This window comes from Pantoea sp. EKM101V (assembly GCF_011800325.1).
GTDB lineage: Bacteria > Pseudomonadota > Gammaproteobacteria > Enterobacterales > Enterobacteriaceae > Pantoea > Pantoea anthophila.
This window is the reverse complement of sequence record NZ_JAALFP010000003.1, coordinates 1-56,388: the sequence shown is the minus strand read 5'-3', so window position 1 is coordinate 56,388 and position 56,388 is coordinate 1. Positions and strand designations below refer to the sequence as shown.

Sequence of the window (56,388 nt, the reverse complement as noted above, 5' to 3'; positions counted from 1 at the left end):
AGACCGCCAGCACGCCTGTGGCCTGCTGCGCTTTTTCCACGGACATCCGGCTGATACGACCGCTGGCGACGGTGGACTGGATGACCACACCATAGAGCGGATTTTCCGGCTGATGCTCGACCGCGTAGCGCGCTTCACCGGTGACTTTCACTTTGCCGTCACCCCGGGAGCGTGCTGCGCCTAATCCCTGAACCGGACTGGCCGTTTCTGGCATAGCCGTGGCGCTGTCGCTGGCACTGACACTCTGCATGTGCAGCCCCAGGCTGCCCGCCGCTGAGATCGCCGCCGTGGCCTTTAATAAATCCCGACGCACCTTGTCATTCACGTCACTCATGCGGTTTCTCCTGCTGCCATCAGCGCGCGGGCAATGACCCGCGGCGCCAGTTTTACTTTATAGGCGTTGTGAGCCAGCGCCTGCGTCTCCTGCGTAATCAGCTCTGCGGCCTGGAACACCGTCTCTTCATTGAACGGCTGTCCCTCCAGCGCCTGCTCAACCGACCTGACCCGCCAGGGTTTGGTCGCCACGCCACCCAGCGCGATATGCACCTGGCGCATGACCCCGTTCTCCAGCGTAAAGCCCGCGGCGGCACTGGCGGCGGCAAATTCGTAGGAGCTGCGATCCCGGACTTTCAGGTAGTGTGAGTGACGAAGGGACGTGGTCTGCGGCACTTCAATCGCCACAATGATCTCATCCTCGCGCAGGTCATGCTCACGATCGGGCAAATCGCCAGGCAGCAGGAAGAAGTCATCAATCGCGATGCGGCGGGTCTCACCCTGCTGATTCTGCACCACCACAATGGCGTCAAACGCCACCAGCGCGACCGCCAGATCGCCCGGATAGACGGCAATACAGCTGTCACTGGCACCCAGAATAGCGTGGTTGCTGTTGACGCCATCCCGTGCGGCACAGCCGGAGCCGGGGTTGCGCTTATTACAGGCAGAGAAGGTTGCCGGGTCGCGGTAGTAGGCGCAGCGGGTGCGCTGACGCAGATTGCCTCCCAGCGTCGCCATGTTGCGGATCTGCGGCGATGCGGCCTGCCAGAGGCTGCCGTAGATGGCTGGTGCCCTTTGCTGACACTCAGGATGGTCGGCCAGCTGGCTCATGGTGACCAGCGCACCCGCCGTGATGCGGTTTTCATCAAACTGCAGGGTTTTAAGCGTGGTCAGTCCGGTAATGCCAATTAACTGCGGTGGCGTGAAAACCCCACACTTCATCAGATCGAGCTGCGTGGTGCCCCCCGCCAGCAACTGGCTGCCAGCCTGCTGTTTAAGTGCAGCGGCATCTTCAGGCGACTGCGCTACTTTCCAGCTGAATTCATTCATGCCGACTCCTTCGCCATTTCGGCGGCGGCCTGTTTAATCGCATCCACGATGTGGGGATAGGCGCCGCAGCGGCAGAGGTTGCCGCTCATATATTCACGGATCTCATCCTCTGACCCGGCATGGCCCTCTTTAATACAGGCGACGGCAGACATAATCTGGCCCGGCGTGCAGTAGCCACACTGAAAGGCATCATTTTCCATAAAGCAGCGCTGCACCGGGTGCAGTTCACCTTCGGCGGAGGCCAGCCCTTCGATGCTGGTCACCTGCGCGTTGTTCGCCTGAACCGCCAGGGTCAGACAACTCAGCACTCTTTCACCATTTATCAGCACCGTGCAGGCTCCGCACTGTCCCTGGTCGCACCCTTTTTTCGTGCCGGTCAGATTAAGATGCTCGCGCAGTGCGTCGAGTAGCGTGACCCGCGGGTCGACCTGCATCTGTTGCGGCTGGCCATTGACCTGCATTGTTAGCGATATTTTTTCCGACATTGTCTGCTTCCCATTGTTGGCGGGCTGAAAGATATAGTTTTTATTGGCTTACTGCTGACGGGATCTGAATCGGGGAATAGCGTGATAACCCTAATCTTTACGCGCGTATCTCTGACTTAAGGTTTAGCAGCTTTTTCGCAATCTGGCGCAAGGATTGGGGAAAGTCAGCGTTATCTGAAGCGCTGAGCGAGAGAAACGGGCATGGCCGCATGGCTTACAATCTGCTAACGCATTGATTTTTAATTTTTTATCAGGACGTCTTTTGAATACAACCCTAACGGCGGCCTGTGTGACTTTTTCGCTAAGATTTTCCGGTAACATCTATCCCGCGGCGATTTTCAGGTGTAGTGGCAGGCTGCAAAGCGACGTTGCACCCCACCTGAACAATCTGCCTGTGTGGGGCTGGCTTTGGGTTCAGGCAGATGGGATGACAGAAAAATATTTTAAATTTCTTTCATCCGTTTTCCCTGCTCATTCGTATTAACAGACAGGGGCACTCTGGCCCTGTCTGCAAACTCAATGAGGGAAGTGAAAATGAAAGCATTCCTGCCAACTCTGATTTTTTCAGCTTTAGTTTTCAGCAGTGCCACTTACGCGGCGAGCATGAGCAGCAACACGGTGATGGTCGGCGGTGCCGCCATGTACCCGTCGAAAAATATCGTACAGAATGCCGTTAACTCAAAGGACCACACCACCTTGGTGGCCGCCGTTAAAGCCGCCGGGCTGGTCCCGACGCTCGAAGGCAAAGGCCCGTTCACTGTTTTTGCACCCACCAATGAGGCGTTTGAAAAACTGCCGCAGGGCACGGTCGACTCTCTGCTGAAACCTGAGAACAAAGAGAAACTCACCAGCATCCTGACCTACCATGTGGTCTCAGGAAAACTGGATATGCAAGCGCTGGAGAAGAAGATCAAAGCGGGTGGCGGCAAGGCCGAGCTGAAAACGGTGAATGGTGCGTCGCTGTGGGTGATGGCAAATGGCCCGCATAACATCCAGCTCAAAGATGCGCAGGGCAATATTGCCAGCATTACAACGTATGATGTTAACCAGAGTAACGGCGTTATCGATGTGATCGACACCGTGCTGATGCCATAACGCATTACCTATACTGTGTGTGGCCACCAGCACGGTGGCCACACCTTTCACAGGGAAGCCGATGACAAAAAATGTGCCCCCGATTCAGGGCGAATTAATGAACCGGATAGCCTGCGGCGACAAAGCGGCACTCGCGCAGCTTTACCGCGTCCTCTCGCCCCGACTTTACGGCATTATTCTGCGGATGGTCAGACGGCGGGACTGGGCAGAAGAGATCCTGCACGATACCTTTATTCAAATCTGGCAGTCAGCAACCTATTACGATGAGCGGCGCAGTGAACCGCACATCTGGCTGAGCCACATTGCCCGTAATCGGGCGATCGATTTCCTGCGTAAACATGAGAACCGGTGCTGCTCCATGGAAGAGATCGGCGAAGCGGAAGCGGGTTTTCAGACATCTCTTCCCGCCGATGAGAGTCATGCAGAGGCGCGGCGGCTTCAGCACTGTATGGCACACTTACCTGCTGAAGAGCGACAAAGCCTCTCGCTCGCCTACTACCGTGGCCTGTCCCAGAGTGAGATTGCCCTCTCCATGAGGCAGCCTGAAGGAACGGTAAAAAGCTGGATCCGACGCGCGTTAACTCACCTTCGGGAGTGCATAGGCCTATGAATGGTCCCGAACACGACGATCTGATGGCGGCAGAATATGTCCTGGGACTCAGCGACCCGGAAACCCGTCTCAGGCTGGATAAACGCCTGACTGAAGATGACGCCTTTGCCGCGGAGGTGCTGCACTGGCAGAAAGCGTTCAGCGGTATCGATCTGATCACCCCGGAGGCCACACCTCGCGCGGCTGTCTGGCGGCAGATTGAGCGGGATATTAACCGGCACGCTGCCACCACAAAACTGCCGCTCCGCCATCCCGGCTTCTGGCTGGGCTGGGGCCTTGCCGCGGCACTCTCGGGTCTGCTCCTTTTTACTTACCTGAACAAGCCGGAGATCTCCGAGGCGCAGCAGCCGATTGCGGTTCTCAGTGGCACGCAGCCCGATGCACAATTTGTGGTGACGCTGGACAGGGCCGCTTCGCACCTTCAGCTTTCTGCGCTTAACATTACGCTGCCGCAAAACAAGAACCTGCAGCTGTGGCTGATCAGAGGCAGTGCCCCGCCGCGATCGCTGGGCCTCATTACGCACCCTGACCATAACGTTTTCCCGCTTCCTCCTGGTACGTTAGATCATCAGACGGTCCTGGCGATAAGCCTGGAACCGGTTGGGGGATCAACGTTAAGCGGACCGTCCGGGCCGGTCATTTTCCAGGGCAAGGTCACGCGGCGTTCGTCGCCAGGCGCATGAGGTGATAAGGCCAGGATCAGAGGTCGCTATTGCACGCCCGATTTTCGATTCCTTAAAAGTCTGATGACTGATTTGCAGCGTTTTTACACTTCATCCGGTTCTTTTTACGCCTTTTTTACGGGCTGAACGTTTTAATTAGCGACTCCGGGCGCCTCTGCGCCCATGTTCAGGGAAGTCGTGGATGAAATGTTTTACTAAGCCCTATTCCATAGCGGGAGGCAGCGATGCTGCCGTGGCTGAGCTTGCTGAACAACAGCGCCTGCGTCTTATCTCACCCCGCAAATGGTTCAGAGATGCCATTGAGGTCAATACGGATCCGGCGCTGCTGAACACGCGCCTGATTGCGCATTGGCTGGGCGCAACCCTCCCGGATGCCCGCTCACTGACGCTGGCGCTGAACAGCAGCCTCTGTTTTGGTCTTTACCGCAATGGCCGGCAAATCGGTTTTGCCCGGGTCGTGACCGACATGGCGGAAACCTGGGTGATCAGGAATCTGTTCATTTCGCCCGAGTATCGTTTCGTCGGGCTCGGCTCATGGCTGCTGCACTGTTGCCTGTCGCATCCCGGTGCCAGAGGCTGCCGTAATATCATCGCCATGGGCGAGCCCGTTCCGGACTTTTTCGAACGCAACGGTTTTATGGCTTTTCCATCATTACCCGGCGTCTACGTGACGACGCTGCATGACGGGAATCACACCCCGATTTGCACAAACAGCGCCAGCAGGCATTAGGCCGTCGGGGCGCACACGCATGAGCGGTTTTCTTCAGTTTATTCTCCGACCTCCGATTAACAGCGACAGGCTGCGCGGCGCTTTTGCCTGCCTGCAGCCGGCCCTTAAGGAATACATCATGTCAGGCCTGATCCTTGTTTCTCATAATCAGTGTCAACGTTCGACGCTTACAGCTATCTATGACGGCATTCTCTCCCGACAGGGAGGACTCTGGATTAGCTGGGATGGCAAAAGCAGCGTCATCCCTGACGATGCACCAAGACCCTGCGCCGTGCAGCAGACAGGCCAGTATGAAACCGTTACCTTCCCGATGACGCCGGGCGAGCTGAATGAAGGGTATCGCCATTATATTCACAAAGGGCTCTGGCCCGTTTTTCATCAGCGCCCCGACATGGCCCGGTTTTCCACCAGCGGCTTCCAGGCGTATAAAAGTCTTAACAAAGCCTTTGCGCGCGCGATTTGTGAAAACATCACGCCCGATGATGTTATCTGGATTCAGGATTATCACCTGCTTGGCTGTGCCGCTTTTCTCCGTGAAGAGGGGCTGACCCAGCCCGTGGGTTTTTTCCTGCATCAGCCTTTCCCCGCGGGCAGAATATTTGAAACCATTCCTGAATGGCGCTGGCTGACGGAGTCGCTGTTGTGTTGCGATCTGATTGGCTTTCAGACCGTGCAGGATATGAATAACTTCATCGTCTGGCTGGAGGGGGAATTCCGGACTGAACGCCTGGAGTCGCACTGTTTTCGTGTTCACGGCCGGATTATCAGGGTGGGCGTATTTCCGGTGGGGATTGACCTGGATGATGTTCAGGCTCTGCGCGAGAGCAATAGCTGTGCCTTTATGGAGATGCAGTGCCGCGACAGCCTGCCGGAAAACAGGGTGCTCAGCGGCGGCCATCTTGATGAGAGTTCAGGCCTGCCTTACCGAATCAGCACCCTTGAAGTGTTGCTGCGCAGACATGACTGCTATCAGAAAAACATTACGCTGCTGCAGCTGGCCTCACCGGCAGCCGGACACGAACATGATGCGTCCGCAGTGGGCCAGGCACTGGAGGCTCGCTGCGGAGAGTTTAACGGGGTACATGGCGCCATGAACTGGTATCCGGTGAACTATCTGACGCAGGCTTACAGCCGCGAGGAACAGGCCGGGATCTATCGTGCCTCACGCGTGGCGCTGGTGACGCCATTAATGGCGGGCATGAGCCTGATGGCCAAAATGTATGTCGCTCTGCAGGACCCGAATAATCCCGGCGTGCTGATCCTCTCCCAGTTTGCCGGTGCAGCCGAGCAGCTGGAAGGTGCCATCACCGTTAACCCTTACGATCCTGACGGCATGGCGAGTGCGGTACATACTGCATTGCAGATGCCGTTACGCGAACGGCGAAATCTGCATGCCCGTCTGATGAACATCCTGCATATACATAACAGCCATGCCTGGGCTGGGTCCTTTTTGCGCATGCTGATTAACGTGCCGGATGAACCGGCGTCAATGCCGCCACCGACGGTTTTTCCACGCCTGAGCAGCAGCCGCGCCAGGTATTGAATCAGCGCTATCTCCACCTCCGGGATGATGCGCCTGTATGCATCAACGCCTGTCGCCGGAATAGAAGCAGAGCAGGCTTTTAACCGCTTTTATGCGCAACGTTTTCCAGCTCTTCGCGGGTTGGCCCCTGAAACCAGACTGAGCTTATGTGACAGCTTCGCGGTTGTTTGTACATGATGAATTATAAATGCCGCATGGAGAATATCTTTTATAAAGATTAAGCGGCTAATTATTATCAGGTTATTGATATGAGACATTATTTTTTCCGCTGATTTAGTCGCTGGCTGTCATTTAAGTATCATGGTTGTGTTTTATGTAACACCTGGAAATAACGCTACACGCTATAAAAATGAATGAAACATCAAACTCAGATTTTGTGAGTATATTTCCAGACGTGACTTACGGTAGTTTAAGTCACAACGAACTATTACCTGCTTTACGCAATGCGTTCCCGGTTCTGTTAATGCGCTCGGGATTATTCTGAAAAAGGAAGGTGCCCGCTTTGTCAGTGATGACCCTAACCGCGCCGCGCCAGTCATATAATCTGAATAACCGTACATCGTAAATGACGTAATAAAATTTTATGGCAGAAATGCTTATTAATCGGCGCCTGCCTGCTATGGCTTATATCGCGTGTTCTGCGCTCCGATTTTTATGATTGTTTTTCCCACGCGCTGCGCTCAACTCAGAGCTGACAGCGTCCCATTACTCAAGCTAAGAGGATTTATTATGTCGGCATCTGTGATTAAAAACGTGCTTAAAACGACAGCTTTAGCAGCAGTCGTCATGGCCGGTTTACAGGGCGCTTCGTTTGCCAAAGAGCAGCCTTCTCAGATAACCCCTGATTCAGCTTCAGCCGGAAGCGTGTCTGTAAAAAAACCGGGGGCTTCTGTTGATGCAAGCGCGGTAAAACTGGCCGCCTGGCATCATCATCTGGAGATTAACAAAAGCTGTGACGATCCGTCACTGGGTGTGGGTTGCGGAGATGGCGACGCATAACGTCTGAAAAGTGCAGACGCCTTGCAGGGGTGTCTGCACTGATGTGCATCAGATGAAACATTCTGCCTTCGGCCCCTTCGCCTCACTCCATCATTTACGCCGGCCTTGTCAGCATCTTGAATTCGTACTGAGTGTTATTTCAGAATTGCTCAGAGAAGAAACGTCATCCGCGATTTTAATAAAACCTCGATATAAATGTCATATCCTGGCGAAAAGTGGTCTTTTGCTAATTTACTAAAAAATAAAGTGAGTATGCTTTGGCAAGTCGTTTTTATGAAAACTACCACAACAGGATGGATGAGATGAAACAGGTCAGGATTTACACACTCAAAGACAGACAGTCAGCAGAAATTTATTTCCGTACACACTGGCCCCGGCATATGATTTCTCTTCCCGCTTTTAATATATATGTCAATCATGTCTATCTGAGTGATGAGTGTCAGGTCATTGCCACCGTGACCTATCAGGAGGGAGCCGACATACAGGCTATAAATCAGGAGTATATGACCAGCGAGGCCTTCAGGTCTGACATGAAAGGTTTCGACATGTCCTCAATCCTCCGGGTAGAGGAAATCAGCATTAAAGAAACCCTTTTCTGACTTCGCGATTTTCTCAGCCAGCATACATACACGCCCCTGGCCGTGAATGCTTACTCAGGCAGCGTGCAGGTGACTGGCCCGTTTCTGGCACTCAGCGGACCTGACATCACTATTCCGCAGTTCCCTCTGCCCTGCTCGCAGGCCAAATCGGTGCGACAGCCTGACCGGCAGAGTCGCCAGACAGTGCCGGACTGCCGGAAGCCAGTTCACTGAGGAGGTGACCATGAAGATAATAATTCACGATATCGCTATTTATTTTGCCCCCTAATGACTGATAAAAACCGTTTGCTTCAGCGTTTGATTTCTCGGCATTCCAGCTGAGGTTACGACACTCATTCTTGAGAGCGAGTTTCGCCATAAAACGCATGAGGCATTTACCCGTGCCCTTACCTCTCTCACGCCGGGAGACATAGAGCTCTTTAATGTGCATTTCGCCACTGTACCGGGGCGAGGGATAGAGAATAGTGCAACACGCCAGCCCAGTGATTTCAGCATCGCGACGCGCCCTGAGCACCAGCGTAGCGGAAAGCGGACTGAAGAGTCGGTTACTGAGATAATGCTTCAACAGTGCTTCCTGAATAATGCCCTTACCATAGTAGTGCTCTTCCATCTCGATAAAAATTTTCACCATGGATTCCCATTCATCTGGCGGACATATTTCTACTGTTACTTCCATGTTTACTCCCTGTCACTGAAAAAATGCCACAGTCGAGCCGGGGTTTAGCCCAACCACAGTCCTTGACTCTTTGGCCCCATATATAAATGAGCTTAGCCTTGAGCGAAAAGCGGACGCCCTATAGCGTCACCAGGCGTCCGTTCACCTGAAGTGGACGGATTACTTTACCCGCTTCCCCGTTTCGTCAATAACCTTCTCGCCATCCTCTTTTGTAAACGCGCCTTTCTGACCTTCCGGCAGAATCTCCAGCACGATCTCTGAAGGGCGGCAAAGACGAGTGCCCAGCGGCGAAACCACTATCGGTCGATTAATCAGAATCGGATATTGATGCATGAAATCAATCAACTGCTCATCACTGAATGTCTCTTCATCAAGACCGAGACGTTCATAAGGCTCAACGTTTTTACGCAGTAAGGCGCGCACCGTAATCCTCATATCTGCAATAAGTTTGATCAGCTCATCACGGGCCGGAGGCGTGTCGAGATAATAAATTATTGCAGGTTCGTTGCCGCTGTTGCGGATCATTTCCAGCGTGTTGCGTGAGGTGCCACAGGCCGGGTTGTGATAGATGGTTATGTTGCTCATATCAGTATCTCATTACAAAGTGACAGAGAGCCGCCACGCCAGCGCCGCCAGAGTGACAAACAGGACGGGCACAGTCATGACAATGCCGGTTCGCACGTAATATCCCCAGGTAATCGTGATATTTTTCCGGGCAAGCACGTGCAGCCACAGCAGGGTAGCCAGACTGCCAATCGGGGTGATTTTCGGCCCTAAATCGCAGCCAATTACGTTGGCATAAATCATTGCCTCTTTGACGACACCGGTCGCCGTACTGCTGTCAATCGACAGCGCGCCAATCAGAACTGTCGGCATATTGTTCATCACTGATGAGAGAAACGCCGTCAGGAAGCCGGTACCGAACGCCGCTGTCCATAAACCCTTGTCTGCCAGCAGATCCAGCACGCCAGACAGATAGTCCGTAAGCCCTGCATTGCGCAGGCCATAGACGACCAGATACATGCCAAGCGAGAAAATTACGATCTGCCAGGGTGCACCGCGCAGGACTTTCCCGGTGTTAATGGCATGGCCTCTTTTCGCCACCACAAACAGCACTGCTGCGCCAGCCGCTGCTATCGCACTGACCGGGATCCCCAGCGGTTCCAGAACAAAGAAACCGACAAGCAACAATAACAGGACGATCCAGCCCGCCCTGAAGGTTGCCAGATCTTTTATCGCACTGGCTGGCGTCTTCAGCAGCGAAACGTCATAGGTCGCCGGAATATCCCTGCGAAAGAAGAGATGCAGCATGACCAGCGTGGCCACAATCGCTGCCAGATTCACGGGCACCATAACGGCGGCGTACTGCGTAAAGCCCAGGTCAAAGAAGTCTGCCGAGACGATATTGACCAGGTTAGAAACAATGAGCGGCAGACTGGCCGTATCTGCAATAAATCCTGCCGCCATGATAAAGGCCAGTGTTGTGCCCTGGCTGAATCCCAGTGCGAGCAGCATCGCAATAACTATTGGCGTCAGGATCAGCGCAGCACCGTCATTGGCAAACAATGCAGCAACAGCGGCACCCAGCAGGACTATCCAGGTAAACAAAAGGCGGCCACGTCCGTTACCCCAGCGGGAGACATGCAGAGCGGCCCATTCAAAGAAGCCGGACTCATCGAGCAGCAGGCTGATGATGATGACCGCAATGAATGCCGCTGTCGCATTCCAGACGATATTCCAGACGACGGGAATATCAGCGATATGGATGACGCCGGTTCCGAGCGCCAGCGCAGCTCCGATACTTGCGCTCCAGCCAATACTCAGCCCTCTGGGTTGCCAGATCACCAGTATCAGCGTCAGTAAAAATATCCCTCCAGCCAGTAACATTTCAGACTCCATTACATATGATTACGTGAATATGTTACCTGCGTTAGCAGGAGGTGCAGGCCGATTTTGCCAGCCATTCTCGCACCTCTTCCCGCAGGCACTGCCAGGACGTCGTGATTGTCTCAGCGGCCCACGCTGGTATATGCGGTGACAGACGATAGTGGACCCACTTACCTTCACGACGATCAAGCACAAGCTTCGCCTCGCGAAGAAGCGCCATATGGCGTGATATTTTGGGCTGTGATTCGGCCGTGGCTGCACAGATATCGCATACGCACAGTTCTCCGGATTCCCGCAGAAGCATCACAATGGCGAGCCGTGTTTCATCCGACAGGATTTTAAAAAGCTGAACAGGCTGTAGCATTTTCCACTCCGCGCCTTCGAAAACATATATGTTAGTTCATATGTGTTGAGTTTAAAACCACCCAATTCCTCCGCAGAAGAAAATGGAACAATTTTCAGCCCTGAACACTGAATGCTTTGATCAGCGCATTGCTGAAGCGGGAGCCACCATCAATCCTGATCTTTTATGGCTCAGCTATGCCGCAGAGTAAGCCGGTCGTCTGCTGACGGCATGGGCGCGGTGGTGGAAATCCTGAATCCCTCTGATTTACCGCTGCCTGATGATGCGCCGGAATCGCATCACAACGTTACCGGGATGCGCAGTCTGGTCAGGTGGTAAAAGCGTGGCAAAAGATCGACAAAAAAGGACGAATGAGACCTTCTTCATGGCATGACCGCTTCGTCGATGCATTAAACATTCTTCCATCCCGGACTGACTATCGACAGACGTATCTAATTCTGGGCAGTCGTCCAGAGCTGACAATCTCCTGACACCAGCGGACCGTGCCTGAAGGAAATGTTTTACTGGCATTACACCCGTTGCTAAGGTACTCAGTAAATGGTTTTATCAATAACTATTCATGATTGCTGAATAAGGCCATAAGCATTGTCATTAGAATCCGCAGAGTGGTTTAGCCGGAATGGCATAGAGTGTTCACGGGTCAGAGCCCGTAACTCTGGCTTTCCGAAACATCTCCACGATGAATATGTCATCAGTGCAAACCTGACGGGGGTAGAGGAAATCTGGCTGGCGGGAAAAACCGCTTATGTCAAAAGTGGGCAGGTTACCTTATACAATCCGGGAACGATTCAGGCTTCACGTTTTGATACTCACGCAGTTGAATTTGTCAGCGTACACATACCTCAGGCTCTGATAAAAAAGCTGGCTGAGGAGGAGAATCTCAATAGCGCTCACGAAGCCCCGGTTCTGCGCGAAGGCATAATCAATAACACTCGCCTGTTTGACGCGCTGACCCGTTTTGCATCATCGGCCCGGCTTGATCGGGGCATGGATGAGGAGCAGGAACTGATTTTACTTTGTGGTGAGCTGCTTGAGTCGCCAGCTCTGCTTCAGCAGGGAGATGAGCAGAAAATCAACCTTGTTATTGCCTGCCTGCGGGAGCACCTTAGCGTAAGACCGCAGCTGGAGATGCTCGCTCAGCTGGCAGGGATGAGTAAATATCATCTCGTTCGCGCCTTCACCCGGCACACAGGTATGCCGCCTCTGCAATATCACATGCAGCTTCGTCTGCACCATGCCCGCGACCTGCTTCGCAGAAATGTGCATCCGCTTGATGCAGCTCTCAGGCTGGGATTTTACGATCAGAGTCATTTCATTAATGCATTTCGCAAAGTGATGGGAATTACCCCCCATCACTATGCTTTGCAGGTGAGATCAGGCCACAATAAATTCCCGGTACCCTGAGACAATCACGTAAAGCGCAAAATAGCCGAATATGATCGCCGAGGCGATAAAGGAATATTTAAGCAGGCGTTGACCCAGCAGTTTGCCGCCAAAACTTCCCACCAGGCACAGGACACACGTCCAGAACATGCCCGCAATGAAAAATCCTCCCAGAAACCAGGAGGTAGCGGCAACATTGTGCGGACCCATCCGGGAGATCAGCGCACCGCCCACGGTCGCAAACCAGAGAATGGCCGAGGGAGACGACATGGCGAGCACTACACCGCGCCCGAATTCACGTATGAGCGGACGGGAGTGATGCGTTTCGCTCACGTCAGGCTCCGAAGCGTTTCTGAAAGCGGCTATCAGCATTTTGCCTGCGAACCAGAGAAGCATCGCGCCACCCCCGATCCACAGTATCCAGCGAACGACTTCATACTGAAGCAGTACGGCCATGCCCGCCAGCGCCAGTAATGCATATGCCAGATCACCCACACACGTCCCCATTCCCAGCCAGAAACCATGAAAATATCCGCGTTGCATGGCAAGGGTGATCATCGCAATATTGGCAATCCCGATATCAAGACACAATGAAAGGCTCAGTAAGAAGCCATTCGAAAACTCGATCATAATGTAAAGCCTCTAATCGTCTTAACATCCCCGTTTACCCGACCAGTTAAGCAGCCGATCTGTAATTCGTATTGGAAGAAATTGCGTGAAGAGTCAGATCGAAGGACACATCGTATCCTTCATCAACGACTTAGCTGAGCCGTAATGTTTAATCGGTTCGCACGTCTGGTCGCCCCGCTCTCCTGTCTTGTCCGGACGGGAATCAGTCCGAAGTGTTCCTTCTGTCTCGATAACATCGCCATTTACATCGCTCGCTATTTAATAGTTTACAACAAGGACATTTGATGTCAGTGTAATCAAAATAAATAGCACACTACTTAATAGCAAGCATAAGGAAAGCCGTCATGAAAGTGAAAATTACCGCAGGTGCTTTATTGTTAGCCAGTCAGATGACGTCAGCCTGGGCAGATTCTGCTGAAAACGTGCCGCAACCTACCGCTGGCGTGGCGACGTTCCTCAACGCACTGAACAGCAGTGGCGGGAAGCCCATGGAGACCTTATCCCCTGAAGAGGCCCGCGCAGTACTGACCGGAGCGCAGAAAGGGGCCCCACTGCCGCCCGCCCGAATCGCCGAAAAAACCATCACGGTAATGGGCAAACCGCTGACGCTGACGATAGTGAAACCTGCCAGTGCCTCTGGCGAGTTACCGGTGTTCATGTTTTTCCACGGCGGTGGCTGGGTACTGGGTGATTTTCCTACACACGAGCGTCTGGTTCGCGATCTCGTTAATGAGTCCGGTGCTGCGGCGGTATTTGTGAACTACACACCTTCACCTGAAGCCCGTTATCCGGTTGCGATTACCCAGGCTTACGAGGCAACAAAATGGGTGGCCGAACATGGCAGTGAAATTGGCGTGGACGGTAAGCGTCTGGCACTGGTGGGGAACAGCGTGGGCGGAAATATGGTTGCTGCCGTCGCGTTACAGGCAAAACAACATAAATCACCGGCAATTCGCTATGACGTGATGCTGTGGCCTGTTACCGATGCTCATTTTGATGATGCCTCTTACCAGCAATTTGCCAACGGCTATTTTCTGACGCGAAACATGATGAAGTGGTTCTGGGACAACTACACCACCTCAGAAAAGGAGAGGAGTAACATTCTGGCCTCGCCGCTGCGCGCAACCAAAGCCGAGCTGGCGGGTTTACCGCCAACGCTGATTCAGACTGCCGAGCTGGATGTACTGCGTGATGAAGGGGAAGCATTTGGCCGAAAACTGGATGCTGCTGGTGTGCCGGTAACCGTTACGCGCTACAACGGCATGATCCATGACTTTGGTTTGCTGAATGCTCTGAGTAAAGAGCCAACAGTGCGAACGGCGATTAGCCAGGCGTCAGCAGAGCTGAAGGAACACCTTAAGTAAACGCCGTGATTCATGCGTTGTAAAAGGGCGAATCAGCCGGCCAGCGCCGGCTGACTTCTCAGGCTTCAATGCAGTCAGGCATCAGCGACTTATGACTCGTCTCTGTGCAACCTGAATAAGCGGCATACTCTGGCTTTGTAGTCGTGTAAGGATTAATGCCCAGAATAGCCCGGTTGTCACTGTCATCGCGCTGGTTCAATGGAATAAATGCGAGTACACATGCGCGTTAGCGGCTACTCGAGGAATCTCGCTTAAGAAATATATTAAGAAGTCCGCTTCTGGCACAAAATGGTATTCTTATAGGTTGAAGGTCCGCTATAAGTGAAAAGCGAACGTCATAAACTCGACGTCAGATTATTACCACCACATTGAAAGATTACAACCCGGCTGCGAACTCAGATAGGCATCCCCATTATCTTTAGTGTGCTCTGTTGGGAAGCTGTGCTGAGAACTGTGTCTTTGACATGTAGCATCCCCTGTTTTTCATAGAATCTGTAAGCACGCTCATTCTGCTCAAGTACTTCCAACCACAGGTACTTTTTTCCACGGTTTTGCGCAATCGCTATGAATCTTTCAAACATCATCTTTCCGTAGTTCTTACCCGTCTCTGTGGGTATCAGATATAGCTTATTAAGTAAGACACCTGAAATAGAAGTCTCTGGTATACAGCTTTCCCAGGTGATCTTTGCAAAGCCGATAGGGTGATGTGCTTCTGCCAGATACCACGATGTGCTGGGATCTTGAAGACTTTTTTCAAGCGCAGGATACGAGTACTCAGCATCTAGAAATACATTCATTTCAGATTCTGAAATCCACATGTGGCTGAAATGAGAGCGATAAATGTTGTAGCCGAGCTCATTCAATATTCCTTAATCCGTCAGATCCGCATCCCGTATGTTAAATATCATGAATTAAATCCCCTGTTTAACGTTTGCTCTTAAATCCCTGAACTGCGGGAGCATTTTGGAATATGTCAGGTTCTGTACGTTGGGCTTAACATAAAATTGCTGCAGGCTGTCCTCTGCAGCCTGCCCAAACTCAAATCCCTGTGCATAACCGCAATAGGGTTCTCAATTTACACCAGGTCTTATCCTTGCTATATCTTATCTCAAATCAGCGGACACCCTGTCCTCTCAGTCAGACCATGCGTTTATAGGGGGTATCGAAATGAATCAGACCCACTCCGTTCCGGAAATTTATAATCCTGATGTGCCGTACACAGTGAAGTGCGAGATCGTGACCCAGTTGTGCCGGGCACTGGCTGCCCATAAAAACATGACCCCGGACGATCTCAGGAAGTATCTTCTGGATAAGCTTCATGTGGATTTCGTAAATCTGGATGATAATCCGGTGGGAATGCTGCTCTTATACGAGTACCTCTATTCTCAGCGTCCCCCGGCCTGTGCCGAAGTGAAAAAAAAACCTTCACTGAAAATAACCTCAGGCGGGGAATTTGTTTACCGCACCACCCCGCCTGTAACCGCGCCTGTCAGCAATAAAAAACCTCACCCGATGCCGAACGTGGCCGGTTATTCTACTCTGATAAGAAGATACCGCCCCACTGCGCTTTTGCATAACCCGGGCGCCCCCCGGGCCGCAAAGCCTGTTGAGATCACTCCGTCAGACGCGCCAGCATTTTGCCTCTGTAAGTATAAATAATTGCGCATATCAGCAGGCTAAGCAAAGCCGTGCAGATAAAGACACCCGCGCCAGTCATCGCCAGCATTACCCCACCGATTAACGGCCCGACAGAAATTCCCAGAGACGACAGCATTGAGGCACCCAGATAAGCCCCCCGATGCGCTGCCGGTGCCAGTTGATCAAGCAGGATGTTCAGGTTCGGCATCAGGATCGCTTCTCCGACACTGAACACACAGGTCACTATCAGCCAGAGCCAGATCTCCGTCGAACGCGTACAAAAAAAGCAGATTTGCGAAAGTGCGAAAATTAACCCGCCCAGAAGAATGCGTTTTGGCAGGGAAACGGGGGCCAGAAACCGCATGATAAACGTCTGAAAGAGCAGCACGGTGCAGGCATTCGTCACCAGTATCAGAGTAACCAGTTTTATGGCGGCGTCCCCATCCAGTAAAAGGAGATACTGGGGCAGGATGGCTTCGTAGTGGATGAATACAATACTGCACAAAATGCTGCACAGCAGCGCGGCAATATAGATTTTGTCCCTGGCAATAATACGTACGACCTGATGCAGTTTTAACGAAACCTCACTGCCAGCCTGTGACGCTTTCAGCAATTTGCCCGCGGGCACAAATAGCAGGACGTAAACGAAAAAAGGAATATATGACAAACCCGTAATCAGGAATGTGCCCTTCTGAGAGGTAAGCCCGAACGCAATTCCGGTCAGCGGACCAAATACCGCGGCGACGTTGATAAGGTAGTAGCGCATTTGCAGAGCAAGCGCTCGGCGGCGGCGGTCCACCAGCAAATCACTCATGAGTGCACGCAGAGGAGGGTCAACCCAGGCAAAGGAAATGCCGATGATCATCAGGCCAATGAAAAACAGCCCGATGCCTGCGGCCTGAGCAAGAATGATGTAGCCCAGCGCAGAAAAACCACACCCCATGAGAAGAATAACGCGTCGACCCAGCCTGTCTGAGATCTGCCCGCCATACATACCCAGCACCACTGAAAACAGTGCGCTGCTGGTCATCGCCACGCCAATCGCAATCGGTGACATATGATAATGCTGTGCCATGATCACGGCGATAAAAGGCCAGGCCATGAAATAGCTGAAGCGGATGACCAGCGTAAAAAAGAGCAGCGCATGAACTGTTGCCGGAAAAGATTTCAGCGTCTGAATTAATCCTGGCGCCGCGCCCTCCTCTGCGACGGGTTTAGTTGTCATAAATCTCCTTATTCTGTTTTATGAATGCATCCCGCGCGCAGCAGCGCATAAGTGATTAAATAGTAATAAAATTATTTCACATATCGTGCAATACAAATGTTAAAGAAAGGTTTTATTCGCCATCTTATAAGGGAAAGACTCTTTATCTGAGAGCAATGTAAGGGAATGCGCAAAGCAGATAAAAGAAAGCCGACATTACTGCTGATATCAGGGCAGCCCTCACCCCAAACCCTTAACAGGCATATCAGGGGAAATTATTGGTTGCTACTCTGAAAGATAAAAAGTCTGCTCACAACCGGTAACAGGAGGCAAGAAAATGCTGGCTTATATCACGACAGGAACCAATAACTTTCAGCGCTCCGTTGAATTTTATAACGCTCTGTTCGACGTCCTGGGCTATGAACGGCAGCCTGTCTGGACAGAAGGCTGGGCAATGTGGGGGAAAGGAAATAATCCGGATGAAGGATTCAGCTTCTGCCTCTGTCCTCCCTTTGACGGTCAGCCCGCAACGGCGGGAAACGGAACAATGTTCGCTTTCAGCGCCGATAATGCCGACATTGTCAGACGGTTTCATGCCGCTGGCCTCCTTGCGGGAGGAAAGGATGAAGGCGAGCCAGGAACACGAACCGCGTACGGACCCGATTTCTATGTTGCCTATCTGCGCGATCCTGACGGACATAAGCTGGCATGCGTTTATCAGCACTATTCTCCTGAAGAAGATAAACACGCAGAAAAAAGTCAGCCATATCATAGTCAAAATAACTGGCAGTGACTATCACTCAGCATCAGTAAGCGATGACGATCATTCAAATCTGCCCTTGTGGGAGAGAACAGTTGATAAGGATTGGGTTCATGTTCCAAGAGGCCAGGGTGGATTTACTGCCCTGGCCTTTTGCTGTCAGGCGGCTGATGGTGTTGTGAAAAATCACGCCTGCCGTCAAGCCTCCGCAACAAAATGACAACATTAATAACAAAAAAACATCCTTGTTAAACTTGTGTATAACAAAACTCACCTGTTTCACTAGGCGAAACGGTGTTTTACTGGATAAAATCAATGGAAACAGCAGGGATTCATTTTTATGTCCGCCAGGAAGGCTCAGACACAATCTGAAGTTGATGATTGCACAACAAAAATTACGCAACGTTATTAATTATGTCCTTTTTCAGATAAGGGCGAGCAAAGGAAACGGGTACAGAAAGGAATATCTCTGTGCTCAGGAAGAATCGGGTTAAATTTTAAAAGAGCGCCAGATGAAGTCATCCAGACGATCATTTCTTCGGAAAACATTTTCACTCATTCCCATTGCCGCGGTCGCGGGAACAACAGCAGTCAGCGCGGTCGCATCGGCCAAAGAAAAAGGGGAAACGTTTCATTACGTCCCGGTATTTTTTAATAATGACGAGTGGCGGTTCATTTTAGCGGCTACCGACCTGCTGATCCCTGAGGATGAGTTCGGCCCCGGGGCGGTAAGTGAAGGTATCCCGGTCTACATCGACAGGCAGATGGAACTCCCCTACGGTCATGGCTACCTCTGGTATATGAGCCCCCCTTTTCAGGAGTCGATTCCGGAAATGGGCTACCAGACTAATCTGGTGCCGCGCGATATTTACCGCAGAGGGATCGCCAGCCTGAATAAATATTGCCGTGATAATCTCCAGCATAATTTTGCCGATTTAGCCAGAGACAAACAGGAAGCCATTTTACATGACCTGGATGCCGGCAAATTAAGTCTCGACGCTCTCTCCGGAAAACTCTTTTTCTCTCAGTTATTACAAAACACCAAAGAGGGCTATTTAGCCGATCCCGTGCATGGCGGTAATCAGACCATGGCATCCTGGAAACTGATCGGTTTTCCGGGCGCACGCGCGGATTTTATTCAGGTGATGGAGAATCCGGACAAACCTTATCCCTTAGGCCCGGTCAGTATTTCTGGTAAGTATGGTGCATTAAAATGACAATTAAAAAAGAACCGGTTGATGTAGTCATTGTTGGCTTTGGCTGGGCGGGCTCGCTGATGGCGATGGAACTGGCATCAACGGGATTGAAGATTGTCGCGCTTGAACGGGGTGAGCAACGGGACACTTATCCTGATTTCGCCTATCCGCGCATCGTTGATGAATTAACCTACGGCGTAAGACTTAAACTCTTTCAGAACATCTCAAAAGAGAGTGTCACGGTCAGGCATACCACTAAAGATACGGCTCTGCCCTATCGCCGTATGGGCTCTTTCCTGCCGGGCGATGGTGTCGGCGGAGCGGGCGTTCACTGGAATGGATTATTGTGGCGTCCTCTGGAAGCCGATCTCAGACTGAAAACGGTCGTCACTGAGAAATATGGTGCCAGCTTTATTCCGGGGGATATGACCCTTCAGGATTACCCTTTCACCTACAGTGAAATGGAACCCTATTTCGATAAGTTTGAGCGGATCTGCGGGGCTTCAGGCCAGGCCGGAAATCTTAATGGAGAGCGCATTGACGGCGGTAACCCGTTCGAAGCGCAGCGTGCGAATCCTTTCCCGACCAAACCGCTGCTTTATCAGTACTCCGCCATGCTGTTTGAAAAAACTGCGAGAGAGATGGGATATAACCCCTTCCCCGGCCCGGCGGCGATATGCACCGAAGCCTACACCAACCCCTATGGTGTCGCACTGGGCGTCTGCAACTATTGCGGTTTTTGTGAAAAATTTGGCTGCTACAACTACTCAAAAGCGTCACCGCAAACCACGATTATTCCGGCGCTCAGGCAGTACGACAACTTTGAGCTGCGCTGTAAATCGCATGTGTTACGCGTCAACAAAGACAGTTCGGGCAAACTGGCCACCGGCGTCACCTATATCGATGAAAATGGCCGTGAGGTCGAGCAGCCCGCGTCCGTTGTCATTCTCAGTGCCTTCCAGCTCCATAACGTCCGGCTGCTTTTGCTCTCTAAGATTGGCCAACCCTACAATCCGGAAACCGGCGAAGGCGTGGTTGGAAAGAATTATGCCTATCAGATGCTGGGTGGCGCCAAACTCTTCTTCAATGAAAAGACGTGGTTTAACCACTTTGCCGCTACCGGTGCCTCAGGGGCCTATATAGACAATTACAACAGTGAAAACTTCGATCACGCCGGAGTGGGCTTTATCGGCGGCAGCACCGTCTCTGCCCATGTGACCGGTGGCCGGCCGATTGAACAGACGGTCACGCCGAAGAGCGCCCCCAAATGGGGAACGGGCTGGAAAAAGGCCATCCGGGACAGCTATCTGCATAACATGAGCATTGGCGTCAGCTCCTCCGTCATGCCCTATAAACAGTGTTATCTCGACCTCGATCCGACCTACAAAGATGGTTACGGACTGCCGCTGTTAAGGATGACCTTTGACTGGCAGCAGAATGAACTCAGGATGACCCAGTTCATGGCGGGCAAAACGGAAAATATTGTCAAAGCGATCGGACCTGACGCTTACGATATGGGGTTCAAGTCCCTCTCTGCCCACTACGACGTTCGCCCTTATCAGTCCACTCACACCACAGGCGGCGCCATCATGGGAGACAGCCCGGCGACCAGCGTGGTGAATAAATATCTTCAGTGCTGGGACGTTTCCAACGTTTTCGTGGCCGGCGCAAGCTGCTTCCCGCAAAACCATGCCTATAACCCAACCGGAATCGTCGGCGCGACCACGCTCTTTTCAGCGAACGCCATAAAAACGATCTACCTGAAGAACCCCGGCCCGATGGTTCAGGCTTAAAGGAATAAGACGATGAAGATAACCTGTGTAAAGTTACTGCCCTTATTAACTTTATTGTTAAGCTTCGCCTCTGCTGCGGAAGAGACTGCACCGGATAACATCAGCAAGGGGAAATATATTGCTACAGCGGGCGACTGCGTTGCCTGTCACTCCATTGCGGGCAGGGCGAGCTTTACCGGGGGGCTGAAGATGTCGACGCCAATTGGCGCGATCTATTCAACCAATATCACCCCCGAAAAAGAGACCGGCATCGGTGACTATTCCTACGACGATTTTGCCAAAGCCTTACGAGAGGGTATTGCGAAAGATGGACGTCATCTCTATCCGGCGATGCCCTACACCGCCTATGCCAGAATCAATGATGAGGATATGCATGCGTTATATGACTATATGATGCATGGCGTGAAACCCGTCCACCAGCAGAACATAAAAAGCGACATTCCCTGGCCGCTGAATATGCGCTGGCCTCTGGCCATATGGAACAGCGTTTTTCACGACGATAAGGTTTACGCCCCTGACACCACGAAAAGCGACGCGTGGAACCGGGGTGCCTACCTTGTTCAGGGATTGGGTCACTGTGGCACCTGTCATACCCCGCGCGGCATTGCTTTTCAGGAGAAAGCGCTGGATCAGCAGGGGAAAAGTTATCTGACCGGCGGAACACTGGAAGGCTGGCACGCGCCCGACCTGACGGGAAGTGTTAAGTCGGGGCTGGGCGGCTGGTCGAAGGAGGATATCGCGCTATTCCTGAGAACAGGTCGCACCAACACCTCGGCTGCTTTTGGATCGATGACCGACGTGATTGAGCACAGTACGCAATACTGGAGCCAGTCCGATCTCAATGCGGTCGCAACCTATCTGAAATCAATCGGCTCATCGGTGTCTGAAACGCCTCCTGCACCCCGCAAAGATGCGACAACCGCCGCACTCATCAGAGGCGATGTCAGCATGCCGGGTTCCAGACTCTATATGGATAACTGTTCTGGTTGCCACCGCCTTGATGGCAGGGGGTATGCAAAAACCTTCCCTTCCCTTGCCGGTAACTCTGCGGTCCTGAGTGATGACCCTTCGTCGGTTATCAGCATTGTGCTGCGAGGAGGCAAAATGGCGGTTACAAAGGATGCGGTAACCGGGCTGGCGATGCCAGATTTTGCCTGGCGTCTCAGCGACCAGGAGGTGGCTGACCTGGTGACGTTTGTCCGCAATAGCTGGGGTAATCAGGCACCACCGGTGAAAGCGGAACAGGTCGAAAAACTACGCAAAGAGTTGCCCGAACCGTCAAAGTCCACCCCTGAAAACCGGAATCAGTAAGCAGCAATAAAAAACGTCGCGTCCCCTCCGGGCGCGACGTTTTTGTTTACAGGCACCTGCACTGATCTGCTGCCGTCTGCAACCGACAACGCTCCCGAACAGATTCGCTCCCGGATGATAGCCGGTTCAGCCTCAGCCCGTTTCCGCATCGCTGCCGTGATGATGACCTTTAAGACGCTCGCGCTGCCGTGTTTTTCGGCCTGTCACAACCATCGCCACGATAAATACTGCGGCAAACAGCACCACAATGGTCGGCGCGGGGGCGCTGTCGATGAAGAATGAGAGATAAACCCCGCTCAGCGACACCAGCACGGATATCCCGGTTGCCACCAGCAGGGCATGTGAAAAGCGTCGGGTCAGCAGAATCGCGATCGCGCCGGGCGCAATCAATAGCGAGATCGACAGAATAATCCCCACCGCTTTCAGGGTAGCGACAATGGTCAGCGAGACCATACACAGTAAGCCGTAATGCAGCCAGCGCGCGGGCAGACCGCTTACCTGTGCCTGCTGCGGGTCGAAGCTGAACAGCATAAAATCGCGCCATTTCACCACAATCACCAGCACGATAAGTACGGCGATAATCAGCGTCTGAATGAGGTCCGCTCTGTTAATACCGAGCATGTCCCCGAACAGAATATGGTCGAGATGCACCTCTGGTTTCACCGCGACATAAAGAATCAGCCCCACCGCAAACATGCCTGAGAATACAATTCCCAGCACCGTATCCTGCTTTATACGACTGTTATCCTGCAAAAAGCCGCTGGCGACGGCACAGAACAGCCCCGCCACAAAGGCACCTGCCGCCAGCGGTGCCCCCACCATCCAGGCCAGTACAATGCCGGGAAAGACTGCATGACTCATGGCATCACCCATCAGCGCCCAGCCCTTCAGCACCAGAAACACCGACAGTAAAGCACAGGGTATGGACACCACTAGCGCGATGAGCAGCGCATTGTTCATAAATGCGAACTGAAAAGGTTCAGCTATCCACATCAGCCTGCCTCCTTTTTAGCCTGATGCCGGCCACGACGCCGGTTAGCCAGCAGACCATGTCGCGGTGCAAAGATGAATGCCAGCAGAAAGAGCAGCGTCTGGGCGACCACAATAATGCCGCCCGTCGCGCCATCCAGGTAGTAACTCGCCCATGCGCCGAGGAAACTGGTAAGGCTGCCAATCGCCACTGCAATAACCAGCAGACGCGGGAAGCGGTCGGTCAGCAGCCAGGCCGTCGCACCCGGCGTCACCACCAGACAAATCACCAGAAACGCGCCGACCGTCTGCAGTGCCGCCACGGTTGAGACCGCCAGCAGGATAAAGAAAAGGATTTTCAGCCGTTCAGGCTGCAGACCAATCGCCCGGGCGTGCTGCTCATCAAAGAAGGTCACCATCAGATCCTTCCATTTAACCAGCAGAACCGCGATCGAGATGCCGCCAATCAGCGCCAGCTGCAGGATATCCGCAGGCGCAATGGCCAGAATATTGCCCAGCACAATGGTCTGAATGTTTACCGCTGTCGGGTTGAGCGACACCATAAACAGGCCAAGACCAAAAAAGGAGGAGAAGATCAGACCGATGATCGCATCCTCCTTCAGGCGGGTGCGCTGATTCAGCAACAGCATGCTGCCCGCCGCCAGGCCACCGGAGAGAAACGCCCCCAGTGCGAAAGGCAGGCCCAGCATATAGGCGCCCGCCACGCCAGGGACAATGGAGTGTGACAGCGCATCACCAATCAGTGACCAGCCTTTCAGCATCAGATAACAGGAGAGAAAAGCGCAGAGTCCCCCGACCATGGCGGAGACCCACATCGCATTGAGCATATAGTGGTAACTGAAGGGCTCCAGCAACAGTTCCATGGTCAGCGCCCCTCCTGATGTGCACCGCGCGGCGCAATAAAGGGACGCTCATCGTCGGTGATGATCTGATCATCCAGCCCTTTCACCATAACGTGACGCAGCACGCCGCTGAATGCGCGTTCGAGGTTAGCAGCCGTGAACGTCGTCTCCGTCGGACCGCTGGCCAGAATGGTGCCTTTTACCATCACGGTGTAGTCGCAGAATGCGGTCACCGACCCCAGATTATGCGTGGAAACCAGCATGGTCTTGCCTTCATCGCGCAGTTCGCCCAGCAGGCTGATGATTCTGGCCTCGGTCTGAACATCCACGCCGGTAAAAGGCTCGTCCAGAAGGATCACACTGCCCTGCTGGGCTATGGCACGCGCCAGAAAGACCCGCTTCTTCTGGCCACCGGAAAGTTCACCAATCTGGCGATGCCGGTATTCGAGCATATTCACCCGCGCCAGCGCCTCCGTCACACTCTGCCGGTCGTGCGCTTTGGGGCGACGCAGCAGGCCCATGTGACCGTAACGCCCCATCATCACCACATCCTCTACCAGCACCGGAAAAGACCAGTCCACCTCTTCCGACTGCGGCACATAGGCCACCAGACTCTGACGCAGCGCCTGGCGGGTAGGCATGCCCAGAATCGAGATGCTGCCGCTGGCGAGCCGGACAAATCCCATCAGCGCTTTAAACAGGGTGGATTTCCCCGAGCCATTCACACCCACCAGCGCCGCAATCGATCCACCCGGCACGCTGAAGCTGGCATCCCGCAGCGCGGTATGGCCGTTGCGCCAGGTGACGGTAACATCGGACACCACGATAGCCTCTTTCATTGCGCGGACTCCCCGGCTTTAAGGCCTTTCACCAGCGTCTCCGTCGTCACGCTGAGCAGATCCAGATAGGTTGGCACCGGCCCCTGAGCCTGACTCAGGGAGTCAACGTAAAGCACCCCACCATAATGTGCGCCGGTTTCTCTGGCGACCTGACGGGCAGGCTTGTCGGAGACGGTACTCTCACTGAACACTGCGGGGATGCCCTGCTTCCTGACCTGATCGATCACTTTTCTGACCTGCTGCGGCGTCCCCTGCTGGTCAGAATTGATCGGCCACAGGTAGAGCTCTTTCATCCCCAGATCGCGAGCCAGGTAAGAAAAGGCCCCTTCGCTGGTCACCATCCAGCGTTTGTTCTCCGGGATCCCGGCTATCTGCTGGCGCAGAGGCGCGATCGCAGCACTGATTTTCTGCTTATAGGCGGCGGCATTCTGGCGATAGGTTTCCGCGTTCGCCGGATCATATTTCACCAGCGCATCGCGAATGTTATCGACGTAAATCAGCGCATTGTCCGGTGACATCCAGGCGTGTGGATTCGGTTTACCGTTATAAGGCCCCTCGCCGATCCCGATTGGCGTGATGCCGGCAGAAACAATCACCTCCGGCACCCCCTCCAGGTGCTGATAAAACCGCTCAAACCAGCGCTCCAGATTGAGGCCGTTCGCCATGATGAGCTGTGCGCCCTGCGCGCGTTTTATATCGCCCGGGGTTGGCTGATACTCATGTATCTCAGCTCCCGGTTTAGTGATTGAGGTCACCTCCGCAGCCTCACCCGCCACGTTCTTCGCCATATCCGCGATGACAGTGAACGTCGTCACGACCTTAAATTTTTCTGCAGCATTACTGCTGGTGGCCATCAGTGTTGTCAGCAGCGCACTCAGTAATATTGCGGTGATTTTTTTAAATGGGGCCATACGGCACTCTCCGGAGGTGGTGAAAAACAGAACACAAATAGCCTGAGCTATTTTTTATAGCACAGGCTATACCTGTGCGAAAGCTCACCTGTGTGAAGTTTCTTCAGCGGCGGGTGTCAGATGTGAAGTTATGTAAACACTATGATTAAGATAATGAAACACAATGCTTTATTTCTGCACCCCGGGGTCAGTCAGTGAGAATGACGCGGGCAGAAAACAGGCTGTTTATGCCGTTTCGCTTTAAATGGAGAGCGGGTTAAGCGAATCGGCAAAAATAAGTTGATTCGGAAAAGGCGATTCAGCCGGATATCGCCCGTCATAACACGAGCGTCAGAACGCGTTATCCGTTCAGGAAATGGACAATTAATATTATCTTATCGATAGGCTGAATTGATTAAGTTTCTTAATTTTTTTTGCTACAGTTAAAGTTACTTACCGCAATCACCCAGGAGGATATTGTGTATTTTTCCAGCGATGAAAAAGCAAATGTCATCATTGGCGAAGCTGCAATGAACCTGTTTACTGCCGGTCAGGAAGTCAACGTTGAACTGCTGATAAATGAGCTACAGGTCATGGCTAACTCGGAAGTTAATGAGATTCGCCTTGAAAAACTGAAATGTGCGCGTCAGTGGCTGATGGGCTTTAAAACCATCGGTTCGCGCGGCAATGCCGCGGCAAACTGGCTTTCCCGATCGTTCGGTAAAGAGTCAGCCATTCCCGCCCCGGCGGATGACATCGTCATTAAACACTGAGCATAGTACTTATCTCCCTGCCGACCTGCTTGTACAGGTCGGAGCGTCCGGGGGTGATATCGATACAAAATTCTGGTACAATTTTTACCTCGCCTGACATCCTCGTAACATGCTGTTTTAAAAGCGATAGCATTTTTTGCACAAAAAAATTAACGCCAAAAATTCAAAATTCTGTACAAGTTTTGGAAAGGTGTATAATTTGCATATCCAGAGCGTGGCATTTTTAATCACTCGAGGACATCAACATGCGTCAGAACGGTCAAAGCCCGGAAACGATCAGCGATATTGCCCGTTACTTCAATCAGGCCAGCTCACCTTCCCAACAGGAGACGCTAGGATCGGTTGTGGTTGAAATTCTGCGCGCAGGCCAAAGCCTCAGTCGCAAAGCGATCTGTAGCAAGCTTCTGCGTCGCCTCGAGTTCGCCGCCACACCAGAACAAGAGAATCATTTGCATGAATTGATCGCGATGCTTTTTCGCCGCGAAGATTAATGCCCTACCACGGCCCGCAGAGTAACTCAGGACGTCTGCTTTCAGCCCTTGTTCAGGAAGATTCAGTTTAGTTAAGAAGCCCAGCACTGCCTCCCCGTATCAGGTGCCCGCAATCGCACCTCCTGACGGATACGGGCCCGCAGCATGGCCATTGATTCGTAATCAGAGAAGCCAGTATGTACAGAAGTGAAGACGAGAAACTGACAGATGTCATGATCGGCGAAGCCGTTCTGACATTACTTAAGTCAGACAAACCGGTATCCAGCAATGCCCTGATCGCACAGCTTGAAGTGATGGCCGCTGCTGCCAATGATGATGCCGCGAAGGTTTCGATTATTCGCAAAGCTATCATTGAAGTCCGTAACGGTATGGTTGCAGCACGCAAACGTGTGAAGGGTGACGTTACCGAACGTGAAAATACTGCACATCGTATGAACAGTGACGGGCCGCCTGACGGCTCCAAAAAACACTGATTGAAAAATGTTGCGTATTTGATGTGCGCGGCTGACTTTAAGCGAAGCGGCAGCCACATTAAAAAAATTTTAGGCCGGCTGGGCAAAACGAAAACAGCGTCTACACTCGTTTTTGACTTCAACCATTGCGTCTGACTCCTTTTCTTTAGAGAAAGAATAACCATGCAACACTCTTCAACAGATTCATCCATCATTGAGTATTTCCGTAGTGAAGGCGATCTGCTTGCTCAGGAAACTGAACTGCTGGGCGCAATCATTCGCGACATTGTGGCTGATCAGGGACGCGTAACCAATAAAGCCATCATCCTCTATCTGATTGCAGAGCTGGAATGCACTTCTGACGTAGTCAGGGGTGATGTGTTGCGTAAGACACTGGAAATTGTGGTAGGCCGCACACCTGACGATGCGGGCATCTGACAGGCGCCCTGCGCTGCATCGGTAGCGCAGGGTATCTCATTCTCCCCCTTCACTGATTATTTCTGGCTTTTCATTATTACTCCCTTTGACGGCATGTCAGAGCGGACGACTTTATGAAAATACAATTGATATTAATTATCGTATCGCTTTCGCCTATCCTGTGAAGCCGGTAAGGCAGAATGAATGATTATGAGCGCTGCAAATATAATGATGCAGAGAACAGGTAGCCTGCAATAGAGCCTCTCTCAGGCAAAAGTTACCGCAGCGTGATAATCAGATTTCTAATAACAGGCGAGAACGGTCAGACTGCCCTTTCAGCTTTAACGCTGAATACTTTGCTGGATATTCTCAGGCCAGGTGAAGGTGGCGGGGTCAGAATAGAAATGAGACTGGAGATGGCACCCCTGACTGGTGCCATCAGCCTTAATGCATTTTGCGGGTGAAGAAGCTGATTGCTTCCAGACACAGTGCTTTCAGCCGGCTGTCACGCGTCTCTTCGCTCAGGCGAAACAGCGCGTCCGTGATGTCGTGAAAATTAACCGGCTCTCCCGCCTTGATTAAATCACTGACTACCGCGCCAACCAGTGCACGGATCTCACTATCGTTGTCGTACTTCACACGACCTCCCAACGGTGTATGAATGTACAGTCTATCATTAGCGAGAAGTAAAAAACAAAAAAGCCGTTACAGCGGAAATATAAGCGAAGCGGCAAAGCGTCTATTATTTAGCCAACCCCGGAATCCTCCCGGGCATTATTTCCGGCTAAGATAACAACGGCGTGTTGAATAGCAAAGGCGGCACAAGGGTTATCGCTTTGCTTATATTCAGGCGATAAAGCCCCGGCTGAACAGCTTATTTACACGTTTCCGGCTTATTCATTTCCCTGCCAGCCTGCACCACCTCTCATACTGCAACATAACCCATTCGGGTAATATCATGCAGTATGATAAAACAGACTTTATTCTCCGGCTAACGGGCGGGCACATGGCAAAATTCACCCTGAAACAGATCGCTGCCCAGTCGGGACTGAGTCTGGCAACCATCGATCGCGCGCTGCATCAGCGCGGCAACGTGCATGCCCGCACAGAACATCGCATTCAGCAGGCAATAGCCGACCTGGAACTGATGCACAAAGCGGGACTGGCCAGAGGGCGGACGATCTACTTTGACGTCATCATGCATACCCCTGACCGGTTCCAGCCTTTGATCCGTGAGGCTCTCAGCAGCCAGATCGCCAGCTTTGCCGCGTTTAAACTTCAGCTGCGTTTTCACCTCGGGGCAAATCTCACAACAGAGGAGATTAACGCGCTGCTGAATAAAAATGCGCTTCACAGTCACGGGGTCATTCTTAAAGCCGCCTGCGCTGAAGCGCTCTACCCTACCCTTGAAGCCCTGCTGAAACAGCGTGTGCCGGTGGTCACCATGATGAGCGATCTGCCCGGCAGCGCACGCCTGCGTTACATCGGTATGGATAATTTTGATGCCGGAAAGGTGGCGGCCTTTCTGATGTCAAAATGGCTGCGGGTGACCCGTTCGCACATCCTGGCAGTGACCGGCAGCCATGACTTCATCGGCGAAAGGGAGCGAATCGACGGTTTTCAGCGTGCAATAGCGCAGTTTGCTCCTCAGCATCAGGTGAGCGTGGTCGCTGGCGGATATGGGATTGATGAGCGGATGCATCAGTCGGTGACGCGCTTTTTGCAGCAGCATCCGGATGCAGATGCGGTCTATACCGTGGGCGGCGGGAATCCCGGCATTCTGCGCGCTTTTGCCGGAGAGAAGCGCACGCTGAACGCCTTTATCGGGCACGATCTTGATCGCGAGAACTGTGCGCTACTGCATCAGGGTAAAATCGATGCCCTGATCGAGCATAATTTACAGCTCGATGCGCTGCACGCCTTCAGAACCCTGCTGGCGTTTCATGGATTCCTGCCGGCATCTGAGCCACCCGCGCCCTACTCCAGAATCAACATCATCACCCGTTACAACATGACGGCCTGAAAAGCCTCCTCCCGGATAAAAAATCAGCGCTGAACCGGGGCCGGCTGGGGTGACAGCCTGACGTGGTCAATCAGTGCCCGCAGCTTGGGAGCCAGATTTTTGCGGCTCGGAAAGTAGAGATAGAAACCGGCAAACGTGGGCAGCCATTCGTCGAGTAACGTCACCAGCTCGCCCCGATCGATGTAGGGCCGGAAAGTTTCCTCCATCCCAAAACTGATGCCGCCGCCAGCGCAGGCGGTGCGGATCATCACGCCCATATCATTGGTCGTCAGTTGCGGATTGACGGCAACATCAAACTCGCGCCCCTGCTCAGCAAACTCCCAGCGGTATGGGGCCAGGCCCGGTTCCTTGCGCCAGCCGATGCAGCGATGTTGCACCAGCTCCTGCGGATGTTGCGGCGTCCCTGCACGCGCCAGATAGTGCGGTGACGCCACGGCAACCTGACGCTGAGCAACCGAGACCGGCACCGCAATCATATCCTGAGCAATCACCTCCCCCAGTCGCACCCCCGCATCATAACCCTGCCCGACAATATCAAACTCTTCATCGGTCACGGTGATGTCCAGCTCAACGTGTGGATAGGCGGTGATAAAGCTCGCCAGTAGCTCGCCCCCCAGCATGCGTTCCGCGATGGAGGAGATCGCCAGCCTCAGCTGTCCTCGTGGCTCTGCCGCCAGTTCAGCAATGTCGTTAACGGCGCGATTCAGCGCGCTGATGGCCGGGGCCACCTCGGCATAGAGTCGCTGTCCCGCTTCCGTCAGCTGAACCGACCGCGTCGTGCGCTGCATCAGCGTGATATTGAGCCGGTCTTCCAGCCGCCGCAGACTCTGACTGATGGCCGGACGCGTCACGCCCAGCTGTTCTGCCGCCAGCCGGAAGTTGCGCGTCTGTGCCACAATAACAAAAATTTCGAGCGCATTTTTATCACTGTTCATTGGTTAGTTTCAGTTACCAGTCTGTAAAGCGGTTGGTGGATTATCTTTATAATCGACCCGTCGTAAGATCGCCACTCACAACCTGAGTGGAGAAAAAAGATGACGCAGAAAGTGATTTTAATTACCGGTGCATCAAGCGGTATCGGTGCAGGCATTGCACGCGAACTGGCGAAGAGCGATGCCATTCTGCTGCTGGGTGCACGTCGTGAAAGTCGTCTGGCTGCCCTGGCGGAAGAGCTGCGCTTCAATGGTTCTGAGGTGGCAATCAAAGCACTGGATGTGACACGCCGCGATGACGTCACGCAGTTCGTTGACTATGCGCTGGAGAAATGGGGCCGGGTGGATGTGATGATCAACAACGCGGGTATTATGCCGCTGTCGCCGATGGCGTCGTTGCGGGTGGAAGAGTGGGATCAGATGATCGACGTCAATATCAAAGGCGTGCTGTATGGCATTGCGGCGGTACTGCCGTCCATGCTGGCCCGCCAGTGTGGTCACATCATTAACATCGCATCCATCGGCGCGCTGGCGGTGTCGCCCACCGCGGCAGTCTACTGTGCCACGAAGTTTGCAGTGCGGGCGATTTCCGATGGGTTGCGGCAGGAGAACAGCGAGCTGCGCGTCACCTGCGTTCACCCCGGCGTGGTCGAAAGTGAACTGGCATCAACAATAACCGATCCGGTAGCGGCGGAGGCGATGCAGCAGTATCGCGCCATCGCGCTGCAGCCGGATGCCATTGGTCGCGCCGTGCGTTATGCGATTGAGCAGCCGGAAGAGGTGGATGTGAACGAAATTGTGGTGCGGCCAACCCGAACCCGGCAGTAAGCAACCGGCCCGATGCCTGACGACATCGGGCCGGCGCTTTTTCTGTCAGTAGAGCACCCTGCGGGTACGCTGTACGGTGACGGCGATCGCTGTCAGCGCCACCAGCATCAGGAAAATTCCCAGACCGACCATGGCGGTAAAACCATAGGCTTTGAACAGCAGCAGTCCGGCGATACAGCCGCTTAAGAAGGAGAAGACCGTGGTCAGGTGGGTATGCAGCACCTTCTGGAAAAAGCGACGGTCGTCCGTCTCAAGATGTACAGCATGTGAAGTGTGAGCAAAAATCCAAGAACCCAGCGCAATACCCGCATCGGTCAGCGTCCCGGTAATGTGGGTCGATCTGACACGTCCGTTTGAGAGCTGCGTCGAGGTGGCGTTATGAATCCCCATCAGGAAGCCCAGCACGATCAGGATTTCTCCGTTATAACTGGGCCGATAGTACATCAGCTCGAAGATCGAGGCCGCCGTCAGTGCCAGCCCCTCCGCCAGAATGATCAGACAGAAAATAGTGCGTAACCGGTATTTATGCCCCACCACCACTGCCAGCCGCGCAACGGTACAGCCAAAAACGAAGGCAATAATCAGTGCCATCAGAAACAGCATGGTGTGGAGATCGCTGGTGGTAACTTCGGCAGAGATCTGCGAGGTGTTGCCGCTCATGTGCGAGGGGAAAAACCCAAACGCCCCCAGCGCCATGGCATTAAGGATACCGGCGGTGGTGGCAAGCACCAGCGCCAGCAGTCGATCTTCGGTATGCGAACGCACTTTCTTCTTTTTTATCAGCACAGGCTACCCCACATCAGGTGATTGCAATAAATCCATAAAACTTAAAGCATACAGCCTGATACGAATAATTCCTGTCAGAACCAGATAACTCTGATGAAATAAGCCATTAATTTTGCTGATTTTTATAAAGCAGATTCAGTTTACTTTTAAAAGTGTCAACGACGCGATGAAACACCGGAGCGCATTCTCAGTCTACGATAAACAGCTGCGCGCCAGCTGACGTAAAGGAACGGTGCGGTTCAGTGTCATCTGCCACCTGATAACTGACACCCGGCGTCAGAACGAAACGGCGGCCATCGGCCAGTTCGGTGTGCAGCTCACCCGACAGGCAGAGCAGAATATGGCCTTTGGTGCACCAGTGATCGGCGACATAGCCCGGTGAATAGTCCACCATCCGCACCCGGATATCGTTGAACTTCACGGTTCGCCAGGTCGCATGCCCCTGCTCGCCGGGATGGACCGTCTCTTCAATCTGATCCCACTGCGTCAGACCAAAGGGCAGATTTTCAATTTTCATCTGTTTTCCTTTCTGACGTCAGGCCAGTGCCTGAATGACCGCCTCTTCGGCGTGGATGAGCGTAGTATCGAACAACGGGACGCTGGCATCGGTGGCATCCACCAGCAGGGTGATTTCAGTACAGCCCAGAATAATGGCCTCCGCCCCCTGCCCGACCAGCCGCGCCATGATCTCTCTGTAACGGCGACGCGAAGCGGGATTGATCTCGCCCAGACAGAGCTCGTGGTAAATGACCTCATGTACAAAGTGACGATCCTCTTCATCCGGCGTGATCACCGTCAGATCGAATTGTTCCTGAAGCCGCCCGCGATAGAACGCCTGCTCCATGGTGAATCGTGTCGCCAGTAAACCGACTTTACTTAATCCCGCCTGCCGGATACGGCGTCCCGTGGCGTCGGCGATATGGAGCAGCGGTATCGTTGTTGCCGCACTGATTTGCGCGGCCACTTTATGCATGGTGTTGGTACAGAGTACGATGAATTGCGCACCGGCCCGTTCCAGATTGCGCGCCGCGTTGGCCAGTATCTCACCCGCCTGCTGCCATTCTCCCGCCGCCTGCAGCTGCTCAATGCGCTGAAAATCAACGCTGTAGAGCACCAGCTCTGCCGAGTGCAGGCCGCCCAGCCGTTCTTTAACCTGCTGATTGAGTATGCGGTAATAGAGCGCCGTAGATTCCCACGACATACCGCCTAACAGACCGATGACTTTCACGATGCTCTCCAGATTCAGGGATGAATTCTCAGCATGCCAGATCGGCGGGGTTCAGCAATCATAATCAGCAGGCAGGCATAAATTCAGCTGAACGGCGTGACCCGTGCGCAGACTCTGTGGCAGGATACGCGCCCTGCGTCCTGCCCTATCCGGCAGACTAATTTTCACCCAACGCGTGACTGACATGACAAAAATAAAATTCATTCTTCCCCTCCTGCTGATTCTGGCCGCCGCGGCCTGGTGGCTGATGCCGCATGAGAGTGATGAAGAGACGGCCTATTACATCGCCGTGTTCTGCGCCATCAGTCATCAAGATGAACAGCAGCTGGCGCCGCAGATGCAAAAGGTAATCGAGGGCGGTAATTCTGACTATGCGCTGCAGAAAAACAGTTATAAACCCGCGCTGGGCAGCAGCGTGATCGGTCGCTGGCAGCAGCTGACGCCTGATGCAAAACAGCGCGCCGCAGAAGACAGCGCGGCCTGTCAGGAATTATTAAAGCGCTGATCGCTCTTTCTCGCTAAAGCAACATCTCTGCCGCGGCAGCACCGCGTGCGATATAGCCAATGCGATAGCTCTCCTGCCCGTCTGCTGGTGGCTGAACGCGGGCCGAGATCTCCACGCCCTGCCAGCGGCTGATGTCCCAGGCATTGAAGCCCTCCCTGTCCGGCAGTGCCGCCAGGTCGGAGTGGGGAGCGATCGTCCAGCGCTTCAGCGTCATAAACCGCGCGTCGGTCAGATGCCTGACCACAGAGTGCCCCTCTAACGCCAGCCAGCTTTCGATGATCGGCCAGCCAAAGTCACTGACCAGAGTGGCAAAACCGGGACTTTGCAGGAAGCGCTGCATCGCACTGGCCTCCTGCCAGAAATAGAGCGGTGCATAGCGGTTTTCATGCAGCGTGCCTTCACTCTGACAGCTGTAAAGAAACGCCTTTGCCACCAGCCCCGGAAATCCCTCCAGCCGGGCGCCATTCTGTCTGATGCGCTCTTTGATGATCGCCATGTCATAATCCGCTGGCAGGGTAAACCGGTAGTGCATCGCAATCATCGCGCCTCCTCCTCTGCCAGCATGCGGCCACCGCTAAAGCTCCACTCCTCGGTGCTGTTGAACTGAAGAATGATCATCACATCGTCAGGGTCGATGGCCATCTCCGCCTGAAGCGCCGTGCAGAGCGCGCGATAAAAGCTCTGCTTCTGATGCCGGGTGCGTGGCCTGCCCGCCAACACCTGAAACAGCACAAACCTGTCACTCCGTCCACCGCTCAGGTAGTGCCGGTCAAAGACCCGCTGACTGGCCGGCAGCCTTTCTGTCACCTGAAAGCAGTCACGTTCAGGCACATCAAATTCTGCAACCAGCGCCTGCTGAAGGAGGATGGAGAGTTGCGTCAGCGCGGTGTCGCTGTAACTCTCACCTAAGGTAATCCGGGTAAATGGCATCAGGCATTCTCCTCCAGATAGCTCAGGGCGGTAACCGCGGCGGGCCAGCCGGCATAAAAGGCCAGATGGGTGAAGCTCTCAATCAGTTCTTCCTGCGACAGCCCGTTTTGCCGGGCGAAATCGAGGTGCCAGGGCAACTGCTGCACACGTCCCAGCGCTGTCAGCGTGGCCAGCGTCAGCAGGCTGCGCTCTCGCGGAGACAGCACGCCGCGCTGCCAGATATCCCCAAACAGCACCTGCTGCGTCAGTTCAGCCAGTTTTGGCGCGCGCTGCGCCAGGGTTTCCCGATCCAGTGAATTTTTCATTGCGCTCTCCTGTGTTGTCAGCGAGAGTGTCGCCTGAGGATATCATCCTGAAAATCAAATTAATCCGCACTTACCATCCACATTAACAGGACAGTCATGAATAAAGTGCCCGAGTGTCTCGATATGGATGCGCTGCGCAGTTTCGTGGCGGGCATTGACGCAGGCAGTTTTGCTTCCGCGGCGCAGCACCTGTGCCGGTCGACGTCCGCTATCAGCGCACAGCTTAAAAAACTGGAGCAGCAATGCGGAACAGCACTGGTGATGAAAAAAGGGCGACACCTGCAGCTGACCCGCAGCGGTGAGCAGCTGATGAGCTACGCCAGACGCCTGCTGTCACTGAATGATGAAACCTTGCGGGCCGTGCGAGGCGAAGCATTGCAGGGTGAAATACGCATCGGTATGCAGGAGGATTTTGGCGAGGCGCTGATGCCTGCGATTCTGGGCGCCTTTAACCGGCAGCACCCGGAGGTGATGCTGACCGCCCGCGTCGACAGAAATCTGCCACTGCTTACGGCGCTGGCACGTCATGAACTGGATCTTGCCCTGCTCTGGCAGGCGGAACCGCAGGCTGGCACGCCGCTGATCGGTCAGTGTCCGTTAGCCTGGATTTACCATCCGGACATTGACCTGGCGGGCATGTTACAGCGCGGCGAGCCTTTGCCGCTGGTGGTGTTTGATGCGCCGTGTGTGATGCGTTCGCGTGCCATCGACGCGCTGGACGCAGCCGCTATTCCGTGGCGGGTGGTGTTTACCAGTCACAGTCTTAGCGGGATCTGGGCAGCGTTGCAGGCCGGTCTCGGCGTAACGCTCCGCACCCGCGCCGGTATGCCCGACAGGCTGGTGACGGAATCACAGCGGCTGCCCCCGCCTGGCACGCTGGGCATCGCGCTCGCCCGCGCAGATCGGGGCGAAGATCCGGCGCGCACGCTGCTGCAGCAGCTGATCGCTGAAGCTGCTCTGCCGTTTGTTCAGCGCTGACCCGCCGTCAGAATGCCCGCGTAATCAGGGAAGCACAGTACTCCGCAGAGACGTCACGATCGCCGAACAGAATATGGTACATGACGGGCGCCACCACCACATCCATGACGCGATCGATGTCAAAGCCCGCTTCGCCCCGCGCGACAGCACGGTTGTGCAGGGTTTCAAGATGCTGATAGGTAAACCCGCAACATTTCTGGCTGGCCTCCTCCGCATGACTGTTCATCACGTCGGCCAGCATGTCGCGGCCGACTTTTGACGACATCTCTTCCGCATACTGCTGGATAAACAGGGTAAGATCGCCGGTCATCGACCCGGTATCTTCCGGTTCAGCAATGGGCCGCATCCGCGCCACTGCCACGTCGGCCAGCAGCTGCGTCAGATCGCCCCAGCGCCGGTAAATCGTAGAGGGCGTCACGCCTGCCTGTTCGGCTATCATCGGCACCGTAATCGCGGAGCGGTCAAGCGTCTCAAGCAGCCGGTTCACGGTGTTGTGCACTTCCGCCTGGATACGCGCACTGCGCCCGCCCTGTCGGACCATCTCCCTCGCCATCTTTTCCTCCTGTCTCATCAGCTTCAGATGTAAAATTAAAGCAACGAAATTGCATTAACGGATTGTCGCAGTGTACCGCATCTGAAATTTTACAGGCGTTAAAGCGTGCTACCGGGAGAGGAAGGCGCGTTGCCTGCTCTGAGCCAGTCGCTGCGGGTCAGGGTAAACATCAGGCTCGGCGAGAAGCCCTCCAGATCGTTGACCTTTTTCAGGAAGGTTAATCCGGCCTTCTCCAGCACCCGTCGCGAAGCGAGATGATTTTCGCGCACCACACCCGTAATGACGCTGAGTTCAGCTTCTTCAAAGCCATAACGTATGGCCCGGCGGGAGAGTTCGGTGGCATAACCTTTTCCCCAGGCGGCTGGCTCAAAACGATAGCCGAGATTATTGGTCTGACGGCCATCGAACTGGCTTCTGAAGACGCCGCCAAAGCCGATAATTTTTTCCGGGTTCGCTTTTTCAAATATCGTCCAGTCGCCAAACCCCTGTTCCCGGTACCCCTGCAGGGTGCGCGCCATGGACTGCAGAGCATACGATCTGTCGGGCCACGGGCCGCGCGGATTAAATCTGTGTGTTTCAGGGTCGCTGTAGATTCTGAAGAGGTCGTCAATATCTTCCTGGCGGGTAAATCTGTAGAGCAACCGCTCTGATTCCCAATACATTTTCTGCTCCTTGTGGGGACGGAATACGCCGCGGCTTACTTTTATATCAGCAATGTCTTTGGTAACCAACACCGCGCAGGTCAGCCTCCTCTCAGGAGAGAGCAGCGGAGTGCCTTCAGCGCTTCACAGCCGGGCCGGTATCACAAATGACAACATAGCTGTTCTGACGCTGCGGTTATTAGTGTTAAATTTCTGTTTCATCTGACGCGCCCGGACGGTGGCGTGTCGCCACGGCATCATGGACATTCTGACTGATGAGGAGGATGGAGCAACATGACGGAACAGAGCAGCGTCATCACTGAACTTACTGAACTAGAACGTCTTTACGGCACGGTAGCCCGGCCGTCGATCGCTAAGGTGACGGATCATATCCACCCCGCCTATCGTCCGTTTATCGACGCTTCGCCGTTTGTTGCCCTGGCCACATCGGGACCTGACGGGCTGGATGTGTCACCGCGCGGCGATCCGGCCGGCTTTATCGACATTGAGGATGACAGAACACTTCTGCTGCCAGACCGGCGCGGCAACAACCGCATCGACAGTCTGCGCAACATTCTGTATGACAATCGGGTGGCGCTGCTGTTTCTGGTCCCCGGTATTGGCGAGACGCTGCGGGTAAACGGCACAGCCGCAATCAGCACCGATCCGGCGCTGCTGGAACGTTTTGCCGTCAACAGCCAGCTGCCAAAGACGGTGCTGCGTATCGCCGTCGACACTGTTTTCTTTCAGTGCAGCCGGGCGATTCTCCGCGCCGGACTCTGGGATGTGACAACGCAGATCCCGCGGCAGAGCCTGCCCAGCACCGGCTCCATTCTCCGGCAGATTGCGGAAATTGATGGTGAAGCTTATGACAAAGCGCTGCCAGAACGCCTGAAGAATTCGCTTTATTGATCCTTCGTGCCTGCCGATCGCTTTTCAGGGATCCGCAGGCTCATTGCTGAGAGCAGGATGGGATAGCGTCAGGCGAAGCGCGCCAGAATGCTCTTTGCCTGGCTGTAGTCGTAAGAGGTAACTTCAATCTTATTTTCGCTGGGGTCGTTGAAATAGACCGACATCGACACCTCATGGTCACTGATGCTGAACGGGATGCTGCTCAGCCTGTGCAATATCTTCAACGTACAAATGGATATGATCGATCTCCGCTATTTTCATCTTCAGGCCTCCTCAAACCCGGTTTCCGGGATACTCATTTAGATTGATTTAATAACATTTCACCCGCCTCTGGCCGTCTCAGCGTCAGATGATCAACGCGCCGGAGAGGCGCGTCATTCAGACAGCAGGATTCGTTAAAGCAAAGATATTGCATTAAGCCCTGAGCAGGCGTATACCTCTTTTAAAGCTAATATTTTGCATTAAGGGACTTATCATGACCCATGCTCTGACGCCTCAGGCCGCAACCCGCACCACGATCTTCAGCTTTACCAGCGCCGCGCTGATCTCCGCCACCAGCAGTGCACCCACACCGCTCTATCCCCTTTACCGGACGCTTTTTCACCTGACGCCAACGATGCTGACGCTGATTTTTGGTGCCTATGCTTTCGCACTGCTGGCGGCGCTGCTGACGGTAGGAAAAGTGTCCGACTATACCGGGCGACGTCCGCTGATGTTGCTGGCGCTGGCGCTCAACGCCATTGCGCTGGTGATCTTTATGACCGCCGGGTCGGCGACAACCCTGATTGCAGCCCGTCTGGTGCAGGGGTTTGCCACGGGAATTGCGTTACCGACATTCGGTGCCAGCCTGCTGGATGCCAGCAAAACACGCGGGCCGCTGCTCAACTCGTTTACCGCGTTTCTTGGGATGACGCTGGGCACCCTCGCGGGCGGCATACTGGTGAGTCTGGCCCCCTATCCTACCGTAACGCTGTACGCACTCCTGTTGTTACTGATGCTGTTTGCCATGACACTGCTGCCTCTTATCCCTGAAACCATTTCGCCTCAGCCTGGCGTGCTGGCCGCTCTGCGCCCTCAGGTCAGCATACCGCGCCGTGCGCTCGGCCCGTTGTTAAAAGTGGCACCGGTGAATATCGCCACCTGGATGCTCGGCGGTTTCTACCTCTCGCTGATGCCCACGATGGTGGCAAACGCCACCGGACTCACCTCGCCCTTCATCGGCGGATCGGTTGTTGCGACGCTGATGCTGAGCGCAACGGCAGCGGTCTTTCTTTTTCGTCCGCTGCCGCCCGCCCGCGCACTGGTCATCGGGACGCTGATGCTGATGACCGGCGTGAGCGTGACGCTGACCGGCCTTTCGCTGCATAGCGTGGTCTGGCTTTATATCGGCACCGCCCTCGCGGGCCAGGGGTTTGGTTCTATTTTCGCTAACGTGCTGAAAATCATCATGCAGTTAGCGGAAAGTCATGAACGCGCGGGCCTCTTCTCTGCCTTTCTGATCAAAAGTTATCTCGCGTTTGCCCTGCCCGCGATTGCCGCCGGTATTGTCGCGCCGCATCTCGGACTGACCCGGACGGCCTGGTGCTACGGGATGACCATCCTGGTGCTGGCGATGGTGTCGCTGCTGGCAGTAAGAGGCCGTGCGCTGGCGGGCGCAGCCGGTTCGTGATCCCGGGATGACGCGGCCGGTTAGCAGCCGCGTCATCCACAATCGGCAATTTTCACTTACACTCAACGCATTAATGTCTGGTGCAGTTGCTGTGCGATGCCGTGAGAATGATGCCGAAATCCCAATCCGTTCCGGTCCTGAACCGCTTTTCCCCTGCTACCCGGCGCTGGTTTTCTGCCGCCTTTAAAGCCCCGACCCCGGTACAGCAGGCGGCATGGCAGGCCATCGCCAGCGGAGCGCATGCGCTGGTGATTGCCCCTACCGGCTCAGGAAAAACGCTGGCCGCCTTTATGACCGCCATCGATGCGCTGTTTCAGGCCCGGGCAGAACAGCCCGCACCCTCACGTGAAACCACGACCCGCGTGCTCTACATTTCTCCAGTCAAAGCGCTGGCGGCGGATGTGCAGCGCAACCTGACGCTTCCACTTGCCGGTGTCTGTGCTGAGCGGCAGGCGCTGGATGAGCCCGCGATCACCCTGACTGTCGGAATGCGTTCCGGTGATACGCCAGCTGCAGAGCGCGCCCGGCTGCTGCGCCGCCCACCCGATATTCTGATCACCACCCCGGAATCGCTGTTTCTGATGCTGACCTCAAAAGCGCGCACGACGCTGCAGGGTGTCACCACGGTTATTGTTGATGAAGTGCATGCTGTAGCGGGTTCAAAACGCGGCTCTCAGCTTGCCCTGAGTCTGGAGCGGCTGGATGCACTGCTGCCGCGGCCCGCTCAGCGCGTGGGGCTCTCCGCCACGGTGCGACCGGTTGAGCGTATTGCTGCATTCCTGGGAGGCAGCCAGCCCGTCCAGGTGGTTAATCCCTCCTCCGATCGCACCCTGCACCTGACTATCGAAGTGCCGGTGCCGGATATGACGGACATCGCCAGTGACAGCGACCTCAGCGGCGAAACGCCGTCAGCCAGCGGATCGATCTGGCCGCATATCGAAGCACGCATTCTGCAGCAGGTGATGGCCCACCGCGCCACGCTGGTGTTTGTTAATTCGCGAGGGCTGGCTGAAAAACTCACTGCCCGTCTCAATGCGCGTTTTTTTGAAAGGCAGGCGGCGGAAGATCCGGATACCGCAAGCAGCGACAGCCGTGCTGATCCTATCGCCCGCTCGCATCACGGTTCCGTTTCCAAAGAGCAGCGCGCCGGGATCGAATCGGCACTCAAGCAGGGCAGCCTGCGCTGCGTGGTCGCCACCTCCAGCCTTGAACTTGGTATCGATATGGGGCCAGTGGATCTGGTGATTCAGGTAGGCGCTCCGCTCTCGGTCGCCAGCGCTCTGCAGCGCGTGGGGCGAGCCGGACATCAGGTTGGCGGCATGTCAACCGGCATCCTGTTTCCCCGAACGCGACACGATCTGCTGGATGCCGCTGTTACCTTACAGTCGATGCGTGCCGGCCAGCTCGATGCGCTTAGCCCGCCCCTTAATCCGCTGGATATTCTGGCGCAGCAGACGCTGGCAGCCGTTGCCATGGACTCCCTTCAGGCCGAGGCATGGTACAGCCTCGTCTGCCGGGCCGACCCGTTTCGCGGGCTGTCGCGCCGCCTGTTTGACGCCACGCTGGATATGCTGGCCGGGAAATATCCCTCGGAGGGTTTCGCGCAGCTACGGCCACAGCTGATCTGGGATCGTGAGAGCGGTCTGCTGAGCGCGCGTCCCGGCGCTCAGCACCTGGCCGTGACCAGTGGCGGCACCATTCCCGATCGCGGCATGTTCAGCGTGATGCTGCCGGAAGGCGAAGAGCAGGCTGGCTCACGTCGCGTCGGGGAGCTGGATGAAGAGATGGTGTATGAGTCGCGCATTAATGACATCATCACCTTGGGCGCCTCCTCCTGGCGGATTCAGCAGATCACACACGACCAGGTGGTGGTGGTGCCTGCTCCGGGCCGTCAGGCTCGTTTGCCCTTCTGGCGGGGAGAAGGGGTTGGCCGGTCGGCCGATGCCGGAGCCAGTCTCGGGCTGTTTCTGCGCCAGCTGAATAACGTCTCCCCGGCTGAGGCGGAGAAACAGCTGCTGTCGCTGGGCCTGAATCCCCATGCAGTGACCAATCTGCTGGCCCTGCTGGCGGATCAACGCACCGCAACCGGCGTCATCCCGGACGACCGTACGCTGCTGATCGAACGCTGCCGTGATGAACTGGGTGACTGGCGGGTCATTCTCCATTCGCCGTGGGGAAAGCGGGTCAATGCTCCCTGGGCACTGGCGATTGCCGCACGTATTGAGCACCGGATGGGCCTGGATGCCTCTGTGGCGGCCAGCGATGATGGCATCGTCGCCCGCTTCCCCGCCAGCGAGGAAGAGCCTCCGGGCACGGAACTTTTTGTCTTCGGGAGTGACAGGCTCACGCAGATCGTTACCGAGAGTGTGGGTCACTCTGCGCTGTTCGCCGCCCGCTTTCGTGAGTGTGCCTCGCGCGCGCTGCTGCTGCCCAGGCGCAATCCGGGCAAGCGTTCCCCGCTCTGGCAGCAGCGGCTGCGCGCCGGTCAGTTGCTGGCGGTTGCCAGCGCGCATGACGACTTTCCGATCCTGATCGAGACCGCACGCGAATGTCTGCAGGATGTTTATGACCTGCCTGCCCTGCACCATTTAATGGAGCAGATTGCGCAGGGCGAGGTGCAGTTCAGCGAAGTCACCACCGGACAGCCCTCCCCTTTCGCCGCTCCGCTGCTGTTTGGTTATGTCGCTGAATTTATCTATGCCAGCGATGCCCCTCAGGCGGAACGTCGTGCCTCTCTGCTGTCACTCGACAGCAACCTGCTGGGTGAACTGCTTGGCCAGACCCGCAAGCGTGACCTGCTGGAACCCGCTGTCATCGTCGGGGTTGAACAGGCGTTACAGCGCCGTGATCCCCGCTATCAGGCACAGCACGCCGAAGGCATCATCGATCTGCTGCGCGATCTTGGTCCGCTCTCCGTAACGGAGGTACGGGCACGCTTCAGCGGGGATGCACAGCAGGTCACCGGGGCGTTAACGCAGTTTGCGGCTGCGCGGCGTATTATTCCGGTCATCATCGCGGGTGAAGATCGCTGGGCCGTCATTGAAGATGCTGCCCGGCTGCGCGATGCGCTGGCGGTAGCGTTACCTGATGACCTGCCAGCAACATTTCTGTTACCACCCGCCGCCCCGCTGCATGATCTGATTGGCCAGTATGCACGCACCCATACGCTGTTCACCGCCCGGTCGCTGGCAGCCCGCTATGGTCTGGGTGTCGCCGTGGTGAATGAGGTACTGCTGACCCTGCTTCAGCAGGGCAGCCTGCTGAATATGGGATCGGCAGCAGGCGAGTCGGAACCGGCGTGGGTCGCCGCCGATATCTTCTCGCGACTGCGACTGCGTTCACTGCAATCAGCACGTGAAGCCACGCGCCCTGTTCCGCCCGCTGTCTGGGTCACTCTGTTGCTTGAGCGCCACGGCGTGCTGAATGAACGGCGTCAGGAGCAGCAGGGTGCCGAGGGCGTGTTACGGGTCATTGAGCAGCTCGCTGGCGTGCCGTTACCCGCCTCGCTCTGGGAGTCGCAGATCCTGCGCGCCAGAGTGGCCGACTATCAACCCGCCATGCTTGATGAACTGCTCAGCCGTGGCGAGGTGATCTGGTGTGGTCATAAGGCGCTGGGCCACAACGATGGGCTGATCTCGCTGCACCTGACTGAATGTGCCGCGGAGACGCTGCCGGTCATTGACACCACCCAGCCTGTCACGCCGCTGCAGCAGCAGGTTATTGACGCACTCAGCCGGGGTGGCGCCTGGTTCGTTCACGAGATCATGGCGCAGCAGGGGGAGGCAGAGTTGCCGTCTGACAGCCTCTGTGAGGCGCTGTGGCAACTGGTGTGGCAGGGTTGTGTCACCGCAGACAGCTGGATTGCGGTGCGGGGCCTGCTCACGACACCGGGTGCATCCCGTGCGCGTCCGGCACGTACCCTGCGCACGCGTTTTGGCCAGCGCTTTACACCTGGCGCGCTGACAGCCCGCAGACCGGCGGTCAACACTCTGGCCGGACGCTGGTCGCGGCTCCCGCGTCAGCCGGTTGCGCCTGCCCGACTGGCCCTGTCGCTGGCGGAGAACCTGCTTGACCGTTATGGCGTGATCACCCGCGGCAGCGCGGTTGCTGAACAGATCCCGGGAGGGTTTCCGGCTCTGCAGCCGGTATTGCGCAGTATGGAAGATGCCGGTCGGCTGTTACGCGGACGTTTTGTCGACGGTGCGGGCGGTGCACAGTTTGCCGATCAGCAGACGATTGAACGACTGCGCAAACTGGCAGAGAACCCGGTCGCTGAGGCTGACGCCGTCGTACTGGCAGCACCCGATCCGGCTAATCCGTTTGGCGCGATGCTGAGCTGGCCGGTTCATGGCAGCGGTACACGCCCCACCCGTCGTCCGGGCGGACGCGTGGTGATTGCCGGTGGCGCACTGCTGCTCTACCTGCCCCCCGGCGGTAAAGAGTTACTGACCTTTACTGACGATCCCGCACGGCAACAGGCGGCGGTGGCGGCACTGGGTGCGGCGCTGCAACGGGAAAATTCATCCATGTTTACGCTGGAGCGGGCAGATGGCAAACCGGTAACCCAGTCTCCCCTGCTTAACGCTTTACGCCACGCCGGTTTTTCGCGGGTGCCACAGGGTCTCAGCTGGTATAGCTGAACACCTGCCGGATCGCTGAATCACCATTACACTTAATCGACATCCACGCAGGAGGTTTTCATGTCAGATACCACCATGACTTTCAAGTTAGGCGATCGCGAAGTTAGCCGTCTTGGCTATGGCGCTATGCAACTGGCCGGGCCTGGCGTGTTTGGCCCGGTTAAAGATGAAGCGCGCGCGATACAGGTTTTACGTGACGCCATTGAAGCTGGCGTCAACCATATCGACACCAGCGATTTTTATGGTCCGCACGAAACCAACAAATTAATCAGGAAGGCGCTCCATCCCTATCCGGAAGATCTCTGTATTGTCACCAAAGTGGGGGCACGTCGTGATGCAAGAGGCGGCTGGCAGGCGGCGATGGAGCCGGAGGCGCTGACCCAGGCCGTAGAAGATAATCTCCGCCACCTGGGCCTGGACGTTCTTGAGGTGGTGAATCTGCGCAGTATGCTGCATCCGGCTAAACCCAAAGAGGGCTCTCTGGCCCCTCAACTGGAGGCACTGCTGGCGTTGCAGGCACGCGGGCTGATTCGCCACATCGGTCTGAGTAATGTCACGGCTACGCAGATCGCAGAGGCCAGGGCGATGACGCCGATTGTCTGCGTACAGAACATGTATAACCTCGCGCATCGGCAGGATGATGAGCTGGTGGATCAGCTTGCTCAGCAGGGCATCGCCTGGGTGCCTTTCTTCCCGCTGGGCGGTTTTTCTCCCCTGCAGTCGGATCGGCTTAATGAGGTGGCTGCGTCCCTGAACGCCACCCCTATGCAGGTCGCCCTGGCCTGGCTGCTGCGACGTTCGCCCAATATTCTGCTGATACCGGGCACCTCCTCCCCCGCGCATCTGCAGGAGAACCTCGCCAGCCGCAGCCTGGTGCTGTCAGACGAGGTGATGGCAAAACTGAATTCGCTATAAATCCCGGCCTGCACACTGCAGGCCGGTTGTGATCCTGTATTCAGAAGTCACTGAGGCAGGCTGCCAGTGGGGGCCTGTCACTGCAGTCAATGTGATGCGTGATGCGCGCGATCATGTAAGGATAGAACGGGTTAGAGGTCGCACGCATAATCGAGTCCAGCCCCACGATCAGCACGGCACTCTCACCGCGCAGCGACAGCGTGCCAAAACTGATACCGAATTCATTTTTCCTTTCAGGCGCACTGCCATAAAGCCCATCCTCCGCCGGAAACGGAATAGCGACATGTGACAGAGAGTAGAGGCCGGCAGGATAGTCGATCGCCAGCGGCGCCCTCTTTTCCTTAGTCTCTCCCGCAGGCACGCTTCGGGTCACCATTTTGAGCGAGGTGGGTGATGCGTTGGTGATGAGGGTCGTGGCGTAATCCCGACGCGCCTCTGGCAACAGCTGACTGACCGCGGTGTAAGAGGAGCGGCGGAATAACGGACTGACGCTGACCGCCTGATTGATATCAAACAGCACCAGCTGACTGCCATTTTCCGGCAGGTAGTGATAGAGCGATCGGATGACCGAAGGCGTACTCACGGTCGAGTCCATCACGGACTGAAAGGTCAGCACCGGCGGGAAATCTGACAATCGCTGGTCACGGGCATTCTGCTGAATCTCCTTCTGCAGCGCCTGCGTCAGCAGCCAGGTCTGGCGGGCTGCGTGTATCGGGAAGGAGTTATATTTAAACGGGTTAAACTCCGGCACGATGTTCAGCCAGGCCGTTTTCGAAAAGGCCGGCAACACAGAGGGCAGACCAGCCATGCCCGCGAAGCGGGCAAAACGGGTTACGCCGATCATCGGCGATAACAGAATCAGCTGCTGCGGCTGACGCAGCGTGGGATCATTCTGGCTGTCGAGGGCATATTTTACGGCCAGCGCCCCGCCGTTTGAGAATCCCACCAGATGCAGAGGCGTCTGCTTGCCTGCCAGCCGCGTCGCCTCTCTTACCGCCAGACGTGTCGCAGCCATCCAGTCCTGCCAGTCAACATCGGTCAGCCCTGCGGGCACCGTACCGTGACCCGGTAACCTTATCGCGACCGCCACATAGCCCTGCTGACGATACACTTCTGCAACGTGCCGCAGGCTATAGGGACTGTCGGTCAGCCCATGCAACAGGACAACGCTTCCACGGGGTTTGCCGGTCGGGTGCAGAATATAGGAGCGGTTCCAGTCCTGAGCAAAATGGCCCGGATAGATCATGCTGTCGGCAAAGTAGCGGTTGAGCGGGGTTTTCTCATCATCGCTGAGCCGATCAGTGACCTGCTGCTTCATCTCATCGAACAGCCGGTTCTCTGCCCTGAGATAGTCGGCATAGCTCGCCTTATCGAGCGCTTCAACGGTCAGCTCATGCGGAACCCAGGTATGCCAGCGCTGTAGCTCAGGTCCGCGTTCTGCTTCATAGATACGAAAAATCAGTAACAGAAGTATCAGCCCCCCAGCCACCAGGATGACATGCCATAGCCTGCGGGAAATGGTTTTCAGCTTCCGGGTCATAGTTCCTTTCCAGAAAAATCAGAATGTACAGCGAACCCTGCGAACGGCACATTGCCGTTACTGTGATGGCCGGGAGTATGAGTAAACGGCCCGTTCAGCACCTGAGACTCTCTGAATAAAAGCGAGCCAGAACAGCAGCGTTTTCTGAGCCCTCCGCACGGTGAACCCCTTAGGTTTGGTATACAGAGCAGATGACAAGGGAGTATAGCGCAGCGCCTCAGGCAATCTTTGTCTGCGGTCATGCTTCATCTGACTGACCGTTTCTGTAATAACTACCGGGAGTGTAATGCGTTGTTTTCTGGCGATTTCAGCCTGAAATCGCCAGAGCGGTATAAAAAAAGACCACACCTCTGAGCTGATTACAGTGAACGTTTATTCTGATGACGCATCAGCCGGAGGAAGAAAAAGACAGATTGAGGGGAATGCGGAGAGGAAAACCGGATTCGGCGCGAGTGCCGAATCCGGGGATGGGATTATCAGGCTTCAGCCGCTTTCTGCTTTTCGCCAAACTTCTCTTTCATGTGTGATTCGATCTCTTCCAGACTCTTTCCGCGCGTTTCCGGCACCATCGCCATCACGAAGATAAGCGATCCGACGTTAATCGCAGCAAAGATAAAGAAGGTGGTGCTGCCGGCATATTCCATGATCGGCGGGAAGCCAAACGCGACTACCGCATTGAAAATCCACTGAAGTGACACTGCACCGCCCGTCAGGACGCCGCGCAGCTGCATCGGGAACAGCTCCGACATCATCAGCCAGTAGACCGGCGAGATGCACATCTGCATGCAGAACAGGAACAGCAGAATACAGGCCAGCGCCAGATAACTCTGCATCAGGCTGGTGCTCATAAAGGTCAGCACGCTGCCCAGCAGAATCTGCGCGGTGACAACCAGGCAAAGTCCGGTGATCAGCATGGTGCGACGCGGGAAGCGACTGATAGCCCAGATGCCGACAAAAGTGGCCAACACGGATACCACGCCGTTACCGATGGTGGCGGCGATCGAGGCACTGGTGCCCAGACCGGTCGACTTCAGGATAATAGGCGTGTAGTACATAAACCCGTTAACGCCGGTAAACTGCGCGACGAAGCCCAGACCGACGCCGATGATCATCAGCCGGATGACCCATTTCTCACGGATCAGGGTTTTCGCGTCCGGACCCCGCTCTGCTGCCCTCGCCTGCTTCTTCATCTGCGCCATCTCATGGCGCACCTCACGCGGCGTCTCGCGCAGGTATTTCAGGATCTTTTTCGCCTCTTTCAGTCGGCCTTCCGCCACCAGCCAGTGTGGTGATGCAGGCACAAAGAAGGTGCCGATAAACAGCAGAAGCCCCGGCACCATCGCAATCGCCAGCATATAGCGCCACAGGTGCTCGTCATGCAGCAGATAGCTCAGCAGCGTACTGGCAACGTAGGCGACCAGCTGCCCGGTAACAATCATCAGCTCGTTACGGCTGACCAGTGGCGCACGCAGGCGCGGTCCGGCAATCTCGGCGATAAACACCGGCACAGTCGACGAGCCACCGCCGACAGCGATACCCAGCAGGAAGCGCATCGCTACCATGACGTTGACCGAAGGTGCCAGCGCAGTTCCCAGTGAACCCAGCACGAAAATCACTGCCAGTGAGCGTAACGTGATACGGCGACCAAAGCGGTCAGAGAAGAAACCACTAAGGAAAGAACCGATCGCGGCCCCGAACACCAGCGAAGAGGCGACCAGTCCTTCGGTGAAGGAGTTAAGCCCCAGCCCGCCCTGAGCAGGCGGGGACGTCATATAAGGTAATGCACCTGAGATAATCCCGGTGTCGTAACCAAAAGCCAGCGCACCCATCGTCGCCACCAGCACCACCAGAAAAATACGCTGGCGAACCGTATCGGCTGGCGCGTGGTCGCCCGTATCACCCGAGTCTGAAGTATTAATACTCATCATATCCCTGTCATAAAAGTTAAGCGGCCCGCCTGATTAAATTTCATACGGACCAGAAATGGAACATTCGCACCAATTGTGTAAAGAAGTGTAGACGGTATTCTGGAGTTAGCTCTTGCAAAGCACTTTTTATAAAGCGTGACTTTTAAACAGGTTAATCAGCGTGATAGTCGCGCTGACTGACTAACCCTCTGCCGGTGTGATGACATCGCTCATGGTGATGCTGTCCGGCGGATACCGCGTCAGCTGGCTGGCAGAAATGTGCATTTTCCGATCTTATCCTGACAACCCGGAATGACACCTGAACGGCCTTTTACTGATTGCAGTGGACAGTTCAGGTGGAATATCGACGCACTATCGTTATGAGCAGATCGGATGATTGCGCTACCTTCTCGACGCCAGTGCCTAGGGGCGAAGTGTGGCGGTAAGTGCAAAGGGACAGCCGTAGGAAGCAGGGCGTAAAGTCTGTCGGTGCAGTACCCGGAACCGTTGACTTCCCGATTCACTGTAAACAGTAGCGGGCTTATTGGCGGAGAGAAAAGTTATCCACTTTTTCTGTGGATAACTGAGGGATATTTTCTGAGTATCTTTTCATACTGGCTGACCTTCACCCGTCTATGAAGCAGACAGGCTTGGTGTCTCCTCCTTTATGTTCATTTGTAAACACCACGCTGGTGACGGGGTAGTGGCGCAAATGGCGATTTCAGGCTGAAATTCTCAGTACATAAATTTTAAATACAACGGGTTAAGGTCAAAGTCACCACGCAGACATGCGCACTTTTACTTAAAGTCCGCCGGGCAGCGCTGAATAATTCTGAGCTAAGGCACGACGACTTAAAATCAGTCTGGCGGGGCTGGTCACTAATGAAGCACCTTAGCGACAGCAGTATGCCGTTACGCTGACCAGGAGGCACGATCCAGCGCAATAAGAAGGTAAAGCAGAGAAAGGCGAGGTTTTGCCCTCAGCGTAAACCAGGCGGCGACGAAGCATGCGTTAAAAGGGCTGATGACGTGGCGATTTCATGACGGTTGAAAGCAGACAATTCATGAATAAACACATGCTATTCAACAGGTTAATTATCACACACACGCTGAAATCATGGCGATTTCAGCCTGAAATTCGGCTTTAAGTCGTCTGTCAGACAGCGTATGCAGGGATAACCATAAAAAAAAGCCAGCCCCGAAGGCTGGCTGATGAGAAAAGCATGAACTCAGCGGTTGAGATATTTTTTTAGCGTCTCGGCGATGACTTTATCCAGTTCTTCCTGCAACTCTTTCGACTGACGGTTAAACTCATAGCTGAACATCCGGCCACGCACCTTTTTGCGGGCAAAGCGATCTTTGTCAGCAAATGACCAGAGCGCCACTGAGTGCGTTTTATCTTTTTCCGGTTCCTTGATCAGCGTCTGGCTCCCCTGACGAATCAGACGCAGGATGTGATTTTTAATCTCATCCTCCGCCAGACCTTCGCGGGCGCACACCACATCAATTTCCATCGAGATGGCTTCAATCAGCGCCTCTGTGCTTTGTCCTGACTCGTTCAGCTTCTCCGCTGCCTGTAATAACGCTTTATAGTCCGGATAAGTGAGTTCAGCATGATTAGGGAATAGGGAAATCAGATCGGCAGGGACGCTGGCAGCCTGAAGCGCACGCGTGACTTTTGCCTGAGACAGCCCCTGATTTTCGGCAATCTCTTTTTGTGATAATCCGCCATCCTTCAGCGTCAGCAGACGCATCCCCACTTCACGCAGGTTATGCTCCCGGGCCGTCTGAATATCCTGCGCCAGTCTGCGCGCCTCATCGGCGGTGACAGGCGATTCGGTTATCAGGACATCCAGACCGGTCTTGCAGTAAAGCGCAGCGGCACGGCGACGTGAGCCGTCAAGGATCTCAATGCGTCCGTCACGCATCACACCAATCGCAGGGAAAAACTGCTGCAGTTTGATGGTGCGGATAATGTCACGCAGGGAATCCGGTGTCAGTCCTGCCTGATCGCGTCCGTTGGTTTCCATCGTGACAAAGGTTTTGCTTTCAACATCGCCTGCGGCAATGCGTTCAAAACGAAACTGCGCGCGCTTGCCGGTGGCCAGCACGAAAGTCTGGCTGTGCTGGCTGTCAGGTGCATCATTTTCCAGTGGTGTCTGGCTGAAGGTTCTGCCAATCGTAATTCTTTTTGCGCTCATACAAACCTCAGTTCAGGCGAATAAATTCGATACGGTCGAATACGGCTTTTGCAAAATCCTCTGCGGCGGAGCGCGCATTTTTCAGGGCTTCGCTGCTGCCAACGTAGGTCGACGGGTTCGCGGAAATGACCGTATCAAAGGATTCACCACAACGTTCGAAACCATCCAGGCGGGGAAGGGCTGCATCAAGCATATCGCCACCAAAAATCTCTTTTGCCAGGCTGTGGCAGAGTTTATGGTCTGCTTTATTTGAGAGCTTGGACATAAAGCCGATGTTGCCCTGTAAGCGGCAGGTTGCGCCGGAATCTTCAATAATCGCGATCAGCTCTGGCAGGCGAGTCAGATACTTAAGCGTTGAGTGGAAGTCAACCTGGGCCGGAGGAACCGGCGTCATTAGCAGGTCAGAAGCTGCGATGGCGTTCTTCAGAAACGCATCCAGATGCGGCCCGCTGTCGACAAAGATGAAGTCATAATCTTTTTTCAGCTTAGCGATAACGTTGTCATACAGCACGGCATGAACGTTCTGCTGTGGCAGATGCTCAGCGCAGAGCTCATCCCAGCGCGAAGCGATAAAGGCATCGTCAATCGAGGCTGGCAGCACATCTACACCGGGAATGATTGAAGGAACGATAAATTCATTAACCAGCTCATCCCGCGAGACATTCTGCAGCATCGCCTGAGCAGCCGTCGCCTCCACCAGCCCTACTGAGCGCTCGTGGTTCAGAAACATCGTGGCTGAGGACTGCGGATCGAGGTCAATAACAAGGATACGCAAATCTTCAAACAGCAGATGGGGGTGGGCGCGCAGCGCGTGCGCCAGCGAAACGGTAGAAACGGTTTTGGAAACGCCGCCCTTCAGATTGCCGACAAAGAGGGTGTAGGCTTCACCATGGCGGTCGCGATACTTTGGCACGCCACGATGATGATAAATATCGATAATATTCTGGATCGACATGGCGTACTTAACAGACGTCCCTGCGGCGCGTTTATCAAACTGATAGCCACTCTCTTCCATCTCATTAACGGCATAATCGACGCTGGCTCGGGTCAGTTTAGGCAACTTGGCTAACGCCGCCTTGGCGTAGACCTGATAATAGGTATTTTCATGCAGTTCCTGCTTCTGCGCCTGAATCTGCTCGGTGAGGCTGAGCAGCATGCGTTCTGAACGCTGTGCAACTTTCATCACCTGCTTGTCGTCGTTAGCCATAGTTGCTCCAGATATGTAGGATTTACGACTTTATACAGAAATCCTGCACATGAGGCAATAAATTATCCTCTCAACACAATCTGCGTTTTTATGTAACAGCACGGGTTATAGTGAGCTTCATCACACTATTGCTGCAGAGCGGAACGATATCGCGCGCTCAGAACCGGAACATTCACTGTAATCAGCATAACGTTCACTGTAATGAGTGAACCGATTGAGGGTAAGCAGTGGATGATTGCAATGACAGACAAGAGGTAAAAACAGCAGGCACAGGAAGATAAGCGGAAAACATTCACTGTAATCAGCAGCAGCCTAATCACAATGCCGGTAGCGATCGGCAGGATGGCGCGCCAGATCAGAATTGTGCAACCTGCAGATATCTGCATCCAGAGGTAAGAGTCGCTTCGTGGCTCAGCCAGCACAAAGCAAAACGTTCACTGTAATCAGTAGCGTTCAGTTTGCTGACGATAGCCTATCTGATGTTCACTGTAATCAGCAAAGGGAGGTTATAGGCCATGTCAGGCAGAGAGGGCAGGGCAAAGATTCACTGTAATAAGCAATAGTCTGCTGACCTTCTTTACGGAGGGTAAACCTGACGCGGAACAGCAGATAAAAGGTGAAACTGTCACTTCAGCGGCGGATAGCTAACTGCGTGTGGCTGGTAACGTTCACTGTAATCAGTCGCGCCTACTGTGGGCTACTATTCACTGTAGTCGGTAAGTGAACAAAGTCCAGGCTGACGTTCACTGTAATCAGCAAAAAGTGTCAATTCTGCGCGATCCGGTTTGGCCGCTGTAAGGATTAATCAGCGCCCTGCCTGACGCAGTAACTAACAACGTCTCTGCAGGGTATCTCTGATTCCCTGCTAACGTTCACTGTAATCAGCAAACAGGAGCAGCAGTTGTTCGTTAACGGCCAGGCATTCACTGTAATCAGTACAACATTCACTGTAGTCAGTACAACGCTTAAGATCATCTCCTGATCAGCATGCAGGTTTCAGGCAGGCGTCAGAAACATTCACTGTAATCAGTAGCGGTCACGCAGCAATCCGTAACCCTGTATGACGACAGCCTTAGCCTGTAGCTGTTCACTGTAATCAGTAACGCAACCCCGCTGTTCTGACCCTGGCGGCAGAGGATCATAGCGCGCTGAACCGGTGCATCATCATCACGCTGCTTTAAAGCAGGGAGAGATTGCTGCATTCACTGTAATCTGCAACAGGGGATAAGAGGACGGTCCGGAACGTTCACTGTAATCAGTAAATGTCAGCGCAGAGAAGATGACGAGAAATGTATGTGAGTACACACTTTCGTTTAAAGCCTTGAAACGGTAGCTTCTGCAGGAAAAGGATTATCGCTGTTATCGTTCTGAAAGGTAAAAGGCTACTGATTACAGTGAACGTTGCTGAATACAGTGAATGGGTGGGGGTGACTGATTACAGTGAATGGTGAGGAGAGGCTCGCTTCCCACCGGCAGCGGGAAAGTGACACTGCCACGCGGTCTGCTGATTACAGTGAACGCGAGCCGTTAGTCATCAAATTCGATGTCATCCAGGGAGTCGATACTCTCCAGATTGCTGATGCCATCCAGCTTTGGCGTACGGCTGTGGATAATGAAAAAGACTGAGCGACCACGCTTTACTTCTGAATAGTCCAGATAACCAATCTCTTTCAGCTGCTCCATCGCACGTCGTACCACGTGGTTCTGCGTCGTGGTCTTGGAGCCCAGATTGAGGCGCATGCGCAGGCGTGCCAGTGAGATAGGGGCCGGATTGGTGGGCAGACTCTCCAGGAAGGTATAGAGCGCCTGAGCAGACTCCTTACGCTTCAGACGGGATATCGCGCGCAGCTGAAGCAGGACTTTATGGTCAAAGTTATAGAGTTCGAACAGCTTTGGGTCAGCCTGAATACGCACGATATCTTTTTCACGATCGTAATAAGCAGACTGAACAAGGTGGGTGTGATACGCCTTGCCATTGCCTTCAAAGGAGAGGGTATTGGTCGCGATACGGCGTAACGACGCGTCCAGGCGCTTACGCAGTGCGGCTGAAGAGTTTGCCGAGGGAATGCCGCACATCTTCACAAAGTCGATAAAGGGGAGTGTGACGGTATCGCCTTTGGTGGGATAGCGGGAGAACGACTGAATGATGCCCGCCCAGGTTTTGAAATCGTTATCCATATCCAGCCGCGCGCCGGTAATGGTAATCTTTTCGTACCCTTCGGCTTTCACCAGCGTCAGGTTCTTCAGCTCTTTAGTCGCATCCGTTGAGGCCATCGCACCGGATTTACCGCGTGCCGTCGATTTCAGGGTCGGCACGAACAGTCCCAGACGCATTAAGGCGACCGGCTGAACAGTATTATTCTTGTTGGGATGAAGCTGAATAACTTCACCACTGTTTTTGGTCACTGACAGAAAAGGTTCTAGCAACGCTTTGTTTTCATTGTCTTTATCTGCCATGGCGTAGGATCTTCATTCTGTGGATGAAAGGGATCGTTTTCTGACTACAGTGAACATTAGCACTGTTTACAGTGAACATGCTACCTGGTACAGTGAATAAAGTACTGATTACAGTGAACACTTTACTGATTATAGTGAACGCGATCACCCTTTCAGCCCTTGGTGGGTGCGGCCTGCGACGATCGGGGATCTCTTAGGATCTCTATATGATCTATTAAGGATCGTTTTTTAGGATCGGGTCACTGTATAAGTGGATAACTTCCTCATTCGCTTATGCTTCAGAAGCGTTCAGGCTGCATCTCGTTTCTCTGCACATTTCGCGCCGGAAGCCAGTTCGCAGCAATCCTGCCACCTGCATTCTCGAAAAATAAACAACTTCCTCACTATTATTCATTTTTCATCATCAACTTCAGCGCGTATCGTCTTTTCATCACTGAAAGAATAAGGAAAGGGCACCATGACTGAACATGTACTCTCACGCAATCCGGCAACCGGCGAAATTCTGGCTCGTTATCCTCTTCAGAGCCCTGCAGAACTTGAACAGGCACTGACAAAAAGCGCCTCTGCCTTTGCCCTGTGGCAGCGCAGCAGCATGGACGATCGCGTTCGTGTCCTGCGTCAGCTGGGCGAACAGATCCGACTGCGGGAAAACGATCTCTCCCGCACCATTACCCTGGAGATGGGCAAACCGATTGCCCAGGCGCGCGCAGAGGTTCTGAAATGCGCAAACTTATGCGACTGGTATGCTGAACATGGCCCGGCCATGCTGGCCGATCAGCCAACGCAGGTTGCTGATGCCTGGCAGCGGTTTCGACCTCTGGGCGTCATCCTGGCGGTGATGCCGTGGAATTTCCCGCTGTGGCAGGTTCTGCGCGGTGCAGTAAGCATGCTGCTGGCCGGGAACACCTACCTGCTGAAACACGCGCCAAACGTCATGGGAAGCGCCACGCTGATGGCGGAACTCTTTGAAGCAACCGATCTGCCAGCTGGTGGCTTTAACCTGATTAACGTCGACAATGATGGGGTCTCCGTCGCCATCAAGGATGACCGGATTGCCGCTGTTGCGGTGACTGGCAGCGTACGGGCAGGTGCCGCTATTGCCGCACAGGCGGGCGCAGCACTGAAAAAGACCGTGCTGGAACTGGGCGGATCCGATCCCTTCATCGTACTGGCAGACGCCGATCTTGATGAAGCCGTGAAATCAGCCGTCATCGGACGTTTCCAGAACACCGGACAGGTCTGTATGGCTGCCAAGCGCTTTATT

The 56,388-nt window shown here is 54.6% G+C and carries 57 protein-coding genes (1 of these 57 only partly in view); 28 read left to right on the top strand and 29 right to left on the bottom strand.

The window, feature by feature from the left end; translation table 11 throughout:
• The 3 genes in view from HFD92_RS06465 to HFD92_RS06455 are tightly spaced (each overlapping or abutting the next) and all read right to left on the bottom strand, a layout consistent with a single transcriptional unit that may run on beyond the window.
• On the bottom strand, positions 1–334 hold the 5' end (the start) of the coding sequence (locus tag HFD92_RS06465) for a xanthine dehydrogenase family protein molybdopterin-binding subunit (RefSeq protein ID WP_167428546.1). It extends 2,051 nt beyond the left edge of the window; only the first 334 of its 2,385 coding nucleotides appear in the window; it begins with the start codon at positions 332–334; the stop codon falls past the left edge of the window.
• Positions 331–1,323 (bottom strand): xanthine dehydrogenase family protein subunit M, encoded by a 993-nt coding sequence (locus HFD92_RS06460; RefSeq protein WP_167428545.1) that lies wholly within the window; start codon positions 1,321–1,323, stop codon positions 331–333. The genes HFD92_RS06465 and HFD92_RS06460 overlap by 4 nt, the downstream gene beginning before the upstream one ends.
• Positions 1,320–1,784, bottom strand: a complete 465-nt coding sequence (locus tag HFD92_RS06455; RefSeq protein ID WP_009092803.1) for a (2Fe-2S)-binding protein — start codon at positions 1,782–1,784, stop codon at positions 1,320–1,322. Before HFD92_RS06455 ends, HFD92_RS06460 begins: the two co-directional genes overlap by 4 nt.
• A gap of 558 nt (positions 1,785–2,342) precedes the next feature.
• Here HFD92_RS06455 and HFD92_RS06450 point away from each other — a divergent pair.
• From HFD92_RS06450 to HFD92_RS06420, 7 genes are all read left to right on the top strand, one after another.
• A complete protein-coding gene (locus HFD92_RS06450) occupies positions 2,343–2,903 on the top strand; it encodes a fasciclin domain-containing protein (RefSeq protein WP_167428544.1) in 561 nt (186 codons plus the stop codon).
• 61 nt (positions 2,904–2,964) lie between these two features.
• A complete protein-coding gene (locus tag HFD92_RS06445; RefSeq protein WP_167428543.1) occupies positions 2,965–3,513 on the top strand; it encodes a sigma-70 family RNA polymerase sigma factor in 549 nt (182 codons plus the stop codon).
• Positions 3,510–4,196 (top strand): anti-sigma factor domain-containing protein, encoded by a 687-nt coding sequence (locus HFD92_RS06440; RefSeq protein WP_167428542.1) that lies wholly within the window; start codon positions 3,510–3,512, stop codon positions 4,194–4,196. Before HFD92_RS06445 ends, HFD92_RS06440 begins: the two co-directional genes overlap by 4 nt.
• A gap of 181 nt (positions 4,197–4,377) precedes the next feature.
• Positions 4,378–4,926 carry a GNAT family N-acetyltransferase gene (locus tag HFD92_RS06435; protein WP_167428541.1) on the top strand — a complete coding sequence of 183 codons (549 nt, stop codon included), beginning with the start codon at positions 4,378–4,380 and terminating at the stop codon, positions 4,924–4,926.
• Between the two features lie 118 nt (positions 4,927–5,044).
• The gene (locus HFD92_RS06430; RefSeq protein ID WP_167428540.1) at positions 5,045–6,469 is read left to right on the top strand and encodes a trehalose-6-phosphate synthase; all 1,425 of its coding nucleotides are present in this window, start codon (positions 5,045–5,047) and stop codon (positions 6,467–6,469) included.
• A gap of 729 nt (positions 6,470–7,198) precedes the next feature.
• A complete protein-coding gene (locus tag HFD92_RS06425) occupies positions 7,199–7,468 on the top strand; it encodes a hypothetical protein (protein WP_140029454.1) in 270 nt (89 codons plus the stop codon).
• Between the two features lie 302 nt (positions 7,469–7,770).
• On the top strand, positions 7,771–8,067 hold the full coding sequence (locus tag HFD92_RS06420) for a hypothetical protein (protein WP_167428539.1): 297 nt from the start codon (positions 7,771–7,773) through the stop codon (positions 8,065–8,067).
• Between the two features lie 109 nt (positions 8,068–8,176).
• Here the strand turns inward: HFD92_RS06420 and HFD92_RS06415 are convergent, their stop codons facing one another.
• From HFD92_RS06415 to HFD92_RS06400, 4 genes are all read right to left on the bottom strand, one after another.
• Complete coding sequence (locus HFD92_RS06415) at positions 8,177–8,743, bottom strand: N-acetyltransferase (protein ID WP_167428538.1); 567 nt, start codon at positions 8,741–8,743, stop codon at positions 8,177–8,179.
• Positions 8,744–8,902: 159 nt separating this feature from the next.
• Positions 8,903–9,328 carry a glutaredoxin-dependent arsenate reductase gene (gene arsC / locus HFD92_RS06410; protein ID WP_167428537.1) on the bottom strand — a complete coding sequence of 142 codons (426 nt, stop codon included), beginning with the start codon at positions 9,326–9,328 and terminating at the stop codon, positions 8,903–8,905.
• A 12-nt stretch (positions 9,329–9,340) separates the two neighbouring features.
• Positions 9,341–10,630, bottom strand: a complete 1,290-nt coding sequence (locus HFD92_RS06405; protein ID WP_167428536.1) for an arsenic transporter — start codon at positions 10,628–10,630, stop codon at positions 9,341–9,343.
• A gap of 43 nt (positions 10,631–10,673) precedes the next feature.
• Positions 10,674–10,994: a transcriptional regulator gene (locus HFD92_RS06400; protein WP_009092791.1), complete on the bottom strand. Its 321-nt coding sequence runs from the start codon at positions 10,992–10,994 to the stop codon at positions 10,674–10,676.
• A gap of 165 nt (positions 10,995–11,159) precedes the next feature.
• Between HFD92_RS06400 and HFD92_RS21880 the strand changes: the two genes are divergently transcribed.
• Positions 11,160–11,312, top strand: coding sequence for a hypothetical protein (locus tag HFD92_RS21880; RefSeq protein ID WP_158526764.1), 153 nt, complete (start codon positions 11,160–11,162; stop codon positions 11,310–11,312).
• A gap of 267 nt (positions 11,313–11,579) precedes the next feature.
• Complete coding sequence (locus HFD92_RS06390; RefSeq protein WP_167428535.1) at positions 11,580–12,398, top strand: AraC family transcriptional regulator; 819 nt, start codon at positions 11,580–11,582, stop codon at positions 12,396–12,398.
• Here HFD92_RS06390 and HFD92_RS06385 read toward each other — a convergent pair.
• Positions 12,369–13,007, bottom strand: a complete 639-nt coding sequence (locus HFD92_RS06385) for a LysE family transporter (protein WP_167428534.1) — start codon at positions 13,005–13,007, stop codon at positions 12,369–12,371. The genes HFD92_RS06390 and HFD92_RS06385 overlap by 30 nt on opposite strands.
• Before the next feature lie 344 nt (positions 13,008–13,351).
• Between HFD92_RS06385 and HFD92_RS06380 the strand changes: the two genes are divergently transcribed.
• Positions 13,352–14,371 carry an alpha/beta hydrolase gene (locus HFD92_RS06380; protein ID WP_167428533.1) on the top strand — a complete coding sequence of 340 codons (1,020 nt, stop codon included), beginning with the start codon at positions 13,352–13,354 and terminating at the stop codon, positions 14,369–14,371.
• Between the two features lie 395 nt (positions 14,372–14,766).
• On the opposite strand, the gene HFD92_RS06375 is transcribed toward HFD92_RS06380, so the two are convergent.
• Positions 14,767–15,234: an N-acetyltransferase family protein gene (locus HFD92_RS06375; protein WP_370525219.1), complete on the bottom strand. Its 468-nt coding sequence runs from the start codon at positions 15,232–15,234 to the stop codon at positions 14,767–14,769.
• A 304-nt stretch (positions 15,235–15,538) separates the two neighbouring features.
• Here HFD92_RS06375 and HFD92_RS21660 point away from each other — a divergent pair, with 304 nt between their 5' ends.
• Entirely contained in the window at positions 15,539–16,030 is a 492-nt protein-coding gene (locus HFD92_RS21660) for a hypothetical protein (protein ID WP_167428532.1), read from the top strand.
• Here the strand turns inward: HFD92_RS21660 and HFD92_RS06365 are convergent.
• Positions 15,984–17,234 carry an MFS transporter gene (locus tag HFD92_RS06365; protein WP_167428531.1) on the bottom strand — a complete coding sequence of 417 codons (1,251 nt, stop codon included), beginning with the start codon at positions 17,232–17,234 and terminating at the stop codon, positions 15,984–15,986. The genes HFD92_RS21660 and HFD92_RS06365 overlap by 47 nt on opposite strands.
• Before the next feature lie 316 nt (positions 17,235–17,550).
• Here HFD92_RS06365 and HFD92_RS06360 point away from each other — a divergent pair, with 316 nt between their 5' ends.
• The 4 genes from HFD92_RS06360 to HFD92_RS06345 all read left to right on the top strand — a co-directional run bounded on the left by HFD92_RS06360 (position 17,551) and on the right by HFD92_RS06345 (position 22,273).
• The gene (locus tag HFD92_RS06360; RefSeq protein WP_167428530.1) at positions 17,551–18,006 is read left to right on the top strand and encodes a VOC family protein; all 456 of its coding nucleotides are present in this window, start codon (positions 17,551–17,553) and stop codon (positions 18,004–18,006) included.
• A gap of 479 nt (positions 18,007–18,485) precedes the next feature.
• Positions 18,486–19,190, top strand: a complete 705-nt coding sequence (locus HFD92_RS06355; RefSeq protein ID WP_167428529.1) for a gluconate 2-dehydrogenase subunit 3 family protein — start codon at positions 18,486–18,488, stop codon at positions 19,188–19,190.
• The gene (locus HFD92_RS06350) at positions 19,187–20,962 is read left to right on the top strand and encodes a GMC family oxidoreductase (RefSeq protein ID WP_167428528.1); all 1,776 of its coding nucleotides are present in this window, start codon (positions 19,187–19,189) and stop codon (positions 20,960–20,962) included. The genes HFD92_RS06355 and HFD92_RS06350 overlap by 4 nt, the downstream gene beginning before the upstream one ends.
• A gap of 12 nt (positions 20,963–20,974) precedes the next feature.
• Positions 20,975–22,273, top strand: coding sequence for a cytochrome c (locus HFD92_RS06345; RefSeq protein ID WP_167428527.1), 1,299 nt, complete (start codon positions 20,975–20,977; stop codon positions 22,271–22,273).
• 132 nt (positions 22,274–22,405) lie between these two features.
• Here the strand turns inward: HFD92_RS06345 and HFD92_RS06340 are convergent, their stop codons facing one another.
• Genes HFD92_RS06340 through HFD92_RS06325 form a run of 4 tightly spaced genes read right to left on the bottom strand, consistent with a single transcriptional unit; the run spans position 22,406 to position 25,855 of the window.
• Entirely contained in the window at positions 22,406–23,266 is an 861-nt protein-coding gene (locus HFD92_RS06340; protein WP_167428526.1) for a metal ABC transporter permease, read from the bottom strand.
• Positions 23,266–24,126, bottom strand: coding sequence for an iron/manganese ABC transporter permease subunit SitC (sitC, locus tag HFD92_RS06335; protein WP_046102811.1), 861 nt, complete (start codon positions 24,124–24,126; stop codon positions 23,266–23,268). Before sitC ends, HFD92_RS06340 begins: the two co-directional genes overlap by 1 nt.
• Positions 24,127–24,128: 2 nt before the next feature.
• Positions 24,129–24,944, bottom strand: coding sequence for a manganese/iron ABC transporter ATP-binding protein (locus HFD92_RS06330; RefSeq protein WP_167428525.1), 816 nt, complete (start codon positions 24,942–24,944; stop codon positions 24,129–24,131).
• Positions 24,941–25,855 (bottom strand): metal ABC transporter substrate-binding protein, encoded by a 915-nt coding sequence (locus tag HFD92_RS06325; protein WP_167428524.1) that lies wholly within the window; start codon positions 25,853–25,855, stop codon positions 24,941–24,943. Before HFD92_RS06325 ends, HFD92_RS06330 begins: the two co-directional genes overlap by 4 nt.
• Before the next feature lie 458 nt (positions 25,856–26,313).
• Between HFD92_RS06325 and HFD92_RS06320 the strand changes: the two genes are divergently transcribed.
• From HFD92_RS06320 to HFD92_RS06305, 4 genes are all read left to right on the top strand, one after another.
• Complete coding sequence (locus tag HFD92_RS06320) at positions 26,314–26,607, top strand: hypothetical protein (RefSeq protein ID WP_111207231.1); 294 nt, start codon at positions 26,314–26,316, stop codon at positions 26,605–26,607.
• A 245-nt stretch (positions 26,608–26,852) separates the two neighbouring features.
• Positions 26,853–27,098, top strand: a complete 246-nt coding sequence (gene ycgZ / locus HFD92_RS06315) for a regulatory protein YcgZ (RefSeq protein ID WP_009092772.1) — start codon at positions 26,853–26,855, stop codon at positions 27,096–27,098.
• 176 nt (positions 27,099–27,274) lie between these two features.
• On the top strand, positions 27,275–27,571 hold the full coding sequence (locus tag HFD92_RS06310; RefSeq protein ID WP_009092771.1) for a hypothetical protein: 297 nt from the start codon (positions 27,275–27,277) through the stop codon (positions 27,569–27,571).
• Positions 27,572–27,733: 162 nt separating this feature from the next.
• A complete protein-coding gene (locus HFD92_RS06305) occupies positions 27,734–27,988 on the top strand; it encodes a biofilm/acid-resistance regulator YmgB/AriR (protein ID WP_009092770.1) in 255 nt (84 codons plus the stop codon).
• A 423-nt stretch (positions 27,989–28,411) separates the two neighbouring features.
• On the opposite strand, the gene HFD92_RS06300 is transcribed toward HFD92_RS06305, so the two are convergent.
• The gene (locus tag HFD92_RS06300) at positions 28,412–28,606 is read right to left on the bottom strand and encodes a hypothetical protein (protein WP_009092769.1); all 195 of its coding nucleotides are present in this window, start codon (positions 28,604–28,606) and stop codon (positions 28,412–28,414) included.
• A gap of 367 nt (positions 28,607–28,973) precedes the next feature.
• Here HFD92_RS06300 and HFD92_RS06295 point away from each other — a divergent pair, with 367 nt between their 5' ends.
• Entirely contained in the window at positions 28,974–29,990 is a 1,017-nt protein-coding gene (locus tag HFD92_RS06295; RefSeq protein WP_167428523.1) for a substrate-binding domain-containing protein, read from the top strand.
• A 23-nt stretch (positions 29,991–30,013) separates the two neighbouring features.
• Here HFD92_RS06295 and HFD92_RS06290 read toward each other — a convergent pair whose 3' ends face one another.
• Positions 30,014–30,925: a LysR family transcriptional regulator gene (locus HFD92_RS06290; RefSeq protein ID WP_167428522.1), complete on the bottom strand. Its 912-nt coding sequence runs from the start codon at positions 30,923–30,925 to the stop codon at positions 30,014–30,016.
• 99 nt (positions 30,926–31,024) lie between these two features.
• On the opposite strand from HFD92_RS06290, the gene HFD92_RS06285 reads away from it, so the two are divergent.
• Entirely contained in the window at positions 31,025–31,750 is a 726-nt protein-coding gene (locus HFD92_RS06285; RefSeq protein ID WP_046102819.1) for an SDR family oxidoreductase, read from the top strand.
• Positions 31,751–31,795: 45 nt separating this feature from the next.
• Here HFD92_RS06285 and HFD92_RS06280 read toward each other — a convergent pair whose 3' ends face one another.
• The 3 genes from HFD92_RS06280 to HFD92_RS06270 form a co-directional block, all read right to left on the bottom strand.
• Positions 31,796–32,536, bottom strand: coding sequence for a YoaK family protein (locus HFD92_RS06280; RefSeq protein WP_167428521.1), 741 nt, complete (start codon positions 32,534–32,536; stop codon positions 31,796–31,798).
• A gap of 187 nt (positions 32,537–32,723) precedes the next feature.
• Positions 32,724–33,053 (bottom strand): DHCW motif cupin fold protein, encoded by a 330-nt coding sequence (locus HFD92_RS06275; protein WP_167428520.1) that lies wholly within the window; start codon positions 33,051–33,053, stop codon positions 32,724–32,726.
• Positions 33,054–33,071: 18 nt separating this feature from the next.
• Positions 33,072–33,764: an aspartate/glutamate racemase family protein gene (locus HFD92_RS06270; protein ID WP_111207228.1), complete on the bottom strand. Its 693-nt coding sequence runs from the start codon at positions 33,762–33,764 to the stop codon at positions 33,072–33,074.
• Positions 33,765–33,948: 184 nt separating this feature from the next.
• Between HFD92_RS06270 and HFD92_RS06265 the strand changes: the two genes are divergently transcribed.
• A complete protein-coding gene (locus HFD92_RS06265; protein WP_167428519.1) occupies positions 33,949–34,269 on the top strand; it encodes a hypothetical protein in 321 nt (106 codons plus the stop codon).
• Between the two features lie 13 nt (positions 34,270–34,282).
• Here the strand turns inward: HFD92_RS06265 and HFD92_RS06260 are convergent, their stop codons facing one another.
• Genes HFD92_RS06260 through HFD92_RS06250 form a run of 3 tightly spaced genes read right to left on the bottom strand, consistent with a single transcriptional unit; the run spans position 34,283 to position 35,504 of the window.
• On the bottom strand, positions 34,283–34,810 hold the full coding sequence (locus tag HFD92_RS06260; RefSeq protein WP_167428518.1) for a DUF4865 family protein: 528 nt from the start codon (positions 34,808–34,810) through the stop codon (positions 34,283–34,285).
• The gene (locus HFD92_RS06255; RefSeq protein ID WP_046102825.1) at positions 34,807–35,199 is read right to left on the bottom strand and encodes a tautomerase family protein; all 393 of its coding nucleotides are present in this window, start codon (positions 35,197–35,199) and stop codon (positions 34,807–34,809) included. Before HFD92_RS06255 ends, HFD92_RS06260 begins: the two co-directional genes overlap by 4 nt.
• Positions 35,199–35,504 carry a carboxymuconolactone decarboxylase family protein gene (locus HFD92_RS06250; RefSeq protein ID WP_046102826.1) on the bottom strand — a complete coding sequence of 102 codons (306 nt, stop codon included), beginning with the start codon at positions 35,502–35,504 and terminating at the stop codon, positions 35,199–35,201. The genes HFD92_RS06255 and HFD92_RS06250 overlap by 1 nt, the downstream gene beginning before the upstream one ends.
• A gap of 96 nt (positions 35,505–35,600) precedes the next feature.
• On the opposite strand from HFD92_RS06250, the gene HFD92_RS06245 reads away from it, so the two are divergent.
• A complete protein-coding gene (locus HFD92_RS06245) occupies positions 35,601–36,482 on the top strand; it encodes a LysR substrate-binding domain-containing protein (protein WP_009092757.1) in 882 nt (293 codons plus the stop codon).
• 7 nt (positions 36,483–36,489) lie between these two features.
• Here the strand turns inward: HFD92_RS06245 and HFD92_RS06240 are convergent, their stop codons facing one another.
• Positions 36,490–37,035 (bottom strand): TetR/AcrR family transcriptional regulator, encoded by a 546-nt coding sequence (locus HFD92_RS06240; RefSeq protein ID WP_009092756.1) that lies wholly within the window; start codon positions 37,033–37,035, stop codon positions 36,490–36,492.
• Positions 37,036–37,133: 98 nt separating this feature from the next.
• Complete coding sequence (locus HFD92_RS06235; protein ID WP_167428517.1) at positions 37,134–37,697, bottom strand: GNAT family N-acetyltransferase; 564 nt, start codon at positions 37,695–37,697, stop codon at positions 37,134–37,136.
• A 273-nt stretch (positions 37,698–37,970) separates the two neighbouring features.
• Here HFD92_RS06235 and HFD92_RS06230 point away from each other — a divergent pair, with 273 nt between their 5' ends.
• The 4 genes from HFD92_RS06230 (at position 37,971) to HFD92_RS06210 (ending at position 45,812) form a co-directional block, all read left to right on the top strand.
• A complete protein-coding gene (locus tag HFD92_RS06230) occupies positions 37,971–38,588 on the top strand; it encodes a pyridoxamine 5'-phosphate oxidase family protein (RefSeq protein ID WP_167428516.1) in 618 nt (205 codons plus the stop codon).
• A gap of 475 nt (positions 38,589–39,063) precedes the next feature.
• Positions 39,064–40,257 (top strand): MFS transporter, encoded by a 1,194-nt coding sequence (locus HFD92_RS06220; RefSeq protein ID WP_167428515.1) that lies wholly within the window; start codon positions 39,064–39,066, stop codon positions 40,255–40,257.
• Between the two features lie 110 nt (positions 40,258–40,367).
• On the top strand, positions 40,368–44,897 hold the full coding sequence (locus HFD92_RS06215) for an ATP-dependent helicase (RefSeq protein WP_167428706.1): 4,530 nt from the start codon (positions 40,368–40,370) through the stop codon (positions 44,895–44,897).
• 60 nt (positions 44,898–44,957) lie between these two features.
• A complete protein-coding gene (locus HFD92_RS06210) occupies positions 44,958–45,812 on the top strand; it encodes an aldo/keto reductase family oxidoreductase (protein WP_167428514.1) in 855 nt (284 codons plus the stop codon).
• 40 nt (positions 45,813–45,852) lie between these two features.
• Here HFD92_RS06210 and HFD92_RS06205 read toward each other — a convergent pair whose 3' ends face one another.
• The 5 genes from HFD92_RS06205 to HFD92_RS06185 form a co-directional block, all read right to left on the bottom strand.
• Positions 45,853–47,352 carry a carboxylesterase gene (locus HFD92_RS06205; RefSeq protein ID WP_167428513.1) on the bottom strand — a complete coding sequence of 500 codons (1,500 nt, stop codon included), beginning with the start codon at positions 47,350–47,352 and terminating at the stop codon, positions 45,853–45,855.
• 476 nt (positions 47,353–47,828) lie between these two features.
• Positions 47,829–49,277 (bottom strand): sugar porter family MFS transporter, encoded by a 1,449-nt coding sequence (locus HFD92_RS06200; protein WP_009092748.1) that lies wholly within the window; start codon positions 49,275–49,277, stop codon positions 47,829–47,831.
• 1,211 nt (positions 49,278–50,488) lie between these two features.
• Positions 50,489–51,460 (bottom strand): ParB family protein, encoded by a 972-nt coding sequence (locus tag HFD92_RS06195; protein WP_111207217.1) that lies wholly within the window; start codon positions 51,458–51,460, stop codon positions 50,489–50,491.
• Between the two features lie 7 nt (positions 51,461–51,467).
• The gene (locus HFD92_RS06190; protein WP_009092746.1) at positions 51,468–52,667 is read right to left on the bottom strand and encodes an AAA family ATPase; all 1,200 of its coding nucleotides are present in this window, start codon (positions 52,665–52,667) and stop codon (positions 51,468–51,470) included.
• 1,527 nt (positions 52,668–54,194) lie between these two features.
• The gene (locus tag HFD92_RS06185; protein WP_009092744.1) at positions 54,195–55,124 is read right to left on the bottom strand and encodes a RepB family plasmid replication initiator protein; all 930 of its coding nucleotides are present in this window, start codon (positions 55,122–55,124) and stop codon (positions 54,195–54,197) included.
• 457 nt (positions 55,125–55,581) lie between these two features.
• On the opposite strand from HFD92_RS06185, the gene HFD92_RS06180 reads away from it, so the two are divergent.
• Positions 55,582–56,388, top strand: an 807-nt coding sequence (locus HFD92_RS06180) for an aldehyde dehydrogenase family protein (protein ID WP_167428512.1), incomplete at its 3' end; no start/stop codon positions are given.

What these genes read in the sequence shown, in the direction of transcription:
- HFD92_RS06460 (WP_167428545.1), bottom strand. Translation starts at nt 1,323, where the DNA reads ATGAATGAATTCAGCTGGAAAGTAGCGCAGTCGCCTGAAGATGCCGCT.
- HFD92_RS06455 (WP_009092803.1), bottom strand. Translation starts at nt 1,784, where the DNA reads ATGCAGGTCAATGGCCAGCCGCAACAGATGCAGGTCGACCCGCGGGTC.
- HFD92_RS06450 (WP_167428544.1), top strand. Translation starts at nt 2,343, where the DNA reads ATGAAAGCATTCCTGCCAACTCTGATTTTTTCAGCTTTAGTTTTCAGC.
- HFD92_RS06445 (WP_167428543.1), top strand. Translation starts at nt 2,965, where the DNA reads ATGACAAAAAATGTGCCCCCGATTCAGGGCGAATTAATGAACCGGATA.
- HFD92_RS06440 (WP_167428542.1), top strand. Translation starts at nt 3,510, where the DNA reads ATGAATGGTCCCGAACACGACGATCTGATGGCGGCAGAATATGTCCTG.
- HFD92_RS06435 (WP_167428541.1), top strand. Translation starts at nt 4,378, where the DNA reads ATGAAATGTTTTACTAAGCCCTATTCCATAGCGGGAGGCAGCGATGCT.
- HFD92_RS06430 (WP_167428540.1), top strand. Translation starts at nt 5,045, where the DNA reads ATGTCAGGCCTGATCCTTGTTTCTCATAATCAGTGTCAACGTTCGACG.
- HFD92_RS06425 (WP_140029454.1), top strand. Translation starts at nt 7,199, where the DNA reads ATGTCGGCATCTGTGATTAAAAACGTGCTTAAAACGACAGCTTTAGCA.
- HFD92_RS06420 (WP_167428539.1), top strand. Translation starts at nt 7,771, where the DNA reads ATGAAACAGGTCAGGATTTACACACTCAAAGACAGACAGTCAGCAGAA.
- HFD92_RS06415 (WP_167428538.1), bottom strand. Translation starts at nt 8,743, where the DNA reads ATGGAAGTAACAGTAGAAATATGTCCGCCAGATGAATGGGAATCCATG.
- arsC (WP_167428537.1), bottom strand. Translation starts at nt 9,328, where the DNA reads ATGAGCAACATAACCATCTATCACAACCCGGCCTGTGGCACCTCACGC.
- HFD92_RS06405 (WP_167428536.1), bottom strand. Translation starts at nt 10,630, where the DNA reads ATGTTACTGGCTGGAGGGATATTTTTACTGACGCTGATACTGGTGATC.
- HFD92_RS06400 (WP_009092791.1), bottom strand. Translation starts at nt 10,994, where the DNA reads ATGCTACAGCCTGTTCAGCTTTTTAAAATCCTGTCGGATGAAACACGG.
- HFD92_RS21880 (WP_158526764.1), top strand. Translation starts at nt 11,160, where the DNA reads ATGGCTCAGCTATGCCGCAGAGTAAGCCGGTCGTCTGCTGACGGCATG.
- HFD92_RS06385 (WP_167428534.1), bottom strand. Translation starts at nt 13,007, where the DNA reads ATGATCGAGTTTTCGAATGGCTTCTTACTGAGCCTTTCATTGTGTCTT.
- HFD92_RS06380 (WP_167428533.1), top strand. Translation starts at nt 13,352, where the DNA reads ATGAAAGTGAAAATTACCGCAGGTGCTTTATTGTTAGCCAGTCAGATG.
- HFD92_RS21660 (WP_167428532.1), top strand. Translation starts at nt 15,539, where the DNA reads ATGAATCAGACCCACTCCGTTCCGGAAATTTATAATCCTGATGTGCCG.
- HFD92_RS06365 (WP_167428531.1), bottom strand. Translation starts at nt 17,234, where the DNA reads ATGACAACTAAACCCGTCGCAGAGGAGGGCGCGGCGCCAGGATTAATT.
- HFD92_RS06360 (WP_167428530.1), top strand. Translation starts at nt 17,551, where the DNA reads ATGCTGGCTTATATCACGACAGGAACCAATAACTTTCAGCGCTCCGTT.
- HFD92_RS06355 (WP_167428529.1), top strand. Translation starts at nt 18,486, where the DNA reads ATGAAGTCATCCAGACGATCATTTCTTCGGAAAACATTTTCACTCATT.
- HFD92_RS06350 (WP_167428528.1), top strand. Translation starts at nt 19,187, where the DNA reads ATGACAATTAAAAAAGAACCGGTTGATGTAGTCATTGTTGGCTTTGGC.
- HFD92_RS06345 (WP_167428527.1), top strand. Translation starts at nt 20,975, where the DNA reads ATGAAGATAACCTGTGTAAAGTTACTGCCCTTATTAACTTTATTGTTA.
- HFD92_RS06340 (WP_167428526.1), bottom strand. Translation starts at nt 23,266, where the DNA reads ATGTGGATAGCTGAACCTTTTCAGTTCGCATTTATGAACAATGCGCTG.
- sitC (WP_046102811.1), bottom strand. Translation starts at nt 24,126, where the DNA reads ATGGAACTGTTGCTGGAGCCCTTCAGTTACCACTATATGCTCAATGCG.
- HFD92_RS06330 (WP_167428525.1), bottom strand. Translation starts at nt 24,944, where the DNA reads ATGAAAGAGGCTATCGTGGTGTCCGATGTTACCGTCACCTGGCGCAAC.
- HFD92_RS06325 (WP_167428524.1), bottom strand. Translation starts at nt 25,855, where the DNA reads ATGGCCCCATTTAAAAAAATCACCGCAATATTACTGAGTGCGCTGCTG.
- ycgZ (WP_009092772.1), top strand. Translation starts at nt 26,853, where the DNA reads ATGCGTCAGAACGGTCAAAGCCCGGAAACGATCAGCGATATTGCCCGT.
- HFD92_RS06310 (WP_009092771.1), top strand. Translation starts at nt 27,275, where the DNA reads ATGTACAGAAGTGAAGACGAGAAACTGACAGATGTCATGATCGGCGAA.
- HFD92_RS06305 (WP_009092770.1), top strand. Translation starts at nt 27,734, where the DNA reads ATGCAACACTCTTCAACAGATTCATCCATCATTGAGTATTTCCGTAGT.
- HFD92_RS06295 (WP_167428523.1), top strand. Translation starts at nt 28,974, where the DNA reads ATGGCAAAATTCACCCTGAAACAGATCGCTGCCCAGTCGGGACTGAGT.
- HFD92_RS06290 (WP_167428522.1), bottom strand. Translation starts at nt 30,925, where the DNA reads ATGAACAGTGATAAAAATGCGCTCGAAATTTTTGTTATTGTGGCACAG.
- HFD92_RS06285 (WP_046102819.1), top strand. Translation starts at nt 31,025, where the DNA reads ATGACGCAGAAAGTGATTTTAATTACCGGTGCATCAAGCGGTATCGGT.
- HFD92_RS06275 (WP_167428520.1), bottom strand. Translation starts at nt 33,053, where the DNA reads ATGAAAATTGAAAATCTGCCCTTTGGTCTGACGCAGTGGGATCAGATT.
- HFD92_RS06265 (WP_167428519.1), top strand. Translation starts at nt 33,949, where the DNA reads ATGACAAAAATAAAATTCATTCTTCCCCTCCTGCTGATTCTGGCCGCC.
- HFD92_RS06260 (WP_167428518.1), bottom strand. Translation starts at nt 34,810, where the DNA reads ATGATTGCGATGCACTACCGGTTTACCCTGCCAGCGGATTATGACATG.
- HFD92_RS06255 (WP_046102825.1), bottom strand. Translation starts at nt 35,199, where the DNA reads ATGCCATTTACCCGGATTACCTTAGGTGAGAGTTACAGCGACACCGCG.
- HFD92_RS06250 (WP_046102826.1), bottom strand. Translation starts at nt 35,504, where the DNA reads ATGAAAAATTCACTGGATCGGGAAACCCTGGCGCAGCGCGCGCCAAAA.
- HFD92_RS06245 (WP_009092757.1), top strand. Translation starts at nt 35,601, where the DNA reads ATGAATAAAGTGCCCGAGTGTCTCGATATGGATGCGCTGCGCAGTTTC.
- HFD92_RS06240 (WP_009092756.1), bottom strand. Translation starts at nt 37,035, where the DNA reads ATGGCGAGGGAGATGGTCCGACAGGGCGGGCGCAGTGCGCGTATCCAG.
- HFD92_RS06235 (WP_167428517.1), bottom strand. Translation starts at nt 37,697, where the DNA reads ATGTATTGGGAATCAGAGCGGTTGCTCTACAGATTTACCCGCCAGGAA.
- HFD92_RS06230 (WP_167428516.1), top strand. Translation starts at nt 37,971, where the DNA reads ATGACGGAACAGAGCAGCGTCATCACTGAACTTACTGAACTAGAACGT.
- HFD92_RS06220 (WP_167428515.1), top strand. Translation starts at nt 39,064, where the DNA reads ATGACCCATGCTCTGACGCCTCAGGCCGCAACCCGCACCACGATCTTC.
- HFD92_RS06215 (WP_167428706.1), top strand. Translation starts at nt 40,368, where the DNA reads ATGCCGAAATCCCAATCCGTTCCGGTCCTGAACCGCTTTTCCCCTGCT.
- HFD92_RS06210 (WP_167428514.1), top strand. Translation starts at nt 44,958, where the DNA reads ATGTCAGATACCACCATGACTTTCAAGTTAGGCGATCGCGAAGTTAGC.
- HFD92_RS06205 (WP_167428513.1), bottom strand. Translation starts at nt 47,352, where the DNA reads ATGACCCGGAAGCTGAAAACCATTTCCCGCAGGCTATGGCATGTCATC.
- HFD92_RS06200 (WP_009092748.1), bottom strand. Translation starts at nt 49,277, where the DNA reads ATGAGTATTAATACTTCAGACTCGGGTGATACGGGCGACCACGCGCCA.
- HFD92_RS06195 (WP_111207217.1), bottom strand. Translation starts at nt 51,460, where the DNA reads ATGAGCGCAAAAAGAATTACGATTGGCAGAACCTTCAGCCAGACACCA.
- HFD92_RS06190 (WP_009092746.1), bottom strand. Translation starts at nt 52,667, where the DNA reads ATGGCTAACGACGACAAGCAGGTGATGAAAGTTGCACAGCGTTCAGAA.
- HFD92_RS06185 (WP_009092744.1), bottom strand. Translation starts at nt 55,124, where the DNA reads ATGGCAGATAAAGACAATGAAAACAAAGCGTTGCTAGAACCTTTTCTG.